Source organism: Pseudoalteromonas luteoviolacea (assembly GCF_000814765.1).
GTDB classification, from domain to species: domain Bacteria; phylum Pseudomonadota; class Gammaproteobacteria; order Enterobacterales; family Alteromonadaceae; genus Pseudoalteromonas; species Pseudoalteromonas luteoviolacea_H.
The window spans coordinates 580,563-638,233 of the sequence record NZ_JWIC01000006.1; the positions used below are offsets into that span (position 1 = coordinate 580,563).

Genomic DNA, 57,671 nt, shown 5'->3' on the forward strand with positions numbered 1-57,671 from the left:
ATAAGAAATCTCTTGTTCATAACTTAGCAGAAGTTAATTTTTTGACGATGCGCAAACTCAAGCTTTTATTATTGAATGGCTTAACCATCGTTTAATCGTCAACATGTTTATAAGAATGAAACAAACTTAAACGACGTTGACGTGAATAATGCAGAGGTTTGGTATGATGAGGTATTATCTACCATGCAAGAGTATGAGATATTCTTTTCTACGCTGAGTGAAGAATCATTCGTCAAAGCAAGTTTACAGGGAGATGCTGCTGATATTATCGACGACTTGCAATCGAAGTATGAAGCTGAGTTAGAGTTGCATTTTCAAGCAGTGTATAACAAGCCTTTAGATAATCGGACACTTAAATTTGACAAAACTAAAGAGTTGTTTAACGAAGCGAATGACTTATTAGCGACTGCAAGAGAGTATTGTATAGAGCACTTTAGATCAGACTCTAAACACTTTGGCTTAAAAAAGTTTATTGAGTTTGACAAGGTATATAAGGTGCCTTCGAGAACAGAGGGCACTGCCTTGATGGTTCATAAATTGAAATCAAGATTCCCCAACTACGAATTTATTGCATGCATAGCGGATAAAAAGAAAGGCGGTGTATTTTTTGATTGTGCTGGTCATGCGATTAAATATCAGAAGAATAATGTAAAAATTGGCAAAGTGCCAAAAGTCATTACAATTATTGCACTACATCATAGTCATATAATTCATGAGCAACTAAAAACTGATAATTGGCAAGAGAATACAAAGTTTGTAATCGATGGTGATATAAATAAAGCGGTCAAAACTTTGTGTCAAAATAACCCTAAGTACGCAGCTAGCCATTCTACTTCGATCACATTAGCTGGCGGTAATATAAAAACTTACCAAGGCTATAGTAAATACAGTAGTAATTCGAACAACGAAGTCTCGATTGAATTTGATAGAAAAGAAGTAGTGGCACCTCTACCAAAGTTAGAATCGAAATTTTCTTTTCCAAAGAAAATGATTAACCACGTCTCCTTATATTACAGTACATCTAAGGGGTTACAATTAGAGGCAGGGTCTGTTGTGCAATGGAATCACTATATCCCTTGGAATTCGTTCAGTTGTGTATTTTATGCCGTTTTCAATGTGACGCCTCGGAAGGAATTAACTGAAACCGAGAACTAATAAATACCATGTAGGGCCAATAAATTAAAGTTGGCTCTATTTTTTAAATTACTTAGATTTTAAGGTATATTTGATTAGCTTTAGTTTTTATTGTTTTTTATTGAAATATTTATTATAAATGAAGCTCCTAATTTTGAATGTAAAGTATAATTTTATATGAAAATTACATTAAGATCTGCTCAAGAAGCGGACTTAGTCTACTTGCTTGAGCTTCGGCGACTTACTATGGATGAATATTTGCTTCAAGATGGTGTTGATACTAGCGATGAAGAACACCTTTTTCGGATAAAGTATAATTTTGAAGATGCAAAAATCATACTTGTAAATAACATAAAAGCGGGTCTTTTCAAAGCAAGTTATATAGCACAAAGTAAGCAGTGGTACATATATCAAGTGCAAATACATCCAGAGTTTCAGGGGAACGGGATCGGCGGTGAGTTGATCAAAGGATTGTGTATGGATGCATTAAAACAAGGCTGTACAGTTGGGTTGAGTGTGTTAAAAAGCAACCCAGCTAAAACACTATATGATAGGTTAGGATTTACAGTGGTTGATTCAAATTGCAGTGAATATGAGATGGTTTATAAAAGTAAAATAATGACACAGACCTTAGAGTAAAGATTTTTGATTCTTGTCTGCGTCTATCGTATTTAAATGTGCCTTATTACGACTTAACTATTGATCTTAATTACACATGTTTACAACTCTACATCATTCAGTTGCTTTGAGTTCAATTGAAAAGGTGTGGTCAGTATGTTTGTATAGAAACTCCCTATGACTTTTCATTATGCGCTTGATGCAAGCGTTATCATGACGAAAAGTCGGCATAGAGCCGACTTTGTTATGCTCTTAACAAATGGTGAGTTACTGGGCTTTTACTACAGCGAGTGCGATATTTGCGAAAATGTTTGGTGAGCCATAGCCGCCAGGTAATCTCTGGGCTTGATTAATCAGTATTTCAGGTTCGCCTTTAGGTGACACATTGATACCTTGGGTAGATAACCAATATAAATAGATGTCTAATAAAGCTGGATCAAATTGGGCTAGCTTAGCCCATTGGCTCTGGTATGCGCCTATATTGCGGTAATATGGATCGGTACCCCTGTTATAGCTACAGGTGTCAATTGAACACACATTAGACCTAAACTTCTGATCTGAATCAGAAATAATAAGCTTTTTCACTGTGTTGGATAGACGTATTATATCCTGTTGATCAAAGACACCAAAGCCACCTGCAAGATATGCTTCTATGATAAATGAAACTGTGTCACCTGCATGGCTTACATCGATTGTGCCTTGAATAGGCAAGCTTGCAGTTGCACAATCTTGACTAGAATGGTCAGAAGGAGCATAACACCGAATGTTATATGCATTGGCTTGGTTGGTTGTTACATATTCAAGCGCGCTTTTTAGAATTTGTCCTTTTTGTTTTATAAAATTTTCATATTGATTTTTAAGTGTTTGGTTTGAACTGTGTTTATTCAGAAATAATGCAATTGTCCCAACTCTGCCTATAAAGTGAGTTACTCTCAGGTTATTGAATTGGTTTGATTTAGCGTACCATTTTTCCCATATATGTTGTTCCGCAAAAGCTTGAAGATGGGTAGCCCTGTCATGCAAGTTGGCAAGGTTCGGGTCATCTAAAATGACAGCGGCTGTACGAGCCACCCCAGAACCTGCTCGCCACTCGTAGTGGTCATGATCATACATCTTGCCGTTGTATTCATACAGAGGAGTGCTAAACCAATCGAGATAGCCATCGCCATTATGGTCTTGACCTGTACTTTTGTATTGTTCACTTAATTGCAAAGCCAATTCAACTAGTGTTTTATCGCCAGAAGCGAGGTAAAGGTCTAGTAAACCGTCAATACCGAGCCAAGCGTTATACATAAGTTTGACGTCACATACTTTTTGCTTTCTACCATCAATAATGACTTCAGTATCACAATGTATATTATCGAGCCAACGTGTCGGCTTCCTAGCCATAAAGGCCTCTTTTAAGTTGGACACTGTGGGATGCTCTTTGACTCTATAGTGAGTTAACCCTTGTGTGACACCGCCTCTGCCTTGGCAAAAAACTTCTAGCTCATCATTATTTACCAAACTAGAGCGAGGAGGCGATGTCCATTGGTAGGACCCATTTTTTTGTTCACCTTGGTAATAAATGACTTCATTACCAGCGTGGTTGTAGGCATAGCACTTACTGGCATGATTATAATTAAAGCTCAATGTTTGTCGCTGGCCGATATAAGCAGTCTGTGGTGAATAGTGTAGATTAGTGATAGTGGGCTTTGCAGCGGGTGTCAAAGTGTATGAAGCGGATGTTGTTGTGCTGCCACCTTGCCCAGAACATTTAAAGTTATAACTAACAGTACCTGATTTATTACTGGTAAAAGTGTAGCTTCCTGATGTGCCAATTTCTGTCCCCCAAGGGTTTTTGCATGATGTTGCATGCTGTGTTGACCACCTTAAAGTGATTGGCGTTCCAACTTCTGCTGAGCGAGGGCTGTATGCAAAGTATGCTGTTGGTAGTGGGTGAGGTTTAACAGTACGAACTGCCTTAAATATTGTGCTTCCGCCGGAACCGGAGCAGGTAAATTTATACTCAGTTACCCCAACTGATGGGGTGGTTGTATATGCACCATGGGTACCTATCTCAGTTCCCCATTGATTTTTACAGCTTGTTGCATTGCGTATATACCACCTCAAGGTACTGTTTTGTCCTACTGTGATAGTACTTGGTTGAAAATAGAATGACCCCGTTGGTTTTGGCAATGCGTATGCATTATGCATAGCTATCAGTGCCAACGCAGAGATACCATATAAATACTTCATGTCCAATTTTCCTTAATTGTGTATGTATTGAAGACGAAATTATACACAAAATTAAGGTTGTTAACTTTTAGTGAAAAGAGCCCCCTAAAATCTGTCATTTACATACAGTGACTAAGAATCATATTAACTACTTTGGTTACAGCCCCGCTAAAAGAAGAAGCATTTCGATGTCATGTAAGGGTTTGTAATACTTAAAAATCGCATTCTAATTTAGAGTAAAAAACTAAAAAAGGAGTGCTTAATGAATACAAACACATCATATGACCTTATTGTTATAGGTGGTGGCCCCATCGGCCTATCTACTGCTTATCATGGTGCTAAACAAGGTCTGAAGACACTAGTCATTGAAAAGTTCAGCTACTTTAATAATCTGGGAAGTTCAGCTGGATATTCGAGACAATTCCGTTTGCAATATGAGCAAGAGTATATGTCTGAACTCTGCTTGTCATCGCAGCCGTTTTGGCGTGATTTGCAACGATTCTCCAGTTTACCTTTGGTGGGAGATCAAGGAAGCTTGTGGTTTGGTCAGAATATCTCAGGCACGCAAGAGGGAGGAATTGATCAAGCCAAAGACACAATGAATACGCTGGATATTCCATATGAACCTTTGGTAGATGCAAAAGCTATTGAGCAAAAGGCCAGTTTTGCCAATTTACCTTCCAAATATTATGGCTTTTTTCAAAAAGATGGTGGAACCATTAATGTCAAAGAAACTGAGCAGGTGCTATACAACGCGGCACTCGCAACAGGACATGTCACATTTAAGGAGTGGGAGAGTGTTGTTAACATCGATAGTAGTGAAGAAAATTGCATAAAAGTCTTCACTCAACGCAGTGGTCAAAGCCCTGAAACTTCAAGTTACTATCAATGTGCAAAGCTTGCTATCACCACTGGAGCGTATGTGAATGATACGGTCAGGTCTTTAGGATTATCAGTTCCGATTTTAATTTGGCAAATGGCCTCTGCTTATTTTAAAAAAATAGATGAGCATGCTCATTTTCCATCTTGGTTTGCGTTTCAATCAAAACCAAAAGATGATCCAAAGCAAGAAGAGAACGCAACGAATTCTCTCCTTTATGGTTTCCCTGAATTAGATTGGGCGAATCCAGGATATGTGAGAGTCGCAACTGATTTTCCTGACTACAAAATCATTTACGATCCGAGTGAGCGTCAACTGGCTCCTTCAGAAAAGTCACTGGATATTGCATCATCTTGGGTAAAGCAGTTTATGCCGGGCCTTGATCCAACACCTATGCACACTTCTACATGTTTAATCGCGCTATGTAATTCCCCGAATCTTGAAGTGCAACCCGAGTTTTTCTTAGATTACTTACCCAAAGAGCTACCAAACTCAAAGAATATTGTGACATATACAGCGGGTTGGGCAGGTAAGTTCATTCCGATCATGGGAGACATGATCATTAAAATGCTGCAAGACCCAGCGCTTGAACAGTTTACCTATGGTGAGGACGAGCGCATTTACACTATACCCCGCAGTCATTTTGCAATTGACTGGCAACCAGTTGGCGATTTAACCCCAGTAAAAAAGGAATCAAAATAATGAAAAAATACACAATTTTTGGTGGTGGACCATCAGGCTTATATACAGCTTGGCGTTTATTAGACAGCGGCAAGGTAGTAAAAGGTGATCAGCTAGAAATAATTGAATGGGGTGATTACGATTATGCACAAAATGGAGAAGGTACCCGTTTGCCAGCTGGTCGTATTTGTACATATCACTATCAAAATGACAGCTCACAGTCTTATATCGAAGTAGGCGGGATGCGTTTTATAGAGTGGGATGATGAAAATAAAGAAGGGCATCAGCTTGTTACTACAACGATTCATAAATTGGGTTTAGACTGTCATAAAGCGCCTTTCAACACGACAGAGGATCCGCTGTTATTTGTGCGTGGGCAACACCTGTACCAAAGTGAAATAAGTGTTTCAAAAAGGGCTCCCTACGATACCAATACCTACGTTGACATATCAAAAACTGAGAGTGTACCTGCAAATGCTGCGCCTGCAGATGACTTAATTGGTAGTATATCAAATTCGATTGTAACTAAAAAAGTCAAAACCAGAGTACAGCAGTGTGAGTTTTATGCATCGGGAGAGTTACCTGATGGGTTTGAATCATACGTGTATAAGCCGGGTGATTTGGCAAGTAATATTGGTTACTGGAATATTTTGTACGATCAGGCGTATAACGAAGGGTATCAATATGCGGCCGATGCCAATGGATACAGCTCAAATGTGATTAATTGGAATGCAGCAGATGCGGCTGTTTATAATGGGGAGTTTGCACCAGGTGGTAAATTTAAAACCTTGAAAACAGGCATGTCCTCGCTGTTTGTAAGTTTATACAAAAGGTGCAGCTCACTTGCTAACAACAGTGGTGTTGACTTCAACATCACTAAATCAACTCGATTGCATTCGATTTGGAGCAAGTCTGGTAAAACACAGTTTTACGTTGCTACAGCATGCAAACCAGATGTGCCTGCCGGTGATGTAAAAGAAACTGATTATGCCTTTTTGGCAATGCCGCCTCATGCAATTAAAGCGGTTGCTGCTGCTACTCGGTATTTACCAGATGAAGATGATCGAGTTAATTTTTTAAACCAAGCCAAAGTTGCGAATTACTTAGAATCTGTCATTGAGCAACCTTCCTTTAAGGCTGCGATGTTTTTTGATACACCGTGGTGGGAAAACAGCGCATTGCCATTTAAGCCTAAAATTGACACACAAACTCAAACCTATGGGCCGACAATCACGGATTTGCCGATAAGACAGGTGTATTATTTTGGCAATAACGCAGCTGATGAGAATGCGAAGCCTGTATATGGTATTTTGGCATCCTATGACGACATGCGGTTCACTAATTTCTGGCGGGAGCTGGAGTGGTCAATTGATGAACAGCATACAGTGGCCCCAAGCACCGATACCCAGCCACTCATCGGTGCTAAAACAGCGACGAATGCCATGCAAAAAATGCTTAGGCTACAATTGGCTAGATTGCACTATGGAAACCAGCATATTGATCCAGAAGTGATCCCAAAACCATTAGAAACCACTTTTATGGACTGGGGACATAATCCATTTGGCGCTGGCTACCACGCGTGGGCATCTCATTATAATATTTGCAATGTCATGCAAGATATACGTACACCGGAAGTACTTGCAGGTATGGATAAATCGCCGAATGTGTTTATCATTGGTTCTGCGTTTTCAAATGACCAAGCATGGATTGAAGGTGCCTTTTGTACCGCGGAGTCGGTGCTGGTGGACTATTTACAGATTAAAACAATAGCAACAGACTCACAGGATTACCCGTTAATTTGTGGTACTTGCGATATAAGGACATAGTTTGAAGCGCATAAATATAACAATTGCTAAAGGATAAAATATGCGGGAAGTTAGATTATGGTTAGTGGCATTTACCTGTTTTATGTTGTCTGCGTGTCAGTGGGCCAAAATTGCCCACCATGATCCACAAGTCGAATTACTGTTGGTTCAGGCCAAAGTAAAAATTGATATGCATTGGCAGAGGATGTTATTGGCAGAGAAGCAATCGCGTGACTTTATTAACTATAAACAAAATTACCATGACATTGAAATTGATATTCAAGTTTTAAAAGCACTTAACGAACATAGAGTTTATAACTCTGAGTCTGTTACTCAAAGCGAACATCTACTTGAATTGTGGCGACAAGATATAGCAGCCCATCAACAACAAAACACGATGAGCGACTTTGTAATAAAACGTCGAGTTAAACAATATAATCGAGTATTAACAGCAATGCTGGTTGCTGAAAATGTGAAACCAGAATAAAAGGAAGGTGAATATGAATGTAGATCAACTTTTAAAGGACACCGCCGATTTTCTGTGTAGTGAATTCTCACCTAATGCCGCAGATGTTGCCGAAGGTATTCATAAAGCACTGTCTGCGAGTAAAGAGTCCATTGCTGAGTTGGTTACTGGGCGAACCAATGGAAAGATATCGGAGGATGATTTTGCCTATGAGCTTCAAAGGGAAGCAAAGGTGTTTGAAACAGAACTATTGACTTTACAAGTGATAGCAAAGGCAACGGTTGTTAAGATGTGTGACGCGGCAATCCGCTTTATTTTGAAATCCGTGAATCCAATCTCTTAATTTAAGCGTCTCACAAACTATCCTGGTGTTATTCAACGGTGATAACACCAATTTTTATATATTTCTATGTATACGTGTTCATATAACATGCACTCAACTTCGCTATTAGCGCATTTGTTAGCTTCACTACTTTGAGAGCCAAAGCTTTTCACACTGTGGTTGGTTTTTAATTTTAGCTTTAAAAGCGAAATTCGATTCCATTATATTACACCTAATTACACTTATTTGAAATTTAAAGGTATTTTAATTAATTTGAAATGCCGGTGAGGTTAAGTGTGGCTTTTAGAGCGCGTGATATTTTTAATTCTGTGGCCCCATTTAGATCAAACTGTTTTAGCAATATTCCTATAAAAAAGTGGTTAGTGAGAAGATGAATCTAAAAAGAATCTTTGTTTATTGGTCTGAGCCATATGCAATTAAATATTGTTTGAAAGAAAACGTTTATAATTTATGTAAAGACACACCGAAAGAGATATCTCAATCTTTTGGTGTGTATCAGATATATGGAGATCACCCAATTTATGGCCTCAACGTTTTGCTTTATATTGGTATGACACAGTTGTCTAATAAGCGTAACTTTGAGAAAAGAATTCAGGAACACCTAGATGGGAGGTTTTGGCAACATCATGGATTGTCAGTGCGTTTTGGTGAAATTTATCACAAGCAAGATCTTGTTACAGACGTACAACAAATTAAAGATGTTGAATCGCTCTTAATTGCCTCAAATATGCCAGCATTGAATCGGCACAATATAGACAAAGCATCAAACAGTTGTACAAACTTGCTCGTCAGAAACGATGGGTTTAGAGGCTCTATTGTGCCTGAATGTTCGGGTGAGTTTTGGTGTTGAACCTTAAAAGCGAATTCGTTGAACGCCTGACTAAACGATATTCGAAAGAGATCTGAGGATATGCGTTTGCTAAAGGCTGAGAAGGGACAATGAGCAGCACATTCAGATAAACAAGCCTCCTTCGTGTTATCAAAGAGCAAAAACTAGTTTTTTGGTATGGATTAATGTTGCTTAAAGGTAATTATCGTGGTTTATTTGTTTAACGCTTTTGCGTTTTTAAGCTATCTTTAAATCGTAGCTGACAACAATTTCTGGTTTGTTGTGTGATGACTATTTAGAGAGTCAAAAAGCAATTAGTCAGTTACCGTTAGCAAATCAATGTAGTCCATACCGCTAGTTTGGTGCTAGCACGTTTTTTAGCATAACAAGTAGAGAGTGAATATGAGCACAAATAATGTCAGTATCGTCAACTTAATTTTTGCAATTTTCCTTCCTCCTATTGGTGCGTTTTTACAGGTGGGCTTTAGTCTGCACTTTTTTATCAATATTGTGTTGACCCTATTGGGCGGACTTCCGGGTATGATCCATGCAATTTGGTTAGTGGTGACCAATAAAACAGGCGACTAACTTATATTGTACAAAAGAGCTAATCTATAGCTTGGTTAGCTCTGAGACTAATCCTTTGTGTAAGCTTTAGCTTGTCGGTGCTCATGCGTAACTATGTAACAGGTGTACTCCAAACATTGACTGATACGAGCTCACCCTGACGGTAAGTCTGATTAATGAGCCTGCCAGCAAAATGAAACCCAGCTTGGTGTAGTATTTTGTTTTTATCATAATTGTCAGATGAACACTGCGTCTGTATTAGTGAGACCCCCAAAGCCGTCAAATGTGATTTGGTGTGTGTTATCAGGTCACGTTTTACATCCAGTGTGTCGAGATGATCGGCAATGACTATGTTCGAAATAGCTGCCACCGCCGACTGCGATGAATAAGTGACTCTAACGTAGGCGACAATATTATTTAGAAATTCAAATACGAGATAATCATTACCTTGTTGCATATCCTCGATGATCGCACGTTCGCTTTGGTTAAATGTTGTGTAATGACAAGCCTTGCTAAATTGTAATTTGGCGATATCTATTGCATCACTTTGTTGTGCTTGACGGACCATAGATAAGCCAGAAGGTATGATATCGTTTTCATTTGAAGCAGAAGTAATGACGTCTAGTACAGAATCATGCTCTGTCTTACCAATTTCTTTTGCTCTCGTATTGTCAAAATATTTTGCAATGTATAAAGCGCTGCGAGAATCACAGTAATAAGGGATAGAGGCTTCTACCTGATAATCTTTTTTTATAAACAGATCGAGTTGAGACTCGTGGATCATGTAACTAATTTTAGTATTACATACTTTATGCGTTTCTTGTTCAATTGACTCGATCGTGTTCTCTTTTAACCTGGAGTGGGTCAAATTTGCAGACGTTAGTCTGTTGGCAGTACTAAATTCCAGGGTGTTATCTACACTCATGTGGTTTTTCTCATTTGCTTTAAATTGTTGCTTTAAGCTTTTAGTTAGAGTTCTAATATTTTTTTTGGCCTTTTATCATGGCATGTTTGAGAGTTAATTTCAATTTTAAGCGATTTTTAGGCGTGAGATCACAGGGCTTTACCCCTAACCTAAAAATTATTCATTTGAGTTCTAATTAAATGTATAGATGAGTAAATACAAATGTGCATAATTAAATAAATTTAATTATTTAAACTCTGACGGTTGATAAATAAAATCTATCAAAATGATAACCATTAGTTGCGCAAATAAGGGAAAAGCATCAACGAGTCTTTGATAAGATCTGCCTTGCTACTTTTAGCCAAATACATAGCAAAAATCTCTCTGGTATAAATTGGGGCTTTTTCGACTAAAAACAGTTTTTTCTTGCGGATCAAGTCAAAGCACATTTGCCTCGGCAGATACGCTGTGCCGCCAGCTTCTGTAATAAAGTTTAAAGCAATTCTAGGTTGACTCATGGTATGTTTAATTGTTGTAGAGTTAAAAAAGTCACGAATGAATTGGCTGTTCACCGCTTCACCATAATCAACCTGTATTATGCTTTCAATTTGGTCTAATTCTAAATCTTGTTGGGTTGATACTAATTGTAACGGCACTGTACTTACTTTCTCTGTGACGATCTCTTCGATATAGGGTGGCTCGAATATGAAAGCAATATCTATTAATCTTGCAAGCAGCTGCTTTCTTAATTCTAAAGGCGAATAGTTTTGAATATGAAGCTGGACATCATCTAAGTTTCTATCAATTTTTTGCAGCCAATCTTGTAAAACAATGTCCCAAATGGACATCATTGACCCGACAAACAACTGGCTTACATTGCCTTCACTGACACCAACGTCTTGCTTTAGCTTTTGCCACATAATCATCATTTCATTGGCGTGTTTCACCAGTCGATGCCCTTCAGGTGTAAGCTTAAGGCGCTTTTGACTTCTATCGAATAGTAATACCCCCAGCTCTTGTTCGAGTAATTTGATTCGGCTGCTAATGGCTGCTTGCGTTATATAAAGGTTTTCAGCTGAAGCCCTAAAATGCAGAGTTTGGCTAACTTCTAAAAAAGTGGTAAGGAGCTCAATTTTCATTCATAAGTCTCAAAAAGAGTCAAAACGCTAGCTTAGTTTAATAAAAATAATTTATCAAACCGTGAATTTTATTTCGTTTTTCTTTTCAGTAAAGCTGGCTTACATTTGCGTCATTAAACACACAGACACAGTGACATTATAAAAATGAAGATCGCAATTTTATCCCGAAGTGAAAACTTGTATTCAACACGCCGTTTAAAAGAGGCGTGTATAGAAAGGGGCCATGAAGTGGATGTAATAGACACCCTACATTGCTATATGGATATCACAAGCAGTAGGCCTGCGGTGCGTTACCATGGTGAGGAGCTACCTAAGTACGATGCAATTGTGCCACGCATTGGTGCATCAATTACTTACTACGGGACGGCCGTTGCAAGACAGTTTGAAATGATGGGGACATTTAATGTCAACGAGTCTGTCGCAATCAGTCGTTCTAGAGATAAATTACGTTCGTTGCAGCTTTTATCTCGCAAAGGCATTGGGCTACCTAGGACGGGTTTTGCTAGCAAGCCCGATAACATCAAAGACTTGATTAAAAATGTCGGTGGCGCACCGCTTGTTATTAAGCTACTTGAGGGAACTCAGGGAATAGGGGTTGTGTTGGCGGATACGGCAAAAGCGGCCGAAAGTATTATTGAGGCTTTTATGGGACTTAAAGCAAACATACTTGTGCAAGAGTTTGTTAAAGAAGCTGGTGGAGCAGATATCCGGTGCTTAGTGATCGGCGGCCGTGTTGTCGCCGCAATGAAGCGCCAAGGTGCAGAAGGGGAGTTTCGTTCAAATTTACACCGAGGCGGTACTGCTGAGATTGTAAAGCTTACAAAAGAAGAGCGAGAAACTGCCGTGAATGCAGCAAAAGTGATGGGGCTAAATTTTTGCGGTGTAGATTTATTACGTTCTAACAATGGGCCTATGGTCATGGAAGTGAATTCATCACCTGGCTTAGAAGGTATTGAAAGCGCAACGGGGTTAGATGTTGCTGGTAAGTTGGTTGAGTTCATCGAGAAAAATGCAAAGCCAAATTCAACGCGCACCCGTGGTAAAGGTTAATCAAATAGGACTGTAAGCGTATGTCAGTAATAACCATTGGTGGTAAAGACATCTTGCTGGGTCAAACGTGTCAGGTTGATATACCCGTTGCGAAACTCTATACAGATGCTGATGTTCATTTACCTGTGCACATTGTGAGAGCCAAAAAACCGGGACCGACAGTGTTTGTCAGTGCAGCAGTACATGGTGATGAGTTGAATGGCGTTGAGATCATCCGACGATTACTTACGCTAAAAAACTTCAAAATAACAAAAGGGACGTTAATAGCGGTACCAATTGTGAATGTATATGGGGTGGTAAATCAGTCAAGGTATATGCCTGACAGGAGAGATCTCAATCGTAGCTTTCCTGGTTCTGATAAAGGTTCATTGGCGGCAAGGCTAGCCAATACGCTCTTAAAAGAAGTCGTGGCGCATTGTGACTACGGGATTGATTTGCATACAGGGGCGATCCATAGATCAAATCTGCCGCAAATACGGGCCAATTTAGCGGATGAGGTAACGCTTGAGTTGGCTAAGTCGTTTGGTGCTCCAGTGGTGCTAAATTCGGAAATTTTGGAAGGGTCGCTTCGTGAAGCTGCTGCAATATGTGATACCAGAGTGCTCGTTTATGAGGCTGGTGAAGCTTTACGGTTTGATGAGCTCTCTATACGCATGGGTATAAAAGGTATTGTGAATGTGTTGCGCTACTTGAAAATGATGCCCTCTAGGGGAACAAGAGCCAAGAAAACGACGAGCTTTATTGCTGATAACAGTAGTTGGATTAGAGCCAGTGCCAGTGGGATTGTGGCCAATTATTTCAACCTTGGCGATCAGGTAAAAATGGGCGATGTCCTAGCCGATATTGGCAATCATTATGGTAAGACTTTAGGGCAAGTCATCGCGTTGAAAGATGGCGTGATCATTGGAAAACAAAATATTCCATTGGTACAAGAAGGTGAAGCGATGTTTCATATTGCGTTTTTTTCAGGGCCTAGTCAGCAGGTATCGAAAAAGATAGAACATGTTGAGCAAGAGTTAGTTGTCAATACAGAATCAAGTGAGCAGTTATTATGAAAGATAAAATGATTATTGGGCATATTGAGGCGATTAACTTACCCGAGTTTGGTATTTCATCTTTGCCCGTTAGAGTAGATACTGGCGCGCAAACCTCATCACTGCATGTTGATAATATCAAGCAAGTGTCAGTACAAGGCAAGCCCGGCGTTGAGTTTGATATTCATCCAGAGATTCACAATGTAGATAAAGTGATTCGATGTAGTGCGCCGCTTCATGATGTAAGAAAGGTAAAGTCATCAAATGGCATGAGTGAGCAGCGCTATGTGATTAAGACGCGTGCCCAGCTGGGTGATTTTGAATGGGATATAGAAGTAACGTTGACCAATAGGGCCGATATGACATATCTGATGTTGTTAGGTCGGCAAGCGTTAAGCGGTTTATTTTATGTTGATGTCTCACAAACATTTGTTATGTCTAGCGAGGTGTAATTATGAAAAGTGACAAAATTGAAACATTTGCAAAAGCGTCTCTAGGCACTGAAGGCGATGAGTTAGGCCCTGTTGAAAAAAGTGTTGTCGACAGTATTTCTTCACAAGAAGTGATTGTCGCAAATATCAATGAGAGCTTTCATGATGAACTGACGTTTGGTCAACGCATGGCTGATAAAGTGGCTGAATTTGGCGGTTCTTGGCGTTTTATCATTATATTTGTGTCGATTATGGTATTTTGGGTAGTGCTAAATACGGTGTGGTTGACACAGGAAGAAGCATTTGACCCATATCCTTTTATTTTGCTGAATCTCGTGTTATCGACGCTTGCAGCAATTCAGGCACCGATCATTATGATGTCGCAGAATAGGCAAACATCAAAAGATAGACTGGCGTTTAGCAAAAGTTATGAAGTTAACTTAAAGTCAGAGCTTGAGATCATGCGGCTTAACCAAAAAGTAGATGAAATTCATAAATTACTGATAAAAGAGAGTAAAAAATGACAGACAGCGCTATCGTTGATACAGCAATACTTTGGGTACAACAACAAGGCGTTCCCATATTTTGGTCGGCCATTGTCGTACTGTGTTACATAGTTCTGACGAGACAGTTGTTTCCAAAAATTGATAAAAGCGTTGATGAAGGTGGATTCAAAAACGACGCTCTGAAAAAAGCCTATTTAACCGTCCGATTTTTAAGTGGCATAGTGGTCGCTGCGGTGTTGCTGGTGGTTTGGGGTGTAGACATCAGCGGTATGATGTTGGTTTCTACCTCAATTTTAACTGTGACAGGTGTCGCGTTATTCGCTAATTGGTCTGTACTTAGTAATATCACGGCATATTTTGTATTGTTATTTCACAGTGCATACAGACGTGGCAACTTTATACGAGTGATTGACGGTGATAATTACATCGAAGGCTATATTGCAGACATTGGCGTTTTTAATACTCAGTTTATCACTGAAGATAGAGAAGTTGTGATTTACCCTAATAACTTATTGTTGGGGCGGCCAACGCAAATAAATCCAAGAACGCGTGTTGCTGGTATGGGCAAGATAGCTCAGGTTTATGAAAAAAAGGGTAGTGACACCAAAGAAAAGGAAAGCACTTAAAATAAAAATGCTGCCCCGAAGGACAGCATTTTGGGTCTCTATAAAAGAAAGGAACTGGTTAGAAGTAAGCTCTGATACCAAGCTTAACATTGCGCCCAGGCAGAGGCGCTTGATCCTTGATGAATGAGCTATGCACGAAGCCTAGCTCGTCAGTCAAGTTTTCTAGGTTAAGGTAACCGACCATGTCGATACCTTTAACAGCAAAGTCGTAGCTCATGCTAGCATTTACAAGTGTGTAACCTTTCGTTTCAGTCTCGTATGATGTGATCTTGTCTTGCTCTAAATAACGAGTAATTGTCATATCCGCTGAGAATGGGCCTTTCTCATAGCCGTAGCTTACACCTAGTTTATTGCTAGGAATGCGTGGAAGATTTTGACCATTATCTAGCTTAGCACGTAAGTGATCACCAAATACTTTCACACGATTAAAGTCATTAATCTGATAGTGGACATCAAACTCTAAACCGTATAGCTCAGCATCTTGGCTAACAAACTGGTATACATCGCGTGCACCTTCATGCTCGTGATCAGCAACTTCTAAACCATGCTCAGAGGTAAAGAAGTAATTTGTTTTTTCCTGATAGTAGAAATCAGCAATGTCATTGTAGAAGAAGTTCACTGTGTAGCCGAAGTCACCGATGAAGCGACGGAAGCTAACATCTAAATTCGTTGCAGTTTCTTTCTCAATATCAGTTGGCTCAAAATGAATTTCAGTGCCTTCGATATGGTAACCAAGGCCTAACTCATAAGTGCTTGTTGCGATATGCAAGCCGTTAGATAACAGCTCTGCAGTTAGCGGTGCACGTTCCGAACGCGATAGGCTAACAGCGACGTTATGGCCTGGTGCGTAAGTATAAACACCACCAACCGATGCACTCACATTGGTCATATCAAGCGTGTAGTCAGTAATTTGAGTGGTTTTTACTAAAGCCTCTTCGTGTCCGTGGTCATGATCGTGTTCTTCGTGATCATGCTCATCGTGGTCTTCTTCATGTCCAATATGCGTTTCAGTGATACGGCTAGATAGCTCGTAATTTTCAACTCGAGCGCCTAACTCTAACGTAAAGTCGCCAAACTCACGCTCTTCTAATACATAGAAAGCATGTGTCGTGGTGTTAGTTGCTGGGGTAAATGCTTCTGCACCTTGTGCTTCATAATCACTGTCAGAGTAGTGGTAGCCAAAAATACCGTGCCACTCACCGATACGGTGTTCAAAGTTTGTTCTTAGCTCAGTTGTTTCGTTTTTGAATACTGTGCCAACCATACCAGCTTCGATTTCTGCGTGCTCATAGTCTGTGTAACCAGCACGGATCTGGATAGACTCTAACCAGTTGTTGTGCAATGAGTAGTTAAACAATGCCTGCCAGCGGTCTTGCTTTACGCGTGCAAATACGTTGTGGTTCTCTTCTTCATGATCGTGTGCACCTTCGTCACCATGATCGTCGTGATCATGCTCATCATGGTCGTGCTCGTCGTGACCGTGCTCATCATGATCATGTTCATCGTGGTCGTGCCCGTGATCATGGCTGTGTGCAGGGATACCATAATCAGTCTCGATGCTACCGTACGAGAAGCCTACTGTCATATGGTCTGTGACATAGCTTGTGCCAATGTTAAATACTTCAGAATCGATGAACGTATTATCTACTTTTTCTGCGTACTCAGCTGCGTGCTCCTCACCTTCATGCTCGTCATGGCCATGTTCTTCATGGTCATGATCATGCTCGTCTTTGTGGTGTTCATCATGATCACCAGGTAATTTAAAGCTAGGAGTTTCATAGTCACCGCCTTTGCGCTTAACGCCATCAAAGTGGAAGTTGAAACCGTTATGGCCGGCTTCAAATAGTGCAGCAACTGTATTGGTATTTGAATTTGTATCATGGCTGTAATCAACAGCACCTTGAGGCGCTTCCACTACATCTGTTGGAATACGGTTATCAACAACGTTTACAACACCGCCGATTGCACCAGAGCCGTACAGTAGGGTAGCTGGGCCACGAAGTACTTCAATTTGTTCAGCGCTTAATGCGTCGTTGGTGTTTGCATGGTCAGGGCCGATGCGAGAAGCGTCACTGCTGTCCAAGCCATTTTGTGTGATTTTAACACGAGGGCCATCTAGGCCACGGATAATTGGGCTTGAAGATACTGGACCAAAGTAGCTCGCATTGATACCAGGTAAGTCTTTTAATGTCTCGCCAAGAGTTGGTTTTGCTGAATTCTTTAATTTATCACCACTGACAACTGTGACAGGAGATGCCATTTCCATGTTACTTTTGTGAAGCGCTGAAGCATATACAACAATGCTTTCAATAGAGCTTGGTGTAAGTGTAACAGTTACAAAAGGAGAATCAGGGTTTACGTCTAAACGTTGATCGATAAAGTTGTTTTTGGAAACGTGAAGCTCAGACGCTGCATCTACCGCAATAGTAAAGTTACCATTGTCATCTGTTTTGATGGTTTGAGACTTACCATGTAGGTGTACATTCGCGTTGCTAATAGGGAGGTTGTTGTTATCAACTACTTTACCGCTTAACTCACCAGCATAAGCTGACGTTGACAGCATTACTGCGCTGACACTCAGAGAAATCAAAGATTGTTTAAACATTATACTTCTTTTCTGTATGTGATTGTGAACGTGTAATAATATAACACTGCAAAACACATAAAACAATGATGTTATACTATCACTTTATATTTGAATTATGATTGTCTGTTCCTATATTTAAAATAATAAAGTGTTTATAGGGCGCAACGATGACAGGGCCATTTGTCTTCAAAGTAAGATTGAAAATTGCTGATTTATTTCATCAAGCTAATCATCTTGAGACTTTTACAGCTGCGCTTCAAAAGGCGGAGACGCTGCAGCATTTTGTACTCAAGCTGATCGCTTACTGTGCTTTGTCATATAAAAATGAGGTTCGTTGGTTAAATAGCAGAGAAAAGCACCACCCAGATGTTTGGCACGAGCTCGACAATGGCGAAATAGAAAACGCGCTTTTTGTGGCAAGTCCAGATTTGAGTGAACTACAGAAGTACGCGCGTCTTTACAGTAAACTCATTATTTTTAACACCCATAACGAGCAATGGTTCGACGAGTTAAAGCCCCATCTTGTTGCTTTTCATAACCTAAAAATTTTTGCGATTGAATCACGTTTTGTTGACGAGTTAGTGGAAGCATTAACACGTAGCTTGCATTGGGATGTGATTATTGAAGATGGCGCCATCAGCATCAGTAATGGCGACGATTATTTCCAAAGTGATGTTGTTCGTTTAAGTTAATTTAATCACAACATCCGTAATTGGTTGAGAGCAGCACAGCAAAACTTCTCCATCTCTTACAAATGCCAAAGGCTCCTGATTGTAAGCAACTTGCCCATCAATAAGTTTAGCTCTGCACGCACCGCAGTAACCTTCACGGCATTGATAGGGAATTTCGATATTGTTTTGCTCTAAAGTACATAGTAGAGAAGGTGACTGAGCCGAAAATTTAAGCGGCTCATCATGGTCTTCAATTGAAATCTTCAGTTCTGGCTTTTCTTCCATTACAGGTCGAAATCACCAAAGTCTGAAGCACTGACTTCAGCATCGATTTGACCTACTAGATATGAACTGATCTCTGCTTCTTGTGGCGCAACCTGAACGTTATCAGATACTAACCAAGCGTTGATCCAAGGAATTGGGTTGCTCTTGCTCTCAAATTGAGCTGGTAGACCAACAGCAGTCATACGCACATTTGTGATGTATTCGACGTATTGACATAAAATATCTTTGTTCAAGCCGATCATTGAACCGTCTTTAAATAAATATTCTGCCCATTCTTTTTCTTGCTCAGCGGCCTCAACAAACATCTTGATTGCTTCTTGCTCACATTGTGCAGCAACGATTGACATTTCTGGGTCGTCTTTACCTTCTTGCATAATATTAAGGATGTGCTGAGTACCAGATAAATGAAGTGCTTCGTCACGAGCAATTAGCTTGATGATTTTAGCATTACCTTCCATCAGTTCGCGCTCAGCAAATGCAAATGAGCAGGCGAAGCTGACATAAAATCGGATTGCTTCAAGAATGTTGACAGACATGATGCAAAGGTAAAGCAACTTTTTAAGCTCAAACAAGTTAATGTGAACTGTTTCACCGTTTATTTGGTGTTTACCTTCGCCATACATATTGTAGATAGATACTTTCTCGATCAGCTCATCATAGTATTTGGTAACCGAGTCCGCGCGTTCACTGATCTTTTCGTTTTCTACGATATCGTCAAAGATCACTTCTGGCTGCTTAGTCACGTTTCTAATAATGTGCGTGTATGAACGACTGTGAATCGTTTCACTAAATGCCCATGTTTCAATCCAAGTTTCAAGCTCGGGGATTGACACTATTGGTAATAACGCTACATTAGGTGAGCGACCTTGAACACTATCAAGTAACGTTTGATATTTTAAGTTACTTAAGAAGATGTGTTTTTCGTGCTCAGGTAAGGCTTGAAAGTCTAATCTATCTTTACTTACATCGACTTCTTCTGGACGCCAAAAGAAAGAAAGTTGTTTTTCAATTAGCTTCTCAAATATTGGATATTTCTGCTGATCATAGCGAGATACATTAACAGATTGGCCAAAGAACATTGGCTCTTTTAGTTGGTCATTATGTTTTCTGTTAAACGTAGAATACGACATAAATAATACTCGACACCAAAATATTTAGCGGCTATTGCCATAGCTCTAACCGCGGAAAAGTTTACAATTTATCATAACTTGAAGTGGTTAAAACCACACAAAAAGTGTGTTTAGGTTCTGCACCCAAACTGGAACCTACTCACTTCATGTCATCAAACCCAGAGTGTGTTTTTCAATATACGAATGTATCACAGAAATAGATTTTTCACCGCAAATATATTTCAGACAATTGACACTTTCGCGTCTTGACAAAAGTGTACGGATAAGTGTAACAATATATCGAAAAAAGGCGGTTAGGATAATTTTTATACATAATAACAATGGCTTGTGATTTAATAAAAATGACTACACAACAATCGTAGTTGAAAATTGAAATAAACGAAAATGAGAAATTACGTTTTTGTTGTCTCCACACATACCTGTATTTTTGGTTAAGTAATCCCATCGGTGATTGATTAAGTATCAATATTTAAACCACTCTTAACAATATGGAAATTTTACGAACAACGAGCGAGTGGAGCGGACTTTACATGATACGCAGAGAAAAAACACGATTGCTTAATTCTAGTTGCATTCTTTATTAGTTCAGGTGGTGAGCGCAAAAAGGCCATAAGGCCTTTTTGCAAGCAAAGATAGTTTAACCGCCACTTCCTCCAGTGACAGAGACAACGGTCGTCGTGACATCAATATTTTCAGTTCTATATCGATACTGTATCATCTTAATAGACTGTAAATCTGTGTTGAGGAACAGCTGAATAACTTGACCATCATCATCAGCACCATAGCTAATTTGAATTCTAGGCTCATTTTCTATGTTTCTTCTATCAGCAATACTCATAATCATAGAAGCATCGAAACTCACGCCGGTATCAAAGTCAACTGTGCCGTTTGATTCAATAATCACAGTGCCTCGCTATGTCCATCACCAGTGACTGTATAGGTGTTCGCGAACGCGGTTACCAACTCAAGGTTCTCGACTGCACCGTCGGTTGATTTTTCTGTAAACTGTCCTAAGAAAGTACTTTCTGATGTACTCAAATTTACTTCATGGAATTTATCGTTAAGAACAGCAACTGCATACTTAAAGCCATTCGCTTCATCGTTATATATATACTCAGATCCGACCTTTTCAAATTCATTAATTTGAATCTCGGAGCCGTCATTGGCCTCTGGGTTAGGATCAATAAATAGGGCACCTGAACTTGAGAATGTAAATTGTACAACTTGGCCGTCGCTATATGATGAACCACTGGCACTCATGGCAAAGGTCAGTGAAAAAGACTTGCCTTTTAGAGCATCAGGCAGCATGTCACTGCTATCATCAGAATCATCATCGCTGTCACCTGAATAACCAGGTGTCCAAGTATAAGTAAGGTCCGAGGTTGAGGTGACGCCTTGCGTAGAAATGGTGTACTGCACACTGACAACTAACTTACTTTCATCTGCGCTGACTAGCTGAAATGAAAAGTTAGACACAGTAATGCCTTGAGACTCGATTTGGGTTTTGATTTCTTTCTCAATCTCACCTAGGTCTTCAGGGTTTGGTGCTGGAATATTTTCGAGTTTAATCTCAGGCAAGTTAACTGAAATACCTGCGGTAGTCGATGTGCCTGTGATGGTTAAAGTTGGTACAATGTCATCGCTACCTTGGTCATCATCATCATCGTCATCACCGCCAGGTATGAGGCCCCCGGGGATAAAGTCGAAAGATATGTCATCTAAGTTCAGATCTTTTAATATTTCTTCAAGACCTTCTAAAGTTTTTTTAATGTCATCAAGAGAGAATATGCCATTCACATCTGCTGACAAGGCCTCTACACCAAAGCTATTGGCATAGGCGCTAATTTGGCTTGATAAATCAGATACAAAAGTTTCTGCGTTATATACCGGATTTTCGAAGACTTGATCGCCTACCTTTCCATCTAGCACATTATCTAGAAAATCAGCCTTTAAACTGTTTAAAATTGCAATTGCGGGATTGTCTTGGCTGGATCCTAGTTTGGCAAGGCCAGCAAGTGTTGTTGCGTATATGCCAGCTTGGTCATTATTAATTGAGCCTGCAACGTTTTCTGACACAAGTTGTGGTGCTTGTAAAATAGAATCAAGCGCGGGTGCAAGGGCGTTTTTTATTTGCTCGTTGACTGCATTCACTGACGTAGCATCGACCACATTTGCTGAGATGATCGAATTAGCAGCTATTTCAGTTAAGGTGGTGACACCTACTTGGTTTTGCAGTGATGCCATGACCGCACGTAATGTCGTTGTAGATGGTAACGGCAAAAATTGGCCTTTTGATTCGTCGAAATACTCAGACTCGCTGGTTGGTTTTACTTCAATAATGAAAGGACCCGTTGTGCCACTGGGTACGGTAATGGTGGCCGTACCATCATCACCGGTTGAGCCTGTTGCTCCTTCAACCACTTGTTTATTTGCCAGTGTGAGTAATTGGACGTCAGCATTTTTTATCAAACCTAGTGATGGGGTAACAGTGACTGTTGTACTTTGATCGACAGGATTAGTGACTGGATCGTCATCGTCGTTGTCTAAACAGCCAGACAACGATAATAAGGCCAAACCCAAGCATAATCCTTGGAATGGTTTATACATGTTCATAGCAATGCCTACAAGGTTATTAAAACGGTTTTGCTATTGCATCAACCAACCTGCCAATTCCTTGTAATTACTGTTTAATACCCATGTTCGCTTCCAGCTAATGTTGATTGTGCGATCCAATAGCTTAATAGAATGTAGCCCAAAATTGCTATTTTAGAAGTAATGTGAAAAAAACAGGTCGTTAAAGCGTGTCAACTCTATCAACGATGACTTCACGGTGGCTGAATTTACAGGTGCTATCCGTCACTATTAAGTCATCGAGATAGCGACCAGCTATCACGGTTGTTTCACCTTCATTATTTTTATTTTTTTGGTACAAGATAAAATTGGAATTAGCCCTAATACGTGCATTTTCATCTAAAAAAATTCGACTACTGGTCATAAGGTGAATTGATTTCTTTTGCTTTTTTGCCGATTCAAATCTTGCTGCTAGTGCTTGATGACCAACTAAGGATATATTTAATTTTTCTACATTAAACGTGGCGTTTTCGGTAAATAAACTGACGTACTGCTCAGTGGTGCCTTTGTCCCTTATCTCTGGATATTGGTATAACGTTTGCTCGCATTGTTGATGCACAGATGGGTCTATTGGTTTAGTGAGCGAACATGCGGTAAGAAAAACGAAGGGGAAGACGCAGAGTTGTTTCATATATTTCCTTGTTATTTTTGTAGGCTTCCTTTTCGGCGTTATTTCGAAGAGTGCTTACTTTTTTTCTTAGCAGCAACAAATCTGGAAGCAAGTGCATATACAACATACACCAATACCAAAGAATTGCCGAGTACTAATACGTCCTTGTCTTCCGTCATTAACCACAAAAAAGCAAGTGCAACAGCAGCAATGGTGAAGTGTGTCACTAAGGGATTAGTTTTACTCTTTTTACCCATTAAAAAACCCTAAACTAAAATTAAGACGGCATTATAAAGTGAAACAAGTACACAAACCATGCTTTTGGAACGTTTTATTACGCCAAAATTGCTAAGTAACTGTAATCAACAGGAATTGATTTTAACCGTCTTTATTGTGTCATTAACTCACTCGAACTAAAGGATTAATCTTAAAGTCGTACTAATATGATGGTTCTTGACCTAGGTTAATTTTTTACCTGAATTAGGGTTTTAAAATATAGGTAGAGCAGGGAAAACACATGACCTTATATGGCTAAAACAAATTTACTGGATGTGTTAAAGCACATTTTTAGAATCGATTTAAAAAAACTCATATTGGCTTTGGCAACGTGTGGTGTCGTATTGTCTCTATTAAATACACTTTTTGCCAGTTACCAAGTGCATAGACAAGCGTTTATCCAAGATACTTTGCATGCTAATCAGACTTATGCAACAAAACTTGCAGAGGTTACACAACTTTTCTTACAGTCAGTGAACAGTCAATTAAATGTCAGTGCATTCCATATTGTCGAGCATATTGATGACACAGTATTGGTTAACGCCGAATTAGAGCGCTTGTTGTCACAAACGAATAGCTTTGACTCTCTCGTTGTGGTGAACCGCGCAGGTAAAATTATCGCAGTGAGGCCTGAATTACCAGTGTTAGGTGAGTCAATCTCTTCACAGCAACTAGATAAAGTGATGTCACAAAAACCCATTGTCCTTGATCCCTTTGTCTCTCCTGCTGGCAATTTGATGATCAGCCCAACATATCCGCTTATTGATAGCCAAGGTCAATATTTGGGTTTTGTTGCCGGGGGCATTTATCTCCACGGTGATACGATCCTGAATCGTTTACTTGGGAAACATCATTACGCAGATGACTCATATTCATATGTCGTGGATAAAAAGAGACGTATTTTGTATCACCCAGATCCAAAAAGAATTGGAGAGCAGGTATCTAATAACATTGTTGTTGATAATGTTTTGGCTGGGCAAACAGGTGCAATGGAGCTAACCAATAGCAATGATATACAGATGCTCGCTGGCTTTGCGACAATCCCAATGACAGGGTGGGGAGTTGTAAGTCAAAGACCACTTATTTCAATTTTAAATCAACTCGCAATTACACATAAATCCGTTGTTTACTCAAGCATACCTTTTACCGTTGTGCTTTTAGGGTGGGTTTTTGTGGTTGGTGTTCTAATTGCTAGGCCACTGACTTTATTGGCAAAACAACTAATTACCGTTGAAAATCAGAGTCTATCTGGCTCTGGAGTGAACGCCTGGTATTACGAGGTTGCGAATTTAAAATTTGCTTTACTGCAAAGCCACCGTGCGGTCCGACAGGTAATTAAATCACTAGATGCTGACCGAAAAACAGATAAACTCACTTCTTTACACAATAGGCTTTCATTGGATCTATGGCTTAAAAATGCAATCAACGCTAAAGTCGGATTTTCAGTATTGGCGATTGATATTGACCATTTTAAATCAATCAATGACAGTCATGGACACAGTACCGGTGATAAAGTACTCAAAGAACTGGCGAAGTTAATGATTCAAAATGCGAGAACTGATGATTTTTGCAGTCGGATAGGCGGCGAGGAGTTTTTAATTTTTATGCCAAACCAATCGATTTCCCAGGCAATGGTAACGGCTGAAAGGCTGAGAAAATTAATCTCGAATCACAGCATGCCTGATGGGGTCAGAGTGACAGTCTCTATCGGCGTATCTCAGTGGCCAAATAACTCTATGCGAATTGATAAAACAATCGAAATGGCTGATAAGGCTCTTTATCAAGCTAAAAAGATGGGAAGAAACAGAAGTTGCTATCTTGAAGCGGCATAAAGGGCTTTTTGTTCATAAAATAGCTAATCATTTACAAACTTTTAGCTTAGACAATGATCTTTGTCTTAAATGTGGGTAAGATGCGCGCCAAATTGTAATATTATTGATTTGGAGTAGTAAATGGGACAAACTTTGAAAGTGCCACACACACTCGTGCTGTTGCTCGGCATGATGGTGGTTGCCCTGTTAGCCACATGGGTGGTACCTCAGGGCTTTTTTGAAACAAGCGTGACCGAAAGCGGCAGGCAGATGGTTGTCGCTGGTACTTATCAGCTCGTAGAGCAAAAACAATACCTTACTCCATGGGATCTGCTAACTGCAATTCCAAAAGCATTTGCTCAAGCTCAAGATGTTATCTTCTTCGTATTAATCGTAGGTGGTGTACTGAGCATTGCTCGTGCAACAGGTACAGTTGATGCGTTGATTGGTCGCTTACTGGAAAAGCATGGTACAAAGCCACAACGCCTTATATTTATGGTTGTGTTTTGTTTTGCTCTGGCATCAAGCACAATTGGTACTGCTGGTGAATATATCCCATTTGTACTGATCTTAGTTGCGCTCTGTAAGGCAATGAGATTAGACGCAATGACGGCTGTAGGCATGATCGTAGCAGGTTATGGTATCGGTTATGGTGTTTCAGCGTTTAACCCATTTACTGTTCTTATTGCTCAACAAATCGCAGATATCCCAGTATATTCTGGTATTGAACTAAGACTCGCTATTTTTATTCCATTTGTTTTGATCGGCTTTCACCATGTGTGGAGCTACGCAAAAAAAGTCTCAAACGATCCTAGTAAATCAATGATGATTGGTGTGCCTTGTCCACTAGAAGGACAAGCGAAACCAAATTATCCTAAACTTAATAGTCGTCACCAAGCTGTTTTATTCAGCTTTATTGTTACTTTGTGTATCGCGGTATGGGGTATTGCAACCAAAGGCTGGTATTTATATGAACTAGGTGGTTTATTTGTTGCTTGGGGTATTGTGATTGCTGTCATTGGAAAATTATCTGCTGATGAGACTGCTGAGCGCTTTATCGATGGTGTATCAGATCTTGTTACCACTGCTGTTTTAATCGGTGTAGCACGTGGTATTGCACTTATATTAGAAGATGGTCAAATTCTACACACGTTGGTATATAGCCTTTCGTCACCATTGTCTCACGTAGCTGCAGAAATATCGGCTGTAGGAATGTTGATTATTCAAACTTTCCTGAATACGTTTATACCTTCAGGTTCTGGACAAGCATATGTGACCATGCCGCTAATGGTGCCAGTGGGTGATTTGGTCGGTGTACCACGTCAGGTTGCCGTGCTAGCGTACCAGTTTGGTGACGGGTTCTCGAATATGATTATACCAACTAATGCAGTATTGATGGGTATTCTAGGCATGGCTGGTGTGCCTTATACACACTGGTTTAGGTTCTGTTTGCCTTTGATTGGTAAGTTATTATTAGCCGCTTCAGTGGTGCTTGTCCTTGCTGTAAGCTTTGGCTATGGCTTGGATGTTCAGCCTATTATTGAATAAAATTAATTTTTTCTACAAAAAGCCGTCTTTAATAAGACGGCTTTTTTTTGCTTTTTAAATAGCATTTCTTAGATAAAAATAATATGTTTGTGTCTATAAGTGGTAAAACTGGTGTTTAAAGGTTGAAATATTGTTAGATATATATTTCAAATCCTTGTTATTGATATTTTATTGATCTATCTTCATATTTCTAAATATTGATTATTTATCATTGTTAGTTGTATTAATTCCGGTTCATATTAATAACTATAATTATTAAAAGATTGTTAAACGATGACGCTATCATTCAGTACTTTTTATAATTTGCCAAGTAGCGAGGCTCGCTATGAATTGGCACTCAACCTGATTTACGAGAAGTTTCAACCAGCTCATTGTTTAATTGGTAAATTCATTGATTCAGATACTCGGGTCAAAACCGTTGCTTACTCGGTCAATGGAGAAAAGTCCAACTACATTATCTATGATCTTGAAGGGACGCCTTGCAAAGATGCTAAAGACAGTCAAAGTGTTTGCTCTATCAGCTGTAATTTACAGCAAATGTATGCTGAGGACGAAATTTTAAAGATATTTGATATCGATGGTTACCTTGGGGTAACGCTAAGAGCGTTAGACCATAAACCGATAGGTATCATGGTCTGTCTATTTGATGAAAAGATTGAAATTTCGAGTGACGACAAGCATTGGTTTAGAGAGTTAAGCTTGCTTGTTGGTGCGGAGTTAAATCACAATTTAGAGTTGGCATCTCAAGAAATTTTAGTCAAGCAGTTGGCCAAAGGCGAGCGTATCGCCAGACTGAGTTCTTGGTCTTGGAATATAAGTAGGAACATTCACAGTTTCAGCCAAGAAATGCAAACCTTAGTGAATTTGCCTGATCAAACTGTTGATTTTGAAATGTTTTGTGACAGCCTAAAAGACAAAGACCAAAAATCTCTAAGAGTCTTGATGCAGAAATTGCGGCATGGGCAAATAAACCATATAGACATTCATGTGTCTCACCGAGATAGAAGTCAATTCAAAGGGTTATTTCGAGTTATTGGGCACGTAGAACGCTCAGATGAGCAAGAAGATGAGCGGGTTTTTTGTGCGTCGGTTCAGGATATTTCATATATTTACGCCCTTAACAAACAGCTTGAGTTAACCAATGTTGTATTTGAGCATGCTACAGAAGCTATCATGATCACTGATCATAAAAACCGTATTGTGATGGTTAATAGGGCATTTGAACGTTTAACGGGTTACTCAGATACTGAACTACTGGGTAGAAACCCGTCGGTATTATCTTCAGGCAAGCACAGCCCAGAATTTTATCAAAAGATGTGGGATATTCTCAGTAAAGAGGGCACATGGAAAGGTGAAATTTACAATCGACGAAAGAATGGGCAAATTTTCCCCGAGGAATTAACGCTCAATATCGTTCGGGATGAAGACGATGAAATTGTCAATTATGTCGCTATTTTCAGGGATATTACCGTTTGGAAACGCAATGAAGCTCAACTGACTTTTTATGCCAACCATGAGCCTTTAACAGCACTCATTAACCGACGTTGTTTTATGGATATTCTTGAGTCAAAGATATCTCAAAACCGCAGTACTTTGCAGCCGTGTTCGTTGCTCTTTATCGGGCTAGACCACTTCAAAGAGGTCAACGATATTTACGGGCCGGAAATAGGCGATAAAGTACTTATTTCTGTCGCACGGAGATTAAAAAATGGTTTAAGAAGAGCGGATACGATTTCTCGATATGGTGGAGATGAGTTTGCGATACTGCTTGATGCCATGGATGAGCAAAGTGCCTATGATATTGCCTTTAAGTTAAATGAAAAGCTGAAGCAGCCTTATGTATTTAACGATTAACCATCGAACTGACTGCCAGCACAGGTGTTGCTCAGTTAGATTGCCGAAAGCGGATCACAGCTGCCAAATTTATTCGCAATGCTGCACATGCATTAGAGAGTGCAAAGAAAACCAACAGAGGCAGTGTGGCGCTGCACAACCAAGAAATACAAACTGCGTACCTCAATAAAATTGCGTTGAGAGATAAACTAAGACACGCAATTAAACATGATCTATTGAATGTCTATTATCAGCCAATTGTAGATCAATCTACAGGGTGTATTGTTAAGTTTGAAGCTTTGGTCCGGTGGTTTGATGATGAGCAAGGGATGATATCCCCTGGGGCATTTATCCCGATTGCAGAAGAGTTTGGTTTGATTCAACAAATAGGCCACTTTGTATTAAAAAAGGCATGCAGAGACTTAAGTAAGATGCACTCGCTTGGGTATGCTGATGTAAGTATATCTGTTAACCGTTCGGTTAATGAATTCAAAGTCAGTAACAATCAATTTGACTTGGTGACTGAAGCGATTGAAAGTGCAAATATACCTTTTGGTAGTCTAACGGTTGAAGTAACTGAGTCGATGGCGACCAATCATTACACTTGGCAACTACTGAGAGATTTAAGAGAAAAGGGAGTGAAAATTGCACTCGATGATTTTTGCACTGGTTATTCTTCTTTAAGCCATCTAATTGAAAATCAAGTAGATTATTTGAAAATCGATAAGTCTTTTGTAGATAGCTTATTACAGGATAAAAGTAAGCAAATTATGATCTCATGCTTAGTTGATATGGCAAAACAACTTGGCATAAAGGTCATCGCGGAAGGGGTCGAGTCAGAGAATCAGCTGACTGTACTAAAAGAGCTTGGGTGCGATCATATACAAGGTTATTACTATAGCCCTGCAAGACCGATAGGTGCATGTATACATTTACTAGAAGAATTTAACGGTGAAAAACCGATTGAGCTTAACGTGTTAAGTGTCACATCAAGCCGGGTATAGTTACGATATAAAAGCGTAATAAGTGTAAAGGGTTATGAAGAGGGCCTGATTTGTCAGGCCATCTTGCGTATTTACATCGTCAGTTAAATATGCGGCTTTAAGATGTCATAAAATGCTTCGATATGATCATCTCTATCGTTGAGTGCGGGAATATAATCGTAACGTTGACCACCTGCGTCGATAAAATACTCTCTGTTTTCTTCTTCTAATTCCTCGAGTGTTTCTAAACAGTCTGCGCTAAATGCAGGACTTAATATCGCTATGTGTTTTGTACCTGCTTGTGCTAACTCTTTCAATGTAAAGTCGGTGTATGGCTTCAGCCACTCTTCTCGGCCAAATCTGCTCTGAAAGGTTGTCATAACCTTTTCTTTATCTAGGCCGAGTTTGGCAACCCACAGCATTGGTCGTCAGGTGGCAAAAACAATGATATGGGTCACCGTTGGTCAAAAACTTTTTCGGCGTACCGTGATAAGAAAAGAGGATTTTATCTGGGGTTGGGTTGTTGTCTAAGTATTCTTGTACTGAATTACTTAATGACTGAATGTACTTTTCATTGCCATGATAACCGTTGATAAAATGTAATTGAGGTACCCAGCGCCATTTCGTTAATACGCGAGAGACTGCATCAAAGGTTGAGCCAGTAGTTGCACTTGAGTACTGTGGGTATAGTGGTAGTACAACAATTTTTGTGATGCCTATTTCTCGCAGCTCTTCCAACCCAGCTTCAATTGATGGGTTGCCGTATCGCATGGCCATCACAACTTCGACATCGTTATGATTATGTTCGATTAAATACTCTTTTAATTTTTGACATTGCTTTTTAGTGATGTCAATAAGTGGAGAGCCTTGTGCCGTCCAAATGCTCTGATAAGCCTTAGCTGACCTGCTTGGGCGAATTCTTAATATGATGCCATGTAGTATCATCATCCAAATAATGCGAGGGATTTCTACAATACGCGGATCTGATAAAAACTCTCTGAGATACACTCTAAGTGCTTGTGTAGTTGCTGCATCTGGGCTGCCTAAGTTGGTTACAAGTACACCAACTTTATTGTTGAAACGATTTTCATGTGGGTTGTCTGTAATTGCCGAAAATCTGGACACTTAGCACTCCTTGGTGGCGTTTTAAAACGGGTAGTATTTTACAGTAAACACTATACGTAAAACATGCTTATTTGGATCTAACACACATGTTTTTAATTTAAATCACGTCAATACGTCTTAAAATTGTAGTACTAGAGTGAAAATAGGTTGCTTATGTACGGTATAAGTCGTATGTTCCTCTATCCGGCGTCGAGTTTTAACGTAATTTGCAGAGAGTTCTAAGTTAAATGCGAGTTAATCAACCAGTTACAAATCGTGAACAGCGATTTGCACCAGCAGATAAACTCATTTCAGTTACTGATTTAAAAGGCACAATCATTGACTGTAATGAGCACTTCATAAATATAAGTGGCTACTCAAAAGAAGAATTAATAGGCCAACCTCATAACATAGTCAGACACCCAGATATGCCTGAATTGGCATTCAAAACCATGTGGACTCAGCTAAAAGCGGGTAAGCCTTGGATGGGGATGGTCAAAAACCGTTGTAAAAATGGCGATTTTTATTGGGTTGATGCATATGTGACCCCAATGACTGAAAATGGTCGAGTAATTGGGTATGAGTCTGTCAGAACGTGCCCTAGTCGCGAAAACATCGAAAGGGCTGAAATGCTCTATCGCTCGGTTCAAAATGGTCGAAAATCAAGCTTTAAACTACCTAGACTAAGAACAATCTGGCCGGTTGCCGCATTTGCAAGTTCTCTCGCGATATATGCATTAGGTTCTGAATCCGGTGCGTTCGCATGGCTTATGCTCAATAGTGTTGCTATCTTTGGATACAATCGATATCGCGATAATGAGCAACTTGAAAGAATTAACCAAGTTTTAAAACATAGTTTTTGCGATGACGTGTCAAAACAAGTGTATTCTCCTTGGCAAGGGAAAATGGCCGAGTTACATGTAAAATTGCTTAGTGAACATGCACATTTAGACACTGTGATCACTCGAATTGAACACGCATCAAAACAAGTGACCACTGGTGCTGAGCAAACGACAGATAAAAGCCGTTCGACGACTGAGCGACTTACCCAACAGCAGCAAGAAACTGAGCTTGTTGCAACGGCAATGAATGAGATGGCCACGACCATTCATGAAGTATCGCAAAATGTGCAATCTACATCGGCGGATGCCACGGATGCACTCGAACTTGCCAAAGAAGGGGCTAAGAGTTCAGAAGAGACTAAATCTTCTATTGAAAGCCTGGGTGCGACCGTGATTGATATTAAAGATTCTGTTCTTGGTGTTGCGCGTCAAACAACCAAAATAGCTGATGCGGCACAAATAATTGAACAAATCGCTGAACAAACAAATTTATTGGCACTGAACGCCGCCATCGAAGCGGCAAGGGCAGGTGAACAAGGCAGAGGCTTTGCTGTTGTTGCTGATGAAGTGAGACATCTTGCGCAGCGAACTCAGGAGTCCACCAAAGAAATTCATGCGATTATTGATGAACTCACGCAGAGCACACAAGAGTCCGAAGTAATCGCGCAGCGAGGCGAAACAGAGTCACAGTTAGGAATCGAAAAACTAAATGCATCTACACAAAAAATTGAGCATATTTATTCTCTAATTGAAACGATGAGCGTTAATAGCATGCAAATTGCAGCAGCTGTTGAAGAGCAGGCCACCGTTTCTGAAGATATTAATAAGCAAGTCGTGAATATTGCTTCGTTGGCTAATTCAAGTGTTACAAGTTCGCTTGAGAGCCAAGAAATAAGTGAGGACCTTACACGTGTTGCTAAAGATATGCATGAACTGGTAGTTAGGTTTAAAAGGTAAAATGTTATTAAGGGCCATATATAGGCCCTTAATAACAACTCGTAAAGAACACATCATACCTAAAAATACTTTATTGAAATTTGGCATTGTGCTTTTAAGTAAAGCCTAAACTGACAAGCTAGAGCACAAGTGTACCGATTAAATCATATTTAGCTAACCAAAACCTGTTGGGAAAAGGGCTACAGCTTTCTTTTAACCCCAGACTTAGCACGTTCTTTTATATTGGTTTGAATATAAATCTGGTCAGTTGTCGCGATTTTTGAGTGACCGAGATCTTCAGATAAGTGCTTCAAAGGGCGAGTCTGTGCATCATGGGTAGCGCCTGTGTGCCTTAACCAATGACTGGTTGCGGCTTCTAGGTTTTCAGACTCTTCACTAAAACCATCTTGCTTTAACTTATCAATGGCTAAGTCAAAGCTTTCTTGAACAATTCGCCTTAGTTGACGCACATTCATACCGCCTTGACCGCGCAATTTATGAATTATAGGATGTGGCTCATCGACACGGGGTAGGGACGTCAAGCCACGTGATTGCCTATATCGCTTTAAATACGTCACAAAGTCATCGCTTAAAGTGACATCTCGCAGTTTATTGCCTTTACCCATAATTCTTAAAAACCAAAAACCATCCTGATCTTGCCAGAAGTGGCTCATAACAGGAGACCACTGTGGGCGCTCAGAAAGCTCTGATATACGAAGGTAAAGCCCTTTGAGACAAGCTAACGTAAATAGATTCCTTTCAAATTTAGGGGTTTGCTCACATAAGTCTTTGGTGACACCAAAAACATATTCCCACTGCAAGTCACTTAGCGTGTCTGGCAGTTTAATTTGCGATTGAACAACCAAATAAGGACAGTTCTTTTTTACAACTGGTACAAAATTGGCGAACGCCTTTTCTTCTAAAATCGCAAATTTATAAAACACATTTAGCGCGGTGAACATTGAAGCAAGAGTCTGTTGGCTAACGCCATTCTCTTTATAAACAAATGGGCGCCAGTTAGGATTAACTTGTCGTGTCCCTTGGTGGTTTTTAAATCGCCACTGAACAGAGTCCGCAAGCCATGCTTTATCAGGCTCTACAACAAAATCAACATATGCCTCTATGTCTTCACGTTTCAACTCGAATACTGACTTTTCTTGTATAAGCCAGCTCCATAAATGGAAACGCTCAATTTCATTCCTAAAACGATTAAATGTGGCTTCAGATTTTCGCCCGTACACATACAAAAATTGGTAAAGGAATTTCAATTCATCTAAGCAAACATGCTCCGCTAGTCGATTATTGTTTAAAAACTCAGCCATTGTAGGGTATTCGCTTGGCAAGGTATCGTCATCTAAATGAGCGATAAGATATCTGAGTTGTTTTAATGTATCGACTAACGGCGTCATATATTGTTGATCCAAGCGGTATGTTTGTATCAAATTATATGTATATTTATTCAGTATTGTCTAGCACAGTTTGTACCTGGCTAATTTGTTGATTTTTATACCGTGTTGAATGCCAGCAGAGTAAAGAGCCAAGTGTGACTGAAACAACACCGAACCAAAAGCTCTGTTGTAAGCTTATGCCCAAAATAAAGGCGGCAAACACACCTGAAAACACCGGGGTAAAATAAGAAATGGCGGCGAGTAAAATCATATTCCCGCCGATGATTGCCTTGTTCCACAGCCCATAGCCAAGCGCCATGCCACCACCTGAAAGTGCGAGTAGAAATACGCTTGAAAATGAAAACCCTGATTTAAAGCCAACATCAAGAAGATACCATTTAAGCCATAGTGTACATGCAGTAAAAACAAAAAATAGTGAAATGGCATTATGTCCACCGGACATAGATTTGGTTAAGTTGCAGTATATGGCCCAAATTACTGCGCCACTAAATGCAAGAAAAAATGCTAGGGGGTTGCTAATGATGTTGTTTACTATGCCCTCAAACAAGTTTGAGCCTCCAGAAACAACTAAGCACACGCCAACAAATGCTAAAATGCTGCCCGGTATCAACAACAGGCACTTAGCGTGGCTGTTCTTGCTGATAACTGCACCTAAGATAGTAAATAGGGGCCAAAGATAGTTAACTATTAACACCTGTGCAGATTGTTCACGAGAGTTTGAAAAGCCTAAAGAAAGTGATAAACAAAGCTCATATGCTACGAAGAGCGCTCCGCCAACAACGACATAACGTTTGGGATACTCTTTAATATTTGGTATGCCTGAGAAGGCGACTAAAAACAACGCCGAATAGGTGTAAACAAGCGCCGCACCACCAATTGCACCAAAGTCCTCGCTCACGATACGTACGATATGCAAAACACCGCTCCACAGTAGCACGGCCATAACGCCAAATAGTGTAAACTTGTATCGAGATAGCAAACTTCAGAACTCCATTAAAAACGCTTGATTATATAGGTTTTGAATTATCCTGCATCTGTTTTAGTTATATTTTCAGGTTAGGTATGAATAAATTATCTTCACACTGATATACTAGATGTAAGGCTGTTGTCGTGTGTTACGCGAAATCATAAATATGATGTTTAAAGCTTTTTTAGCGAGTGACTTATGAACAATAAACTTGGTTTAGGTGGAAGCTGTTATTGGTGTACCGAGGCAATATTTCGTTCTATCATCGGTGTTCAAACGGTAGAGCAAGGTTGGTTAAACAGTTTTGAGGATCATATCTCATTTTCTGAAGGTATCTTCTTAGAATTTGATCCACACATCATTACGCTGAATGAACTGGTCGAAATTCACTTATTGACACATAGCTCAACGTCTAACCATTCACGTCGCGATAAATATCGTAGTGCGGTGTATTGTCAGACTATAGAGCACCAAAAGGAAGTCGAGGGTATCATTGCAACGCTACAGGGGGAGTTCGATCAACCCATAATCACCCGAGCACTGCTAATCAATGAATTTAAGTTGTCTCCAGAACATTATCAAGATTACTTTTATACTGCGCCTAAAAGGCCATTTTGTCAGAAGATAATTGTTCCTAAACTGGTTAAATTAATGGAGGAATTTAAGAGCAAAGTAAATTTTAAGCAAGTGAATAAAGCGATAAATTGACTTTCAATTCTTTTAAATAGAATTTCATTTTGTCTAATACCGATATTTTTTACAGTACCATTCTATTTAAAGGAATAACTCGTCGTTTTGTGACTAAATCCTGACCAATGCCGCTATGAATTTGTATATGTGTCATTTAAAGCTTTACGCCAGCTTCTGGTGTTGTGCTTATTCATTGATATAGATGATAACGATACAATTTATTATTGAAATTTAATTATGTTAAATTGGGTGGGGTGTAAATAATTTTGATAGTTAGGGCGGTTATACTTTAAAAAAGCCCAGCTTTAAGCTGAGCTGTATATAGTGTGTTAATTAACCATGGTTTTCATGGAAGTGTTCACCATGTTGATGATGCCAGTGCCCATCATGGTTATATTCAACTCGACCTTGCTCAACTCGTCGTTTATGACCACAATCTAATCCATGACCATGTTTGTGCTTGTCATGAACTTTTACCTTGGCTTCATGAACTTCTCCAGCATGGTTATGGTGATCATGTCCACTGTGATTATAATCAAAGTGGTCAACGTGCCATTCAGCAGCATGACCACAGTTGTAAGCATGTTTATGTTCGTGTTTATCGTGCGATACATGGTCTGCAGCGACGGCAACGCCTGTTACGCCAATAGACAATGCTAAAATAATTTCCTTCATAGAGTTGCTCCGATTGTGAGTATCAGTTCTAAAATAGGATGCATATAACATTTTTGCAACCTAAATTGGTTGGTAAATGCTCTGCAAGTTTTAGGTCCAATCGATTGCTATAGAGCCTGCGCTTTCAGTGAAGACTGCGTGGCTCGATTTCAAAATTAGACAAGCTCATCGTATTTGCATGGGTAAATGCATAAATGACTCAAATTTGACCTTGTCAGTGACATGAAACAAGGCTTAAGTAACAACATTATCGTGACAATAACAAACTCATGTTTTACTTAAGTTTCTATAAGAATCTTACTTTTTGTGGATATAACCGAGCACAGTTGCACCTGGGTGCTAGCAGCGTTACATATGTCATTTGGAATGACAAGAGGGTAGCTTGAATCTAAAAATTAGCCTATGGTGTCCTAAAATAATGTGTATGTCGTTAAAAAATATCCACATCTATTTGAAGAAAATGCATAAAGAATACAAATTAGAGCAATACACCTGTTGAAACTTGATGTTTCTTTACTAAAAAGCTCAAGAGTAACTACGGATACGCAAAATAGTTTTATCGTATAAAACTAAAGTATCTGATGCTATCACGTTCTTTTAATCAATAAATATCCAGTTATTTTTGTTTTGAAAAACACACTTTCACCCTATGGTTTATTTCTTTATTTTTAACATTTTTAGTTTTTTTATTGTTTTTTTCGAACTTTTAGCCGTTGCGTTTTAGTTGCTGTTTGACCGTCTTGGTATTTTATAAAAAATAACATTTCATTTTTATGTCAGTGACTTGTTACTTATCATAGTTTAAAGGTTAATGGTGATAAATATGTTGTGTGTGATTAAGCAATCGTGATGATTAGACAAGCTCGTAAATTTTTATTGCTGTATAAAATGAAATTATTTTTCAGTAATCGTCACACTGTTTAATAAAATCCAAATAATAACTCTATTCTTCAAAGTGATATAAAGTATGTCGAATGCTGCCTTTTTAGCTTTTCAAACAGTTGAAAATTAATAATGGATTATTGACATGTTTCTAATGTATTTATTAATGTGTTAATGATTTTACGGAAAAAAGGAAAAGGAAAATGGCAATAAAAGCTAAAAAATATCTCTCAGCAATATTCGCATCTAGCGTTTTATTTGCAGGTACGGCCAGCGCTCAATTAGAGTCACTACCATCATCTTTTAGTAGTATTCAAGTTCCATTTAAAAGCGAAGTAGCTGAAGCTCAGAGCAATGTTCAATCACCAATCACAGTTAGCAGTGGTGCATATGCGAGTAGCGGTGTTTCACCAACTTTATATAATACAGGCATATTCAGGTTTCTAAATTTACCCGTTGTCGGTTCAGTGCCTTCAAGTGCAAAAGTAAATGTTGTTAACTATTACTATAACTATTCTTCTACACCTGCTGGCATGGTCGCTTATCTGTGTTGGAATGACACTAATAACTGTGTAAATGTCAGTAACAACAAATCTGGGCGACTAACTCAGTTTGGTAACAAGGCAGCGAATAAAAGTTTCTTCTTTGCCTTCGGTGTCAGTGGAAATGGCAGTGCACTACCTCGTCCTATTTATGGCGGAAAAAGCCAGGTTATCGTAAATTACGGGTATTAAAAACCAATCAGGCCTTACTTTAAGGCCTTTTTCATTATGCATACGCATCTACCGCCAACATACCAGCCTTGACTTGATAATCCAGTGGCAAAGAGCGGTTAAAGTCAAGAATTTTATTAAAAATATCGGCATCTGAGGCGCCTTCATTTTTCATATTGTTATATATTTGAATTCGCTGTTCTGTGACCACTGCCGCTTCTTTATCGAAATCATCTGACTTGCTAGCCCATTTTTTAAAAGCAACAGGATCAGTCAGAGGAGGAGCTTCGTTAAGATTTACTAGCATTTTATCAGGAATAAAGGAGACAGCTTCTGCCATATCGGCTGCAAATGAAGGGTCTGACTCTACTTGATCTTTAAAAACATCCCAATTGAGCTTTCGATCCGATGTGCTAGGGGATTGCTCTGATTTTTCAGTTTGTGTTGCAGGTGACGTTACAGCAGTTTTATTGGCCGCTTGCGTAGTTTGATACTGCGATACTGCACTCGTTACTTGGTATGGGTTTGAGTTCAAAATCATGACTTATCTCCTTATTCTCAGTAACGTCTAACATGCAAACAACAAGCCAACTTAAGTAATAAAAAATTCACATAAAATACAAGTGGTAACGAATTTGTCAGCCTGTAGCGGAAAGGTTTTGCCGCCCAGTAACACTTAAAAAATAATAATGTTGCCGCTATAAACTGGGAGTTAGGTGATCGAGAGACACGAGTTTACTTACATTGTGTCAAGACTGAATCTGAACAGGATTAAAATGCACAAAGGCACAAACTCATGTCTTGCTCAGAGGTTTAAAAGGTTAATCGCATATCTGTTAGCACAGTGTAATGGGAAAAAGGCTGTCTATTAACTAAGCTAAAGTCTTCATCATTTTATTTCATGCAGATTCGAGGAAGAGTTCATGAAACATAACGTACGGATCTACCCCAGTAATACTACTAACCCCACACTGAACAATTCAGATTCAAAAAAAGCGAATCTCGCATTTTGCTTTTCTGGTGGAGGGTCTCGTGCGTTAACTTGCGCATGGGGTCAGATGTTAGGGTTAAATACACTTAACTTACTTGAAAAAGCCCGGTATATCTCATCTGTGTCTGGTGGTACTTGGGCATCGTCTATTTATTCATTTTTACCCTCTCAATACACTGATGAGCAACTACTTGGTAAGTATATCCAACCACAAAACTTGGCGGTTACTGCAAAACCAGGCAAGTTTGATATAACTAGTCTCGGTGAGCATAGCTTTGGTAATGTTCCAGCATCTACTGGTATTGATAATTTATTGGTGACAGCTGCCGCATTTATAGCTAAAAATGAAAGTAAAGATCATCAGTGGCTTTGGACAGATATTGTTGCCACTCACATACTGTCTCATTTCAATTTAAGGGCTGAAGGACAGCATTCATGGACATCAACTAAGTCCTTCTCTTTATCTCAAAGCTATGCAGAAAACACATTTCCGTGTATGACGCCTTCAATGGACAATTTTTTTTACTTGCGTCAGGGCCGACCATTTCTCATTATGAACAACAACATCATGCAGCCAGTTAAGTCGGTCGATAATGCTAAGGTAAATATTGTACAACTACCGAATCAAGCAACAGCGGTTTCTGCCGGCGCAAGAGGGAAGGTTCCTACCTGTATGACTTTGGGGGGCGGTCAGGTTGAGTCCTTTGCTTATGCTTCTAATTTAGAGCAGACAGGTGCAAGCACTTCACCGGTTGAAGTCGATGTTACACAACCCTATGCACTAGTAGATATTGTAAGTACATCTAGCTCATTTTTTGCAAACGCGCTGGCAACCATGTTTTCAGCTAAAATTAATGACCCTATGAGTCTTTCGCAAATATTAGATCGAGTAATGCCTTTATTAAGCGATTCGGACAAGACAAACTTGCTGACTGAATTTAAAAACGGTGTTGAAAAAGATGCTGTAACTAATCTATCAGCCGCTTTGGTGAACAGATTTAAAAGCTTTATTGATAAAAATAAGCTCAATGAGATCGCAGATTTTATACCGAGACATAATTACTGGCCGATTGACGAAAAGAGCCAAAACTACCCAGATACTTTATACACCGATGGCGGAACATTAGACAATACGGGAGTGATAGGAATTTTATCTCAAACAGACAATGGGCAGGAACAACAAGCGGCGATCAAATTAGTTGTATTTGACAACACAAGTGCCCCTTTAGTTAAAAAGTCAAAGATAGTTGCAGCGGGGCAAGCAGCGCCTTTATTCGGTATTGACTACGATAATACGACCGGAAATTATCAACCATTTAATGACAGTCAAAAAGATCCCACACACCCTGCTTTTTGTGCCACCAGTTTGATACACGTATTCGACAATACTGCGAATAATTCGGTTACGCCTTTTGAGCAATTAGTTAAAGGTTTATATGAAAGTAATGCAAATAATACTCAACCTGCATTCTTCCGAGTGGTATTAACAACTGTAGAAAACCCGTTAGCAAATATCTGTGCAGGCCGTACTGTTGAGGTTTTATATATTCAGAATGCGAAAATGCTTGATTGGCAGAATAGCCTCACTGACGCAAGTCTTCAGTCGCAAATTTTAGCCGGGCAGCAAGTCCAAAGCGCGTTTGGCTCTGAGATGGAAGATGCTGCCTTATTTGTCGACGCTCGATACAGCTTATCGTGGGATAGTAATAAAGTACTTGAGGATAAAACTTTATCTTTACTGAAAAATCCAGCAAAACCGTTTGCTAACTTTCCTTATTACAGTACATTTTTCAAAATCGGGTTAGAGCCTAAAGAGTCTAACGCCCTGTCACAAATGTGGGCATGGGCACTTGCAGATGATGCAAGCTCATTAAAGGAGCAAATTAAGACATTTATTGAAGAGGGGTGATTGAACTCACCTTTGATACATAAGCGTGCCTTCAACGGCCAACTACAACACTTGCAAGCTGGCTGTTGATGTATTTTATGCTAGCGAGTAAATCGTATTTAACTGTTATGTTGGCTTTGACAATTTAAATCGTTGCGTTAGTTCATTTTAATTAAATGAATTGTTCAACATACTTTTTAAATTAGCAAATTAACCCTTTGAGTAATACACTGGCTTTAAATTTAGTTAAGCAAATAAACCGGTATGAAACACATTGAGCATTTTAAATTAATGGCATTGTATAACCAGCGTATGAATTGTCAGTTAGTCAGCGCTGCAAAAACGCTCAAACACAATCAACTTAGAGATGATAAAGGCGCCTTTTTTGGTTCAATACTGGGCACGCTGAATCACTTAATCATAGGGGATATGATCTGGTTACTTAGGTTTGCAAAGCACTCCAATCGCTATCAAGCGCTTATACAGCTGAGCGAGTTGCCTTATCCAAACAGCTTAGGCGATATATTATATGACCAATTAGAACCATTGGTTAAAGTGAGAAAGCAATTGGATCTGGCAATTTTGGAATGGCTGAATAATGAAGTACATGAAGCTGATTTTCATACCACTTTGACTTATAGAAATACAAAAGGTGAAGTCAGTGAAAGGGAATTTAGTGAGCTTTTATCTCACATGTTTAACCATCAGACACATCATAGAGGCCAAATATCAACGTTATTTAATCAGTTAGGGGTTGATATTGGCACTACAGACTATTTAGTAGATATACCCGATAACAAAAGTATTGGCTAAATTATTAAAAGTATGATCATAAATAAGGATAGTTAAAGTAAAGCATTGAGCCTTAGCAAATCATTGCTACACTTTTTTGTACGAATCACAATTTGAAAGGCAGTTAGCTAAGTGGAAAAAAAATCAAGCAAAGCGTTAAGCACATTACGTTTGAACTTTTCCCTTGTGATTTTGATTGGTTTAGGACTCACGCTTGCTTCTTTATTTTTTTACCACAAGGTAGAAACGCAATGGCGATACTACTCAACCAATATTTACGAAGTGTATTATTTACATGATGATTTAGTGCAGCACTTCGGATATGGAGGCTTCATCCATAACTTTAAAAACTTAGTCCTCAGAAAAGATAAAGCGCGATATGAGCCTGAGTTAAGAAAATCAATTGTTGAGATCAAGGAAATCATTTCAACATTAGAGCGTTTTGAACAATACGATAACCAGTCCTTAAAAATCATTAAAAGCGTTGTAAATGAATACGAAGATAATCTGTCGCTCGCTTTGCAGCTAATTGATAAGGGTGCTTCAAGTGAAGAAATCGACAAAGCTGTCCAAGTGGACGATACGGATGCGCTAGCTGCTTTAGCGAAGTTTCATTTAGATAGCCGAGTACGGATCAACGAGGAAGAAGACCAATTAAGCAATAACTTTGTCATAGCCCATACCGTTAATGTAATCAGCGTTATGATTTTTATCGGTGTACTGGTGCTTTATTTTTTCAGACTGAAAAGTGCATTTGAAAAAGAATATATTCTTAAGTTAGAGGCACAGAAAGCATCACAAGCCAAATCAGATTTCTTGGCCAATATGAGTCATGAAGTGAGAACACCACTGAATGGAGTAATGGGCTCTTTACAGCAACTGCATTCAGACCTAACGAGAGAAAAAGATATTGAAACGGTATCTGTTGCGCTCCAATCTTGCAAGAGCTTACTTAAGATTATCAATGATATACTCGACTTTTCAAAAGTAGAAGCCAATGAATTGTCGCTTGATAATATTGAGTTTTCATTGGGTAATTTGATAGATAACCTAAACTCTGACTTTTCTTTATCCGCAAAAATAAGTCAATTTCATTCACAATCAGCATAGATAGTGAGCTGAAAAATAGCATTTGGAAAGGCGATCCAATCAGAGTTCAACAAGTTTTGAATAATCTAGTATCAAATGCAATTAAATTCACTGATAACGGGGGAGTCACCGTCGAAATATACACAGACGATACAAAGCTATCGCCTATGATTGTATTCAAAATTTCCGATACCGGCATAGGTATGTCAAAAGAAGGTCTAAGTAATCTATTTAAACGTTTTCAACAAGCAGATAACTCCATAACTCGTCGATTTGGTGGTACAGGACTGGGGATGTCCATTACTGATAATCTCGTTGAGCTTATGGGCGGCGAAATTATTGTTAACAGTCAAGAGAGTAAAGGTACGAATGTCGTCGTTCGTCTGCCATTAATAAAGCAACAAGCGAGTAAGAAGAAACACATTAAAAATTTTGAAAACAAAATAGTGATCCCCGTTTTAGCTGAAAAGCATATCCTAGTCGCTGAAGATGATCCGATTAATATCCGAGTGATAACTGCGATGTTAGAAAAAACAAAAGCTCATGTAACGATTGCAAAAAATGGTATTGAAGCTGTCGAGGCTTTTAGAAATAATGTACCTGACTTAGTTCTTATGGATATTCAAATGCCTCAAATGAGTGGTATCCAAGCGTGTGAACTTATACGGCTAGAAAATAAGTGCCTACCCGTTATTGCCCTCACTGCAAATGTAATGAAAGGCGACATAGAGCAATATGCGCAAAGCGGATTCACTGCCCATGTCGCAAAGCCAATAGACCAAACACTGCTATATAAATCGTTGAGTGAACATATTAAAGAATAAATTTAATACAAGTGGTATTGGCACACAATGGCGCCAACACCATAAATGCTGACAAGTTAGTCTCCTAGTAAACTTTTATACACAGAGGCAACCACAGGGTTTGATTCTCCAACTTTTTTCGTTAAATAAATTGTGATTTGCGTAACGACAACTGCGAAACACAGCGAAGTCACTTCCAAAATTGGCAAAGGTGAAAACAGCATCAACAGTGCGAGATTACCCCAGCATAAAACACAAAATAGCCATGCTGCAATTAGCTTTTTCTCATTAGTATTTATCGAATTCATAATCATTGCCTCGTATTGATTAATCTTTAAGGTCTCGTTGTCCGGTGAGTTTATTTTTAATTGCACGAACAATGGCTTTCCTGCCATCTACAACAGCAACACCGAGTACTGCTGCAGTACACCAAACTGCGACTTCAGTGGTAATGGCTGCAATTGTTACCGCAGTAATGTGCATGCTTTTAGTTTCTGTTGTGAAAAGTATGACAAGCATAGCCACCCAGCTGATTGCCACGACAAACCAAATCGTGCTTAGCACACGCTTTTTATTCAATTGTTGTAACTTTTTCAAAGCTTGCATTTTTGCTCCTTTGATAATTGTGTGAATGTATTGTTTGATCTGATTAGTCGTTGAGGAAATAAATCTATTACAAACTTTTTAAACTTTTTTTGTTCGATATACAATCAGCAATAATTGACACCATAAAAATATTTAAGATTTTTTGTAATGATTGTGTTTCTGTAACGACTAATAATAAAAACAACTTGGAGGCATAGATCGTTGGTAAGTATCACCAAGGACATAGATAAAGAAGAAGTCATCGCGCAATTTTGGCCACAAATAAGCCGTGCCGCATCAGGTTACGAAAGTCGACCTGCTTTATCAGATGAATTAGCACAAGAGATGGCGCTATCTGTTTGGCGATCGCTAGAAGGGTTTAACGATCAATGTTCACTCAATACGTATATTTACCGTGTAATTCACAATACGGCCATTGATCACATAAGACGACATAGTAGAATTTCAGAAGATGAATTAGACGAAGCAACACTTTGTGAATCTCCAACACCAGAAAAAAGCGCTTTACAAGCGCAAAGGCAACATCAATTGATCATTGCGGTCAACAAGCTGCCACTCAGTTTGAGGCAAGTTATGCTGCTGAAATTAGAGGACTTAAATAACATAGAAATGAGTGAAGTGTTAGGGATAAGCGAAGCAAATGTCGGTGTGAGGCTACACCGAGCAAAAGAGCAATTATCAACATTACTAGCAGGTATGAACTAATGGATAATAATGAATTTGAACAATTGTCATCCCTTTTGGCAATCAACGGAAAAAAAGCCTCAACCACACATGGATCAGTTGCTTAAACGACATAAAAGGCAAAGTGCAATTTTAAAGTTTAATGTGTGCTTTGAAGCGTTGGCAATCCTCAGCGTTTGTTACTTGTTAGTGTGGGCATATATCGACGGTAAGGGGTTACTTGAACTTGTCTGGATTGGATTTGTCACTTTTTGGGCGATTGCCATTTTTGTTTTGACTGTAAAAAGTCGTTTAGATAGCTTGAACCAACTGAAAAGTGAAAATATAAGCACTTCTCTTGAAGTTCACAAAAAATTGTTGAGAAACGAGATCTATAGATGGACCCTATATGCCAAAGGTACTTGGATATTTATTTTAGGTTTTGGCCTCTTTAACTTGAGCATATGTTATTCCGATGTATGTCAAATAAACAACTTCGCCCTTGAAGGGGGGTTATTACTGGGATTGCTTGCATCCATTGCGTTCTATATATTTAGAAATCGAAAAGCCAAAGAAGTTTTAAAAACTTTAGAGCAGTAGGCTGAAACGGACAGAATGAAGAAAGCATGACCGTTTGTTGTGCTTTCAAAATTATAGAATTTTAAATAAGACAAATAAATCCAATTTTATTGTAATAAAGTGGATTATAAGACTTGTTGATTCGATTATAACGCCTGTGTTTATCATCGATATTTAAATAATATATTTTGTGGCTCTAAAAATCTTTCATATGCGCTTGTATTCCTACAAGTTTGTCTAATACTTAACGTCAATCATTGTAGTAGTCATGATATTTTCATAGGTAACTGAAAGACGAAGGAAATCAAATTTTGACATTTGACGAATGTGAACTGCAAAAACTATTTGGACATGAAGCGGCAGAGGATGAAGATCCAGAAAGACTAAATGCATACTATTTTAAGGGAAAAACATATAACCAAGTAGTTAATGACCTACCTTTAAGAATTGTTGTAGGACATAAAGGAATAGGCAAGTCCGCTTTATTTAAAATTGCAATTGAAGAAGAAGCTCAAAACAATAGGTTAACGATTTTAATAAAACCAGACGATATAATTTCAATTGGTGAAGATACTGATGACTTCTTAAGACTTATTCGAGATTGGAAAACTGGAATCAGTGAAATTATTTCTCGACAAGCTTTACAATCGTTTGGTTTATTATTTGAAGGTTGGAGGGGAAAGCTTAACAATTTTGGTGGACTAACATTAGAATTCTTAAGTTCAACACTTAATTCAGGTGCTCATGTCGACCTTGAACCTTCAAAAAAACTGATACTAAACAATTTCCTAAAAACAAATAAGATATCTGTTTACATTGATGACCTAGATCGTGGGTGGCAAGGCCGTCGTAGCGATATCTTAAGAATTTCAGCACTATTAAATGCTGTACGAGATTTGTCTACGGAAAACAGAGGAATATATTTTAGGGTTAGCTTACGTTCAGATGTGTATTATTTGGCGCGAACATCAGATGAGTCTACTGATAAAATAGAAGGTTCTGTAATTTGGTATGCATGGACAAATCATGAAATACTCGTAATTTTAGTCAAAAGAATTGAAAGCTACTTTGGACGCGAGGTCAATGAACAAGAGTTGTTAAGTAAACATCAATCAGAGTTATTTAAATATCTAGCTCCAATTATTGAAGAAAGGTTTACAGGGAAAGGGCACTGGAAAAATGCCCCTATGTACAGGGTGCTGATGTCTTTAATTAGAAAACGCCCTAGAGACTTAGTGAAGCTTCTTACACTTGCTGGTAGGCAAGCAAGAGTGAATGACTCCAACATAATAATGACAAAACATTTTCTTGAAATATTTGAAGAATACTCACAAGGAAGGCTCCAAGATACAATTAACGAATATAGATCGGAATTACCCCATGTTGAAAAGCTCATTTTAGGAATGAGACCTTCTAAAGTACAAAGAAAAGCTTCACAAGGATATGTATATAGTACTGATAACTTGATGAAAAAAAATTCGAGATATTGAAGAGCAAGGTAGATATAGGATGAGCAATGGTTTGGTTATGGATACTAAAGGAATAGCTGCATTCTTATACAAAATCAATTTTATAACTGCACGGAAGGAATTACCTCAGGGTATAGATCGCAAGTATTTTGAAGAAAACAGGTATTTGTCAAATAAGTTCACGGAATTTGGTTATGATTGGGAAGTTCATCCAGCATATAGGTGGGCCTTGCAACCTGAAAACCCACTTCAAATATTTCAAGAGCTGCAACTAAATAGTGATGATAGCTAATAAATGTATAACTGAGCAATGTTCTCATTAAGCACATTGCTCATACTTAAATTTTTTAAAAAAGCTTATAAAAAAGAAACTAGCTTAACAACTTGAATTATCGCAACAAATGCACCGCACATAATTAAAAGGTTGGCGCGATTTTTTAGCTTTTGTGCTTCTTCTTTCTCTTTGTCAGCTAGGTTAGATTTAAGCACTTTGCCTTGGAAAGCCATGCCTACGGATACTAAAAGAATGATAAATGTGATGGTTAAATCTGTCATTGACTCAGGTGACACTGAAAGACCTCTAATAAAATTGACGAATTACGTTAGCTTGACTAAAAGCAACAAGGAATTTTAAAAGATATCCCTCAATAATTAAAGGATTGATCATCATATTTGCCAGGGTAAGCTATCCATTATGGTGCGATAGCAAAAGTCGAATGCAAAAGACATCTCCAGCAGATTTAGCGAAGTAGGTAATTTTACTAAAGTATACATTATGTTAAATTGGTTGTTTTTATTATTTATTACAGTAAAGACTAAGGTTTTTTAGGGGAGTCGACCTTGAGAAATGACTTATCTTGAACTAGATTATGTTCAAGATGCATCAGTTCAGGGAGTGACGACTATGGTTAGAGATCGCTATGAAAAATGGATCGAAAAGAAGGTTACTTTAACTGTATCTGAAAACCTAAAAATTTATAAAGTGGCTTTCTGGTCATTTATTGCTGGGTTTATGTTGTTTCTAACATTGGGTTTAGTCAATGAAGGGGCAATCTTTAGAACTATAATTAAATCCCTGTATCCACCTAAAGAAATTTATAAAGATGTAGTCAATGAGTTTTTAAAAGATGAAGAGTTTAAAAACTCATTGGTTCATAAGACAGATTATTCAAAGTTAGAAATTAAAGGTGCAAGCTTTGAAACATTTCCGCAGTTAAATGAAAAACTCCCTGAAAAAGTGTGGAATACAATGGCCAAAGGCAGTTCAGAAGATTACTCTGAATTTGTATCAAGAGATGAGTTTTTTGAGGCCCTTAAAAGTTATCATACCGAGCTAACTGAATCGTTTTTAGCGCCAAGCAATAGTAAGGTTGAGATTTTATCTAAGCTTGAAAAGGTAATGGATATTGAAATCGATGTTTTAGTTTTAATGGCCGGGGAAAATGCACATACAGCACAAACAGCGAATTGTTATAACTGGTTTGAAAATGATAGTTATCATGTGGAGCTAGTCATTCCAAAAACATATTCTGCACAAGAGCTTTCTTGGTTCAGGTGTGACTTTGCTTGGCCAGAAATGTATTTAACCTTGACAGTGGATGGTTCTAAATTACCAACGCCGGTAAAATTGGTTGGGGCTAGACGAAACGGAAACTCAAATAAACCTGTGCTTTTGATTTCACAAAAAATTGCTCAAGATTTAAAGTTGCATAGCTGGGAACGTTTTCTAAGCAAGGCATATGGATCTATATCAATCAACGAAGTTAAATAACAACAAGTAAACTAAAAGTGCTTGCATAAATCTCTTTAATGTCCGATACCGTCTAGTATTGGACATATTTAAAATATTACGTATTTGTCTTAAAGTAGAGCTTATCTAGATTGCTTTATGTGATTATCATAACTCAATTTAACATAACGTAAATTATGGGCTGTTATTGGTTTAGACTCTCTGACTGTCTATACTATGTGAATTAGCATGCTATAAAAAAAATTGACTTCAAACTATGGGCTTTTTTGATGAGTTCAACCCTTTCAAATACGTTCTTTATCTTTATCGTACTCATTATTCTCATCGAGATTTTTGCAAGCTCTTGAACTGAGATAAACCCTCAAAGTTATGGCTAAGCTTTGTCAAGCGAATATCCCTTTTTTGATTGATACGTCACGTGGAGGTTTTTACAGGCTTTCGATATTGATGAAATATAACCGTAGATAGATTTTATAGCCGTCATGCGAGATAAGCATTTCTAATTGCTACCTAACAAAACGTTTTACTACATTTTATCAATGTCGGGATATCACTTAAGTTGTTCGTTTTTCACGCAAAGTGTGAGGTATATGTGCGTTTATACGCTTTGTAGTTCATTGTAGGTTGTTTTTTTGCTGATTTACATGCCTAACATATGGCTTTTAGCAGCACATAAACCTTCACTTTTTAGCTTTTATGCTTATTTAACATAAAAAGCACTCTATCTCAGAGTGCTTTTTTTTAAGGTTAATGTAATGCAGCTGTGAATGGTATGCTTGCGCATATTTCCGCTTCAGCAATTAATATTTCTTCAAGCCTAGTATCTATCACTGATTTATCGAAATATTCATAGCCCAGCTCGACAAACAAATTTTTGTGTTTTTCTTCAGATTTTGCAATTGCCACATAAAAATCTTTGTCTTTTCCTTCTGGCAAAGCTTCTGCTACCAAAGAGAAACGTTCATGACCCCTAGCCTCAATCACTGCTGCTACGAGTAAACGGTCAATCAAAAACTCATCGCTGCCTTGCCTAAATAAAGCACGCATTTTTTTTATATATGGATCTTGTTTATCATTACCAAGTACTAAGCCTCGTTCATTAATCAGTTTGAGTACTTGTTTAAAATGGATCATTTCTTCTATTGCAAGGTCTGCCATAGCTTTCACTAATTTAGTTCTATCCGGGTAGTGCCCTAACATTGACATTGCCATACCCGATGCCTTTTTTTCTGCAGCAGCATGGTCTTGTAAAAATGTAACGAAATCATCCATTACTTTGTGTGTCCATTCAAAAGGAGTGTGATATTTTAATTCAAACATTTGGTATTTATCTCGCTTGCTACTTACGATTTTTAGTGATTTTAATTGTACGCGTACAGTTTAGTATCGGACATTAATATTAAAGCTGATATAAAACAGAATCTTTATCAACCTTACCTTTTCTAGTCGACTCAACCTTTAAAGGATGTTTGATGTCATTCCAAGCGGTCACCTTACCCCGTTTATTAACATGTGGAATATTAACATTTGGTACTGACATAAATTTTGCGAAGCGTATATCAGAGTCAGGATCAGATAAGTTAACTTTCAAATACTCTACGCCATTCATCTCAATAAAAGATTCAACCCGTTCCTGGTGGGCATTATAACACTGTATTAAATAAGCATCATCGTTGATGAGTTGTTCATTTAAATTGGGGAAAGTTTCGAAATAACAACGTTTTAATGTGTCGTTAAAACCACCACCCTGTTTATGTAACTTTGGCAGCATTCTCTGTAATAAGCGTCTAACTGACGGGACCCATTGTGTTAATTCCCGCTCAAGGTAGACAAACTTTGCATTAGGAAATGCTTGGTAAAGTTGAATATAATCATTGAAAACGGGGGTGTCAGCAATGAATTCAGCGGTATTTAATGCACTTTGTGTGTAGGCGGTATGAGCGGTTTTAAGTCCAATATCAAGACTTGCTATACATAAGCTTGTCGTTCCAGTCCTCGGAAGTCCCAGAACGAAAATTTTTTTATTCATATGAAGTATAAATAGATATTAATCAATGCCATAGCGATTAATGATAAAAATGTACACCCCATGCCGGCAACTCTTAATTTTAAGTTGGCTGTGTATAAGGCTTTGGCATGTAAAAGCCTTCCAACTAAAAACAACACCGCAAGCGGTATTAGAAGTAGTTCTCCAATTAACTGGTACTCAAGAGTAAAAACGAGAATCACAGCAAGTGGGGTATACTCAATGAAGTTTGCATGAGCACGAATACTTGACTGCAAATCTTTATGTCCAGCATCACCAATACCAACTTGGTGAGACTTACGTAATTTTATTACATTAAAACTGAGTTTGATATACAAAAGCGTACAAATTGCCGCAAATAGACCGCTAAACATTGTTAAGTCCCCTATTCCTTGTTTCATTTAAAGTATACGTTGTTTTTAGGGGACTTTAAAAGAGGCTATTGTTTGATATAGTACACGGCATAAACCTCAGCAGTCAGCTTGGTATCTCCAGTACTGTATGAATCTTGTAAGCTCATTGTTTCTGCAGCCATAACCTTTCCTCTTGCATAAGGTTGTACAGGTACATTCATTGGTGAAAAAGAGACTGAATACAAATCACCTACCTTGACACCAAATCCATCGGCCAATTCTTTAGCGCCTAACTTTGCTTGTTTAATCGCGTTTTGTTTTAGCTCGTTCATAATGTCAGCTTTGTCTTCGACTATAAACTGCGTATTGTTAAATTGGTTGATACCACTATCAACAAAAGCCTGAAGCAATTCTGGATACCTATCTACATTTTTAAGTTTTAAAGTGATGTTTCTCGACACTTTGAACCCTGTAAACTCTTCTTCGTTTGTCGCGCGGTTGTAGCGAGTTTGTTTATATACGTTTAATTGTTGCGCATGAATGTGATTGCCTTTTACACCAAAGCTTTTTGCAATATCGAGCGCTCGCGCAACAACTCGGTCAACATTGGATTTAGCGTCCTGAAGGTTTTTATTCTTCTCATTGATTGCAACATTGATAATGGCAGTATCAGGTTGTACCGAAACTTCAGAATACCCTTTTACGTATAAATGCGGTGAAGATGGAATACTCTCAGCAAAAGCGGAAGTACTCAAAAAGATTGACAAAGCAGCTGTGAACAAACGCATAAAGCCTCCAAAACAAAAAATTTCATCTCATATTAATAAACATCTTTATTGAATCACACACAAATTAATCAATACTGAATAAATAATATAGACAGCTAAAATGGTGGTTCTGAGTACGTCAATTAGAACGTCTGAAAATTGAATCTACATATGTAAGTTGACTGATTTTTCAATAAAAAAGTTAATGTCGGTTAGTAATTGTGCATAACTTCAACTAGCCTATTAAGATAACTAATAATTATTCCTACGATACGGTTTTTAGACTAGCTTATGGGATCACGGCGTTCAATCAACTTAGCCTTTTTGGTATTAGTAACCGCATTACCAAGTGTATGCTTTGCAGACATACCGCTCTTAACTAATCAATATTCAGTCAAAAAACTAACTGCTGAAGACGGCTTTGTCTCATCTGAAATCTATTCAATTATTCAAGATCACCAAGGCTTGCTCTGGTTTGGCACTGCTGAAAATGGCGTGATGCGCTATGATGGCCGAAAAGTTACCCTCTTTGAATTTGACAGTGAATCGGATAATGGATTGTCGCACAACGATGCAGGCAACTTAATGTTAGACCAAAACGGCATCATTTGGATAGGGACATGGGGAGGTGGCGCTAGCCGATATAACCCGAAGACAGGACAATTTGAAAATTTTTTCCATGATGTCAACAACCCTGATTCCATTTCTGCAAATAGAATCCAATCACTGTTTCATGACCTAAACGGTACAATTTGGCTAGGCTCTTATGATGGCGGTTTAAACAAATACATACATTCAGATAAGTTTGAGCATATCAAAAAAGCAACCAAGACCTCTGCTGGTTTATCACATAATAGAATTTGGGGGATTGAGAATCAGGGGGTGGACAGTCTCTGGGTTGCAACCAGTTACGGTTTGAATTTATATAATAAAAAAAACAACACATTTGAGTATTTTTTTCCTGACCCACAAAATAAAACTCCCACTGGTGCTAATGAAATTAGACATGTTTTAAAGTCATCTCAAGGCGTCGTATATGTTGGTACTCAAAAAGGCCCCTTTATTCTTGATCACGTAACTAAAACTTTTAGAGAAATTGGCTTGGACAAAGGGGAGCATTTAGGTCAAGTAAACTCTATGATCGAAGACCACGAAGGATATATTTGGTTCGTAACTAGCCGAGGTGTTTTCAGAAGAGATGAACGCACAGATAGCATCATGAAGTTAGATTTGGAGCATAGCAGTGGGGCGAGAATTATTTTTGAAGACAGTGCTAATATAATTTGGATAACGAATGAATTGCACGGGATTTTCAAACTGGTTCCTCATCGCAAATTCAAGTCCATTGATAGTGCTGAACTCACTGCGCCAAACGAAATTGTGGCAGACCATCAAGGTGACATTCTAATTGCTAACTCAAACTCTAAGCTATTTAAGTGGGACACGTCTGAACGTAAATTAGAGGCTTTAACGAATGAGGTATTTAGTCAAGAGTATGGGTTTGACCCGAATAGACTCTTGGAACAACCCGTATTGTATTTAGACGACAGTAATATCGTTTGGATTGCCCAAGATGATGGGTTAGCAAAATTTGACCTTAATACTCATCAACTTGAGCTAATAACCTACCCTAGAGATCAAGAAAACTATGAACAATTTAGAGAAATTAGAGCCCTCTGTATCGATAAGCAAGGAAACCTCTGGATTGGTACTTATAAAAATGGCATTTATATCTACAATGTAAGCTCGCAAAAATTTAGACACTTGGGTGAGGAATATGGTTTGTCCCACCCTGAAGTGCTAACAATCTACAAAGATAAATCTCAAAATATGTGGGTCGGCACTGGGGATGGCATCAACCTTTGGCTTGATGAACGGCAGCTTTTCCAACCATTTGTGAATAATAAGCAATCCTCAAATAGCCTATTAGGCAGTATTGTTCAAGATATCTATGAAACACATGATGGTGAAGTTTGGATTGCAACTCAACAAGGCCTAAATTTATATAAATTGTCTGAAAATCAGTTTGTGCATTTTAGTACTAAGAATGGACTGCCTAGCAATTTGATCCGCTCTATTTCGGATGATGAACAAGGTAACTTGTGGCTAACTACTAATAAAGGAATTACGAAATTCTCTCCTAGCTCAGGAAAAATCGTTAACTTTGATAGCCAGAACGGCTTACTAGGGCTCAATTATTACCCTAACAGCTTGATCAAAGGTGAACAAAATTTGTTATTTACCAACAGCCAAAGAGGCATTGAGTATTTCAGCACTCGGGCACAACAATCTACTTTTAAGGAGCCATCTTTAGTATTAACGGGATTTAATAAGATGGGGTTGCCCATACAGTTGGATAAACCCTACTCTTATATCAAAGATATTTATGTTTCTTACTTAGACTATATCTTCTCATTTGAGTTTTCAGTGTTAGATTTTCATTCACCAAACAAGAACCTGTATGCCTATAAGTTAGAGGGATATGATGACAATTGGATAGAAATTGGCAATAGGAATACCGCTTCTTTTACTAATTTAGACGGTGGTACTTATCAATTTCAAGTAAAAGCGACCAACAGCAGTGGTGAATGGGGAAACAACATATTGTCCGTGAATGTCCATGTTTCACCTCCACCATGGAAAACTTGGTGGGCATATTCCATATATACTTTCATCGTGTTATCTAGCATTTTTTTAGTCGTATACCTGCGTACTAAATTGCAAAAAATGGAAATCCGAAGACAAAAACAGTTTGTTGTTCAACTTGAAAAACAAGTATCAGAAAAAACGGCGTCTTTAGAGACGCAGGCAAGAAAGCTCGAAGGAGCCTTAAAAAAAGCAGAAGAAGCTACGCGTTTAAAGTCTGAATTTCTAGCAAATATGAGCCATGAAATTCGCACGCCAATGAATGGCGTGATCGGTATGCTTGAACTGCTAAAAAATAGCGGCTTATCGTCCGAACAATCCCATTCAGTTAATATTGCCAGTACCAGTGCGCACTCTTTACTCACTCTTATAAATGATATTCTCGACTTTTCTAAAATAGAAGCAGACAAGCTAGAGTTAGAATTTGTTGACTTCGACATCAGATTATTACTGGAGCACTTATCAGAATCTATGGCCTTAGCGGCACAAGAAAAAGGCGTGAGTATCATTCTCGATTTTGCGGATATCAAAACGCCCATGGTCAAATCAGATCCTGGTCGAATTAGACAGATAATTACTAATATTGTCAGCAATGCAATTAAATTTACAGAGCGTGGCGAAATTATCATTACCGCGTCAGTTCAACAGAGCAATACGCCTTATCATTATGACTTTATTTGTGCCGTGAGCGACACGGGGATTGGCATACCAAAAGAAAAACTCCCTACATTATTTGATTCCTTCATACAGGTAGATGCATCCACAACGCGAAAGTACGGCGGCACAGGGTTGGGGTTAAGTATCACTAAAAAGCTTTGTCAGTTACTTGGCGGAGATGTCACAGTCACTAGCAGTGTTGGTGTCGGCAGTTGCTTCAAAGTAAATTGTTTACTCAAACAAAGCTATGACGACAATCCGAAAGAGTTCTCTTTGGCTAGCATGAACATTACCGCCTTATTGGTAGATGCTATTTCTGCCAGCAATCAAGCAATTAGAAAGCAGTTAGAATCGTGGGGAGTTACAGTATATGATGCGTCTAATGCAGATCAAGGGCTGAGAGTTATTGCGAAGATGCCTGTCGATATTGTGTTGTTTAATAAAAGATTGCCTGGCTTAAGTGGCGAGTTAATGGCCAAAGATATCAAAAAGAAAAATCCATCAATCAAATTAGTTATGATGACCCGACTAAATGAACAGTACGAAACAATCGCAAACTCGTCTATTGAACTAGATGGCTATTACACGAAACCAACCACAAAAAAAGATCTAATTAAAGCGCTCGCTACTGTTAATAGTGATATTCAGTCACTCATTCAAGTTGCAAATAAAGACGCACAAAAACCGCCTACTCAAGATAAACGTAAATTTGATACTCAAACGCGTGTCCTTTTAGTCGAAGATAACAAAGTTAATCAGATGGTTGCAATGCGAATACTTGATAGCTTAGGTCTGACAGCAGAAATCGCGGAAAACGGCGTAGAAGCACTTAAAATGCTCAAAACTGAAGAGAACAAACAAAATTTATATTCCATAGTATTAATGGATTGTCAGATGCCATTAATGGACGGATATGAGACGACGAGAAATATTAGGTCATCAAAAGAAGATGAACAAGTAGCCAGAATCCCAATCATTGCAATGACTGCGAATGCAATGCAAGGAGATAGACAGAAGTGCCTTGATGCTGGCATGGATGACTACATAACTAAACCAATTGAAACGGACAAAATATATGAAAAAATCAAATATTGGTTAGAGAAAAAAAGCGAACGTCCCACATAGTGAACACGTAAGCCATTTAAGAGCAAATGGGCCAAAAAGGCCCATTTGTTATTTACAAAGATTACTTGTAAATTACTTGGTCGACAACAAGGTTGATATCATTTTCACCCGTTACTTCCCATACTGTTTGATGCTCTGTCGTGCCTGCCGGGTTATGACAAGAGACAGTTTGTCTAAATGCACGACCATTGAAGTTATATACTTCCTCGTTCAATGCAAAGTGGTTTGTATGGAATAATGGCGTCATATCATTGCCACTGAAGACTTTAGAGACCAAGCCATCATTGATTTGAGAAGTACAATAACCGTCTTCCGTACCATTGTTTACAAGCACTGAAGATGTATAGCTTACTTGGTCGTACCAGCCTGCGCCACCACAGTGTTGCGCTTGACCACTACAGTCAGGAGTTTGCCAAGGACCAACACCCGTTAAACTTGCATCCCAAGTGATTTTTGGTACTGCTGGGATTTTGTGTTTTACAACATAACTTTCGCCCAACTCTGATTCACAGCTCAAAGATAAAACACGAGTACGCTGAAGTTGCGCTTCAGAGAAGTAGCCTTGCAATACAACTCTGTCAATATGAGAAGTGTTGTGTCCAGCTGGGCCAATACCTACATTAGCAATAAACTCGCCAGAAACTTCATCATACACTGCACCCGTTGAACATGAGCCATACTTATCTGCGCGGAAAACCCAAGCTCCAAAGGTACGCGAATGCTCTGAGTCTGTTACGATTCGTTCCATTAAATTACCAGTATAGTTAGACTCACGGTCGTAACCATCTAGGTCATTTAGTGTCACACTTGCAACAGCACTGTTCATTGCAACTAAAGATATAGCAGTAGCGAGAAGTTTAATTTTCATTTGTAATCCCTTTTATTAGATTAATTAATTTGAAGCCTTATAAATAAAGGCAAATCGTCGAATTTTTACGGCGCTGACACATCATCAATAAATATATTTTTGTATGTGCCGACGTTTGTCTCGCTATCTAAGTTAGGTGTTTGAAATGAGCTTGTAAACGCTATAAATCTCTGGAAACCAGTCACTTTAAAAAGTGTGTATGCAAATTGAAATTACTAGAAATTCAGTCATGTTACAGTGAGAAAAAGTGGAGGTGAGAAGAGTTTTAATATTTTATATTTAATAAATACAGGTGGTTATATAAATAAAACGCATTTTAAGTAAGATTAAGAAAAAGCAATGTGATACTTATTGAAAAATAAAAAGTAAAACCAAAAAGTGATGTAACCTAATAAAAATACTAAATCATATTAAATTCTACTCTGCCAAGAAAATTTAATTTGATAACTAAGCATAGTGATTCAATAATTTGCCAACAACAACAAAGTCACTAATTAAAAAATGTAATCCATTAAGCAGTTAATCTGTGATACTAAATGCTTTTTTCAAAGAGTTAGTAATAAACACTTCTTCCTGTGGAAGGAATAGGTTTGCATGTGCTTGAATGATTAAATCTTGAATTTTTCTTTTTTGTAAAGTGCGTTCAAAAAGATCTACTGCCGCCCTTCCAATTCTTGAGTCGGAACATGCGATATAACCAAAAATGGTTGCTTGGGTATCACCTATTGCATGGAATGAGATATCTTGTAAAACCTCTTCTGATGGAAAATCGGTCACAAATACGGA

At 38.6% G+C, this 57,671-nt stretch carries 54 protein-coding genes and 1 pseudogene (1 of these 55 only partly in view); 31 read left to right on the plus strand and 24 right to left on the minus strand.

Annotated elements, in window-relative coordinates; genetic code table 11:
* The first annotated feature begins 141 nt into the window (after nt 1-141).
* Together JF50_RS14010 and JF50_RS14015 are read left to right on the plus strand one after the other, a co-directional pair.
* Complete coding sequence (locus JF50_RS14010) at nt 142-1,155, plus strand: hypothetical protein (RefSeq protein ID WP_039610040.1); 1,014 nt, start codon at nt 142-144, stop codon at nt 1,153-1,155.
* Nucleotides 1,156-1,311: 156 nt separating this feature from the next.
* Nucleotides 1,312-1,773 carry a GNAT family N-acetyltransferase gene (locus tag JF50_RS14015; RefSeq protein ID WP_039610041.1) on the plus strand — a complete coding sequence of 154 codons (462 nt, stop codon included), beginning with the start codon at nt 1,312-1,314 and terminating at the stop codon, nt 1,771-1,773.
* A 246-nt stretch (nt 1,774-2,019) separates the two neighbouring features.
* On the opposite strand, the gene JF50_RS14020 is transcribed toward JF50_RS14015, so the two are convergent.
* The gene (locus tag JF50_RS14020) at nt 2,020-3,990 is read right to left on the minus strand and encodes a hypothetical protein (protein ID WP_039610042.1); all 1,971 of its coding nucleotides are present in this window, start codon (nt 3,988-3,990) and stop codon (nt 2,020-2,022) included.
* Nucleotides 3,991-4,231: 241 nt separating this feature from the next.
* Between JF50_RS14020 and JF50_RS14025 the strand changes: the two genes are divergently transcribed.
* From JF50_RS14025 to JF50_RS14050, 6 genes are all read left to right on the plus strand, one after another.
* Nucleotides 4,232-5,551, plus strand: coding sequence for an FAD-dependent oxidoreductase (locus JF50_RS14025; protein ID WP_052262305.1), 1,320 nt, complete (start codon nt 4,232-4,234; stop codon nt 5,549-5,551).
* Nucleotides 5,551-7,356 carry a flavin monoamine oxidase family protein gene (locus JF50_RS14030; protein ID WP_039610043.1) on the plus strand — a complete coding sequence of 602 codons (1,806 nt, stop codon included), beginning with the start codon at nt 5,551-5,553 and terminating at the stop codon, nt 7,354-7,356. Before JF50_RS14025 ends, JF50_RS14030 begins: the two co-directional genes overlap by 1 nt.
* A 40-nt stretch (nt 7,357-7,396) precedes the next feature.
* Nucleotides 7,397-7,822 carry a hypothetical protein gene (locus tag JF50_RS14035; RefSeq protein WP_039610044.1) on the plus strand — a complete coding sequence of 142 codons (426 nt, stop codon included), beginning with the start codon at nt 7,397-7,399 and terminating at the stop codon, nt 7,820-7,822.
* Between the two features lie 13 nt (nt 7,823-7,835).
* Nucleotides 7,836-8,144 (plus strand): hypothetical protein, encoded by a 309-nt coding sequence (locus tag JF50_RS14040; protein WP_039610045.1) that lies wholly within the window; start codon nt 7,836-7,838, stop codon nt 8,142-8,144.
* A 370-nt stretch (nt 8,145-8,514) separates the two neighbouring features.
* The gene (locus JF50_RS14045) at nt 8,515-8,994 is read left to right on the plus strand and encodes a GIY-YIG nuclease family protein (protein WP_039610046.1); all 480 of its coding nucleotides are present in this window, start codon (nt 8,515-8,517) and stop codon (nt 8,992-8,994) included.
* 381 nt (nt 8,995-9,375) lie between these two features.
* A complete protein-coding gene (locus JF50_RS14050; protein WP_039610047.1) occupies nt 9,376-9,561 on the plus strand; it encodes a YqaE/Pmp3 family membrane protein in 186 nt (61 codons plus the stop codon).
* Nucleotides 9,562-9,652: 91 nt separating this feature from the next.
* Here the strand turns inward: JF50_RS14050 and JF50_RS14055 are convergent, their stop codons facing one another.
* Together JF50_RS14055 and JF50_RS14060 are read right to left on the minus strand one after the other, a co-directional pair.
* Complete coding sequence (locus JF50_RS14055; protein WP_039610048.1) at nt 9,653-10,465, minus strand: hypothetical protein; 813 nt, start codon at nt 10,463-10,465, stop codon at nt 9,653-9,655.
* Nucleotides 10,466-10,740: 275 nt separating this feature from the next.
* Entirely contained in the window at nt 10,741-11,583 is an 843-nt protein-coding gene (locus tag JF50_RS14060) for a LysR family transcriptional regulator (protein ID WP_039610049.1), read from the minus strand.
* Nucleotides 11,584-11,727: 144 nt separating this feature from the next.
* On the opposite strand from JF50_RS14060, the gene rimK reads away from it, so the two are divergent.
* The 5 genes from rimK to JF50_RS14085 are packed head-to-tail and all read left to right on the plus strand — an operon-like array spanning nt 11,728 to nt 15,230.
* On the plus strand, nt 11,728-12,633 hold the full coding sequence (gene rimK, locus JF50_RS14065; RefSeq protein ID WP_039610050.1) for a 30S ribosomal protein S6--L-glutamate ligase: 906 nt from the start codon (nt 11,728-11,730) through the stop codon (nt 12,631-12,633).
* Between the two features lie 20 nt (nt 12,634-12,653).
* Nucleotides 12,654-13,688 (plus strand): succinylglutamate desuccinylase/aspartoacylase family protein, encoded by a 1,035-nt coding sequence (locus JF50_RS14070; protein ID WP_039610051.1) that lies wholly within the window; start codon nt 12,654-12,656, stop codon nt 13,686-13,688.
* On the plus strand, nt 13,685-14,119 hold the full coding sequence (locus JF50_RS14075) for an ATP-dependent zinc protease (protein WP_039610052.1): 435 nt from the start codon (nt 13,685-13,687) through the stop codon (nt 14,117-14,119). The genes JF50_RS14070 and JF50_RS14075 overlap by 4 nt, the downstream gene beginning before the upstream one ends.
* Before the next feature lie 2 nt (nt 14,120-14,121).
* Nucleotides 14,122-14,622, plus strand: coding sequence for a DUF1003 domain-containing protein (locus tag JF50_RS14080; protein WP_039610053.1), 501 nt, complete (start codon nt 14,122-14,124; stop codon nt 14,620-14,622).
* Entirely contained in the window at nt 14,619-15,230 is a 612-nt protein-coding gene (locus JF50_RS14085; RefSeq protein ID WP_039610054.1) for a mechanosensitive ion channel domain-containing protein, read from the plus strand. Before JF50_RS14080 ends, JF50_RS14085 begins: the two co-directional genes overlap by 4 nt.
* 58 nt (nt 15,231-15,288) lie before the next feature.
* On the opposite strand, the gene JF50_RS14090 is transcribed toward JF50_RS14085, so the two are convergent.
* On the minus strand, nt 15,289-17,835 hold the full coding sequence (locus JF50_RS14090) for a TonB-dependent receptor (RefSeq protein ID WP_039610055.1): 2,547 nt from the start codon (nt 17,833-17,835) through the stop codon (nt 15,289-15,291).
* 149 nt (nt 17,836-17,984) lie between these two features.
* On the opposite strand from JF50_RS14090, the gene JF50_RS14095 reads away from it, so the two are divergent.
* Nucleotides 17,985-18,509: a YaeQ family protein gene (locus tag JF50_RS14095; protein WP_039610056.1), complete on the plus strand. Its 525-nt coding sequence runs from the start codon at nt 17,985-17,987 to the stop codon at nt 18,507-18,509.
* On the opposite strand, the gene yfaE is transcribed toward JF50_RS14095, so the two are convergent.
* The 6 genes from yfaE to JF50_RS14125 form a co-directional block, all read right to left on the minus strand.
* Complete coding sequence (yfaE, locus tag JF50_RS14100) at nt 18,501-18,773, minus strand: class I ribonucleotide reductase maintenance protein YfaE (RefSeq protein ID WP_039610057.1); 273 nt, start codon at nt 18,771-18,773, stop codon at nt 18,501-18,503. The two genes, JF50_RS14095 and yfaE, sit on opposite strands and share 9 nt — an antisense overlap.
* On the minus strand, nt 18,773-19,903 hold the full coding sequence (gene nrdB, locus JF50_RS14105) for a class Ia ribonucleoside-diphosphate reductase subunit beta (protein WP_039610058.1): 1,131 nt from the start codon (nt 19,901-19,903) through the stop codon (nt 18,773-18,775). Before nrdB ends, yfaE begins: the two co-directional genes overlap by 1 nt.
* A gap of 637 nt (nt 19,904-20,540) precedes the next feature.
* Nucleotides 20,541-20,807 carry a hypothetical protein gene (locus JF50_RS14110; RefSeq protein ID WP_039610059.1) on the minus strand — a complete coding sequence of 89 codons (267 nt, stop codon included), beginning with the start codon at nt 20,805-20,807 and terminating at the stop codon, nt 20,541-20,543.
* The gene (locus JF50_RS14115) at nt 20,804-22,516 is read right to left on the minus strand and encodes a hypothetical protein (protein ID WP_039610060.1); all 1,713 of its coding nucleotides are present in this window, start codon (nt 22,514-22,516) and stop codon (nt 20,804-20,806) included. Before JF50_RS14115 ends, JF50_RS14110 begins: the two co-directional genes overlap by 4 nt.
* Before the next feature lie 181 nt (nt 22,517-22,697).
* Nucleotides 22,698-23,165, minus strand: a complete 468-nt coding sequence (locus JF50_RS14120; protein WP_039610061.1) for a nuclear transport factor 2 family protein — start codon at nt 23,163-23,165, stop codon at nt 22,698-22,700.
* Nucleotides 23,166-23,203: 38 nt separating this feature from the next.
* The gene (locus JF50_RS14125; protein WP_039610062.1) at nt 23,204-23,401 is read right to left on the minus strand and encodes a hypothetical protein; all 198 of its coding nucleotides are present in this window, start codon (nt 23,399-23,401) and stop codon (nt 23,204-23,206) included.
* 270 nt (nt 23,402-23,671) lie between these two features.
* On the opposite strand from JF50_RS14125, the gene JF50_RS14130 reads away from it, so the two are divergent.
* From JF50_RS14130 to JF50_RS27560, 4 genes are all read left to right on the plus strand, one after another.
* Nucleotides 23,672-25,252 (plus strand): sensor domain-containing diguanylate cyclase, encoded by a 1,581-nt coding sequence (locus JF50_RS14130; RefSeq protein ID WP_039610063.1) that lies wholly within the window; start codon nt 23,672-23,674, stop codon nt 25,250-25,252.
* 120 nt (nt 25,253-25,372) lie between these two features.
* A complete protein-coding gene (locus JF50_RS14135) occupies nt 25,373-26,779 on the plus strand; it encodes a YfcC family protein (protein ID WP_039610064.1) in 1,407 nt (468 codons plus the stop codon).
* Nucleotides 26,780-27,052: 273 nt separating this feature from the next.
* Entirely contained in the window at nt 27,053-28,633 is a 1,581-nt protein-coding gene (locus JF50_RS27555; RefSeq protein WP_235423431.1) for a GGDEF domain-containing protein, read from the plus strand.
* Nucleotides 28,634-28,758: 125 nt separating this feature from the next.
* Entirely contained in the window at nt 28,759-29,616 is an 858-nt protein-coding gene (locus tag JF50_RS27560; protein WP_235423432.1) for a putative bifunctional diguanylate cyclase/phosphodiesterase, read from the plus strand.
* A gap of 83 nt (nt 29,617-29,699) precedes the next feature.
* On the opposite strand, the pseudogene hemH reads toward JF50_RS27560, so the two are convergent.
* Nucleotides 29,700-30,720: pseudogene (gene hemH / locus JF50_RS14145) on the minus strand (ferrochelatase).
* Nucleotides 30,721-30,947: 227 nt separating this feature from the next.
* Between hemH and JF50_RS14150 the strand changes: the two are divergent.
* Nucleotides 30,948-32,498: a methyl-accepting chemotaxis protein gene (locus JF50_RS14150; protein WP_039610065.1), complete on the plus strand. Its 1,551-nt coding sequence runs from the start codon at nt 30,948-30,950 to the stop codon at nt 32,496-32,498.
* 179 nt (nt 32,499-32,677) lie between these two features.
* On the opposite strand, the gene JF50_RS14155 is transcribed toward JF50_RS14150, so the two are convergent.
* On the minus strand, nt 32,678-33,886 hold the full coding sequence (locus JF50_RS14155; RefSeq protein WP_039610066.1) for a tyrosine-type recombinase/integrase: 1,209 nt from the start codon (nt 33,884-33,886) through the stop codon (nt 32,678-32,680).
* A 46-nt stretch (nt 33,887-33,932) separates the two neighbouring features.
* On the minus strand, nt 33,933-34,865 hold the full coding sequence (gene yddG, locus JF50_RS14160) for an aromatic amino acid DMT transporter YddG (RefSeq protein WP_080760242.1): 933 nt from the start codon (nt 34,863-34,865) through the stop codon (nt 33,933-33,935).
* Between the two features lie 186 nt (nt 34,866-35,051).
* On the opposite strand from yddG, the gene JF50_RS14165 reads away from it, so the two are divergent.
* Entirely contained in the window at nt 35,052-35,561 is a 510-nt protein-coding gene (locus JF50_RS14165; protein WP_039610067.1) for a peptide-methionine (S)-S-oxide reductase, read from the plus strand.
* A 315-nt stretch (nt 35,562-35,876) separates the two neighbouring features.
* Here JF50_RS14165 and JF50_RS14170 read toward each other — a convergent pair whose 3' ends face one another.
* Nucleotides 35,877-36,218 (minus strand): hypothetical protein, encoded by a 342-nt coding sequence (locus JF50_RS14170; RefSeq protein ID WP_039610068.1) that lies wholly within the window; start codon nt 36,216-36,218, stop codon nt 35,877-35,879.
* Between the two features lie 1,085 nt (nt 36,219-37,303).
* Between JF50_RS14170 and JF50_RS14175 the strand changes: the two genes are divergently transcribed.
* Nucleotides 37,304-37,834 (plus strand): flagellar protein FlhE, encoded by a 531-nt coding sequence (locus JF50_RS14175; protein WP_039610069.1) that lies wholly within the window; start codon nt 37,304-37,306, stop codon nt 37,832-37,834.
* Nucleotides 37,835-37,868: 34 nt separating this feature from the next.
* On the opposite strand, the gene JF50_RS14180 is transcribed toward JF50_RS14175, so the two are convergent.
* A complete protein-coding gene (locus JF50_RS14180) occupies nt 37,869-38,354 on the minus strand; it encodes a hypothetical protein (RefSeq protein WP_039610070.1) in 486 nt (161 codons plus the stop codon).
* Nucleotides 38,355-38,736: 382 nt separating this feature from the next.
* Here JF50_RS14180 and JF50_RS14185 point away from each other — a divergent pair, with 382 nt between their 5' ends.
* From JF50_RS14185 to JF50_RS26135, 4 genes are all read left to right on the plus strand, one after another.
* The gene (locus tag JF50_RS14185; RefSeq protein ID WP_039610071.1) at nt 38,737-40,713 is read left to right on the plus strand and encodes a hypothetical protein; all 1,977 of its coding nucleotides are present in this window, start codon (nt 38,737-38,739) and stop codon (nt 40,711-40,713) included.
* Nucleotides 40,714-40,956: 243 nt separating this feature from the next.
* Nucleotides 40,957-41,505: a DinB family protein gene (locus JF50_RS14190; RefSeq protein WP_039610072.1), complete on the plus strand. Its 549-nt coding sequence runs from the start codon at nt 40,957-40,959 to the stop codon at nt 41,503-41,505.
* Nucleotides 41,506-41,616: 111 nt separating this feature from the next.
* On the plus strand, nt 41,617-42,594 hold the full coding sequence (locus JF50_RS26130) for a sensor histidine kinase (protein ID WP_052262307.1): 978 nt from the start codon (nt 41,617-41,619) through the stop codon (nt 42,592-42,594).
* Nucleotides 42,595-42,632: 38 nt separating this feature from the next.
* Nucleotides 42,633-43,397, plus strand: coding sequence for an ATP-binding protein (locus JF50_RS26135; protein ID WP_268747833.1), 765 nt, complete (start codon nt 42,633-42,635; stop codon nt 43,395-43,397).
* Between the two features lie 56 nt (nt 43,398-43,453).
* On the opposite strand, the gene JF50_RS14200 is transcribed toward JF50_RS26135, so the two are convergent.
* Entirely contained in the window at nt 43,454-43,684 is a 231-nt protein-coding gene (locus JF50_RS14200; protein ID WP_039610073.1) for a hypothetical protein, read from the minus strand.
* 19 nt (nt 43,685-43,703) lie between these two features.
* Nucleotides 43,704-43,982, minus strand: a complete 279-nt coding sequence (locus JF50_RS14205; RefSeq protein WP_039610074.1) for a hypothetical protein — start codon at nt 43,980-43,982, stop codon at nt 43,704-43,706.
* Nucleotides 43,983-44,183: 201 nt separating this feature from the next.
* On the opposite strand from JF50_RS14205, the gene JF50_RS14210 reads away from it, so the two are divergent.
* From JF50_RS14210 to JF50_RS27365, 4 genes are all read left to right on the plus strand, one after another.
* Nucleotides 44,184-44,687 carry an RNA polymerase sigma factor gene (locus JF50_RS14210; protein ID WP_039610075.1) on the plus strand — a complete coding sequence of 168 codons (504 nt, stop codon included), beginning with the start codon at nt 44,184-44,186 and terminating at the stop codon, nt 44,685-44,687.
* Between the two features lie 9 nt (nt 44,688-44,696).
* Nucleotides 44,697-45,245 (plus strand): hypothetical protein, encoded by a 549-nt coding sequence (locus JF50_RS14215; RefSeq protein ID WP_039610076.1) that lies wholly within the window; start codon nt 44,697-44,699, stop codon nt 45,243-45,245.
* 290 nt (nt 45,246-45,535) lie between these two features.
* Complete coding sequence (locus tag JF50_RS14220; protein WP_200890410.1) at nt 45,536-46,714, plus strand: P-loop ATPase, Sll1717 family; 1,179 nt, start codon at nt 45,536-45,538, stop codon at nt 46,712-46,714.
* 37 nt (nt 46,715-46,751) lie between these two features.
* Nucleotides 46,752-46,985 (plus strand): hypothetical protein, encoded by a 234-nt coding sequence (locus JF50_RS27365; protein WP_200890411.1) that lies wholly within the window; start codon nt 46,752-46,754, stop codon nt 46,983-46,985.
* A 65-nt stretch (nt 46,986-47,050) separates the two neighbouring features.
* Here the strand turns inward: JF50_RS27365 and JF50_RS14225 are convergent, their stop codons facing one another.
* Nucleotides 47,051-47,263 (minus strand): hypothetical protein, encoded by a 213-nt coding sequence (locus JF50_RS14225; RefSeq protein WP_039610077.1) that lies wholly within the window; start codon nt 47,261-47,263, stop codon nt 47,051-47,053.
* A 277-nt stretch (nt 47,264-47,540) separates the two neighbouring features.
* On the opposite strand from JF50_RS14225, the gene JF50_RS14230 reads away from it, so the two are divergent.
* On the plus strand, nt 47,541-48,464 hold the full coding sequence (locus tag JF50_RS14230; RefSeq protein ID WP_039610078.1) for a hypothetical protein: 924 nt from the start codon (nt 47,541-47,543) through the stop codon (nt 48,462-48,464).
* A 726-nt stretch (nt 48,465-49,190) separates the two neighbouring features.
* On the opposite strand, the gene JF50_RS14235 is transcribed toward JF50_RS14230, so the two are convergent.
* The 4 genes from JF50_RS14235 to JF50_RS14250 form a co-directional block, all read right to left on the minus strand.
* A complete protein-coding gene (locus JF50_RS14235; protein WP_039610079.1) occupies nt 49,191-49,763 on the minus strand; it encodes a tRNA-(ms[2]io[6]A)-hydroxylase in 573 nt (190 codons plus the stop codon).
* Between the two features lie 79 nt (nt 49,764-49,842).
* On the minus strand, nt 49,843-50,472 hold the full coding sequence (locus tag JF50_RS14240) for a sulfotransferase (RefSeq protein WP_039610080.1): 630 nt from the start codon (nt 50,470-50,472) through the stop codon (nt 49,843-49,845).
* Nucleotides 50,469-50,870 (minus strand): MAPEG family protein, encoded by a 402-nt coding sequence (locus JF50_RS14245; protein ID WP_080760244.1) that lies wholly within the window; start codon nt 50,868-50,870, stop codon nt 50,469-50,471. Before JF50_RS14245 ends, JF50_RS14240 begins: the two co-directional genes overlap by 4 nt.
* Nucleotides 50,871-50,908: 38 nt before the next feature.
* Entirely contained in the window at nt 50,909-51,610 is a 702-nt protein-coding gene (locus JF50_RS14250; protein WP_039610082.1) for an SIMPL domain-containing protein, read from the minus strand.
* A gap of 270 nt (nt 51,611-51,880) precedes the next feature.
* On the opposite strand from JF50_RS14250, the gene JF50_RS14255 reads away from it, so the two are divergent.
* Nucleotides 51,881-56,017, plus strand: a complete 4,137-nt coding sequence (locus JF50_RS14255; protein ID WP_080760245.1) for a hybrid sensor histidine kinase/response regulator — start codon at nt 51,881-51,883, stop codon at nt 56,015-56,017.
* A gap of 61 nt (nt 56,018-56,078) precedes the next feature.
* Here JF50_RS14255 and JF50_RS14260 read toward each other — a convergent pair whose 3' ends face one another.
* A complete protein-coding gene (locus tag JF50_RS14260) occupies nt 56,079-56,885 on the minus strand; it encodes a hypothetical protein (RefSeq protein ID WP_039610083.1) in 807 nt (268 codons plus the stop codon).
* A 519-nt stretch (nt 56,886-57,404) separates the two neighbouring features.
* On the minus strand, nt 57,405-57,671 hold the 3' portion of the coding sequence (locus tag JF50_RS14265) for an ABC transporter substrate-binding protein (protein ID WP_052262309.1). It continues 552 nt past the right edge of the window; 267 of the gene's 819 nt are visible here — the last part of the coding sequence; its start codon lies off the right edge, out of view — the gene reads right to left on this strand; its stop codon occupies nt 57,405-57,407.

What these genes read in the sequence shown, in the direction of transcription:
- JF50_RS14015 (WP_039610041.1), top strand. Translation starts at nt 1,312, where the DNA reads ATGAAAATTACATTAAGATCTGCTCAAGAAGCGGACTTAGTCTACTTG.
- JF50_RS14020 (WP_039610042.1), bottom strand. Translation starts at nt 3,990, where the DNA reads ATGAAGTATTTATATGGTATCTCTGCGTTGGCACTGATAGCTATGCAT.
- JF50_RS14025 (WP_052262305.1), top strand. Translation starts at nt 4,232, where the DNA reads ATGAATACAAACACATCATATGACCTTATTGTTATAGGTGGTGGCCCC.
- JF50_RS14030 (WP_039610043.1), top strand. Translation starts at nt 5,551, where the DNA reads ATGAAAAAATACACAATTTTTGGTGGTGGACCATCAGGCTTATATACA.
- JF50_RS14035 (WP_039610044.1), top strand. Translation starts at nt 7,397, where the DNA reads ATGCGGGAAGTTAGATTATGGTTAGTGGCATTTACCTGTTTTATGTTG.
- JF50_RS14040 (WP_039610045.1), top strand. Translation starts at nt 7,836, where the DNA reads ATGAATGTAGATCAACTTTTAAAGGACACCGCCGATTTTCTGTGTAGT.
- JF50_RS14045 (WP_039610046.1), top strand. Translation starts at nt 8,515, where the DNA reads ATGAATCTAAAAAGAATCTTTGTTTATTGGTCTGAGCCATATGCAATT.
- JF50_RS14050 (WP_039610047.1), top strand. Translation starts at nt 9,376, where the DNA reads ATGAGCACAAATAATGTCAGTATCGTCAACTTAATTTTTGCAATTTTC.
- JF50_RS14055 (WP_039610048.1), bottom strand. Translation starts at nt 10,465, where the DNA reads ATGAGTGTAGATAACACCCTGGAATTTAGTACTGCCAACAGACTAACG.
- JF50_RS14060 (WP_039610049.1), bottom strand. Translation starts at nt 11,583, where the DNA reads ATGAAAATTGAGCTCCTTACCACTTTTTTAGAAGTTAGCCAAACTCTG.
- rimK (WP_039610050.1), top strand. Translation starts at nt 11,728, where the DNA reads ATGAAGATCGCAATTTTATCCCGAAGTGAAAACTTGTATTCAACACGC.
- JF50_RS14070 (WP_039610051.1), top strand. Translation starts at nt 12,654, where the DNA reads ATGTCAGTAATAACCATTGGTGGTAAAGACATCTTGCTGGGTCAAACG.
- JF50_RS14075 (WP_039610052.1), top strand. Translation starts at nt 13,685, where the DNA reads ATGAAAGATAAAATGATTATTGGGCATATTGAGGCGATTAACTTACCC.
- JF50_RS14080 (WP_039610053.1), top strand. Translation starts at nt 14,122, where the DNA reads ATGAAAAGTGACAAAATTGAAACATTTGCAAAAGCGTCTCTAGGCACT.
- JF50_RS14085 (WP_039610054.1), top strand. Translation starts at nt 14,619, where the DNA reads ATGACAGACAGCGCTATCGTTGATACAGCAATACTTTGGGTACAACAA.
- JF50_RS14090 (WP_039610055.1), bottom strand. Translation starts at nt 17,835, where the DNA reads ATGTTTAAACAATCTTTGATTTCTCTGAGTGTCAGCGCAGTAATGCTG.
- JF50_RS14095 (WP_039610056.1), top strand. Translation starts at nt 17,985, where the DNA reads ATGACAGGGCCATTTGTCTTCAAAGTAAGATTGAAAATTGCTGATTTA.
- yfaE (WP_039610057.1), bottom strand. Translation starts at nt 18,773, where the DNA reads ATGGAAGAAAAGCCAGAACTGAAGATTTCAATTGAAGACCATGATGAG.
- nrdB (WP_039610058.1), bottom strand. Translation starts at nt 19,903, where the DNA reads ATGTCGTATTCTACGTTTAACAGAAAACATAATGACCAACTAAAAGAG.
- JF50_RS14115 (WP_039610060.1), bottom strand. Translation starts at nt 22,516, where the DNA reads ATGAACATGTATAAACCATTCCAAGGATTATGCTTGGGTTTGGCCTTA.
- JF50_RS14120 (WP_039610061.1), bottom strand. Translation starts at nt 23,165, where the DNA reads ATGAAACAACTCTGCGTCTTCCCCTTCGTTTTTCTTACCGCATGTTCG.
- JF50_RS14125 (WP_039610062.1), bottom strand. Translation starts at nt 23,401, where the DNA reads ATGGGTAAAAAGAGTAAAACTAATCCCTTAGTGACACACTTCACCATT.
- JF50_RS14130 (WP_039610063.1), top strand. Translation starts at nt 23,672, where the DNA reads ATGGCTAAAACAAATTTACTGGATGTGTTAAAGCACATTTTTAGAATC.
- JF50_RS14135 (WP_039610064.1), top strand. Translation starts at nt 25,373, where the DNA reads ATGGGACAAACTTTGAAAGTGCCACACACACTCGTGCTGTTGCTCGGC.
- JF50_RS27555 (WP_235423431.1), top strand. Translation starts at nt 27,053, where the DNA reads ATGACGCTATCATTCAGTACTTTTTATAATTTGCCAAGTAGCGAGGCT.
- JF50_RS14150 (WP_039610065.1), top strand. Translation starts at nt 30,948, where the DNA reads ATGCGAGTTAATCAACCAGTTACAAATCGTGAACAGCGATTTGCACCA.
- JF50_RS14155 (WP_039610066.1), bottom strand. Translation starts at nt 33,886, where the DNA reads ATGACGCCGTTAGTCGATACATTAAAACAACTCAGATATCTTATCGCT.
- JF50_RS14165 (WP_039610067.1), top strand. Translation starts at nt 35,052, where the DNA reads ATGAACAATAAACTTGGTTTAGGTGGAAGCTGTTATTGGTGTACCGAG.
- JF50_RS14170 (WP_039610068.1), bottom strand. Translation starts at nt 36,218, where the DNA reads ATGAAGGAAATTATTTTAGCATTGTCTATTGGCGTAACAGGCGTTGCC.
- JF50_RS14175 (WP_039610069.1), top strand. Translation starts at nt 37,304, where the DNA reads ATGGCAATAAAAGCTAAAAAATATCTCTCAGCAATATTCGCATCTAGC.
- JF50_RS14180 (WP_039610070.1), bottom strand. Translation starts at nt 38,354, where the DNA reads ATGATTTTGAACTCAAACCCATACCAAGTAACGAGTGCAGTATCGCAG.
- JF50_RS14185 (WP_039610071.1), top strand. Translation starts at nt 38,737, where the DNA reads ATGAAACATAACGTACGGATCTACCCCAGTAATACTACTAACCCCACA.
- JF50_RS14190 (WP_039610072.1), top strand. Translation starts at nt 40,957, where the DNA reads ATGAAACACATTGAGCATTTTAAATTAATGGCATTGTATAACCAGCGT.
- JF50_RS14200 (WP_039610073.1), bottom strand. Translation starts at nt 43,684, where the DNA reads ATGAATTCGATAAATACTAATGAGAAAAAGCTAATTGCAGCATGGCTA.
- JF50_RS14205 (WP_039610074.1), bottom strand. Translation starts at nt 43,982, where the DNA reads ATGCAAGCTTTGAAAAAGTTACAACAATTGAATAAAAAGCGTGTGCTA.
- JF50_RS14215 (WP_039610076.1), top strand. Translation starts at nt 44,697, where the DNA reads ATGAATTTGAACAATTGTCATCCCTTTTGGCAATCAACGGAAAAAAAG.
- JF50_RS27365 (WP_200890411.1), top strand. Translation starts at nt 46,752, where the DNA reads ATGGATACTAAAGGAATAGCTGCATTCTTATACAAAATCAATTTTATA.
- JF50_RS14230 (WP_039610078.1), top strand. Translation starts at nt 47,541, where the DNA reads ATGACTTATCTTGAACTAGATTATGTTCAAGATGCATCAGTTCAGGGA.
- JF50_RS14235 (WP_039610079.1), bottom strand. Translation starts at nt 49,763, where the DNA reads ATGTTTGAATTAAAATATCACACTCCTTTTGAATGGACACACAAAGTA.
- JF50_RS14240 (WP_039610080.1), bottom strand. Translation starts at nt 50,472, where the DNA reads ATGAATAAAAAAATTTTCGTTCTGGGACTTCCGAGGACTGGAACGACA.
- JF50_RS14245 (WP_080760244.1), bottom strand. Translation starts at nt 50,870, where the DNA reads ATGAAACAAGGAATAGGGGACTTAACAATGTTTAGCGGTCTATTTGCG.
- JF50_RS14250 (WP_039610082.1), bottom strand. Translation starts at nt 51,610, where the DNA reads ATGCGTTTGTTCACAGCTGCTTTGTCAATCTTTTTGAGTACTTCCGCT.
- JF50_RS14255 (WP_080760245.1), top strand. Translation starts at nt 51,881, where the DNA reads ATGGGATCACGGCGTTCAATCAACTTAGCCTTTTTGGTATTAGTAACC.
- JF50_RS14260 (WP_039610083.1), bottom strand. Translation starts at nt 56,885, where the DNA reads ATGAAAATTAAACTTCTCGCTACTGCTATATCTTTAGTTGCAATGAAC.